The sequence below is a fragment of the Fulvimarina uroteuthidis genome (assembly GCF_034321785.1).
Taxonomy (GTDB): Bacteria; Pseudomonadota; Alphaproteobacteria; order Rhizobiales; family Rhizobiaceae; genus Fulvimarina; species Fulvimarina uroteuthidis.
On sequence record NZ_JAXLPB010000004.1, the window covers coordinates 170,596 to 226,851 of the forward strand.

General features: G+C 65.3%; 56 protein-coding genes and 1 pseudogene (1 of these 57 only partly in view). 26 read left to right on the forward strand and 31 right to left on the reverse strand.

Annotated features, from left to right (window positions below):
* The 4 genes from U0C82_RS13040 to U0C82_RS13055 all read right to left on the reverse strand — a co-directional run.
* Positions 1–1,165: the 5' portion of a flagellar hook protein FlgE gene (locus U0C82_RS13040; RefSeq protein ID WP_322187602.1), read on the reverse strand. Its footprint begins 65 nt before the window's first position; the window shows 1,165 of its 1,230 coding nt (coding positions 1–1,165); its start codon is at positions 1,163–1,165; the stop codon falls past the left edge of the window.
* A 214-nt stretch (positions 1,166–1,379) separates the two neighbouring features.
* Positions 1,380–2,636, reverse strand: a complete 1,257-nt coding sequence (locus U0C82_RS13045; RefSeq protein ID WP_322187603.1) for a CCA tRNA nucleotidyltransferase — start codon at positions 2,634–2,636, stop codon at positions 1,380–1,382.
* Complete coding sequence (locus tag U0C82_RS13050) at positions 2,633–3,277, reverse strand: CoA pyrophosphatase (protein ID WP_322187604.1); 645 nt, start codon at positions 3,275–3,277, stop codon at positions 2,633–2,635. Before U0C82_RS13050 ends, U0C82_RS13045 begins: the two co-directional genes overlap by 4 nt.
* Positions 3,278–3,850, reverse strand: coding sequence for a DUF1285 domain-containing protein (locus tag U0C82_RS13055; RefSeq protein ID WP_322187605.1), 573 nt, complete (start codon positions 3,848–3,850; stop codon positions 3,278–3,280).
* A gap of 223 nt (positions 3,851–4,073) precedes the next feature.
* On the opposite strand from U0C82_RS13055, the gene U0C82_RS13060 reads away from it, so the two are divergent.
* The 5 genes from U0C82_RS13060 to U0C82_RS13080 are packed head-to-tail and all read left to right on the forward strand — an operon-like array spanning position 4,074 to position 11,560.
* Positions 4,074–5,087, forward strand: coding sequence for an AAA family ATPase (locus tag U0C82_RS13060; protein ID WP_322187606.1), 1,014 nt, complete (start codon positions 4,074–4,076; stop codon positions 5,085–5,087).
* Positions 5,088–5,121: 34 nt separating this feature from the next.
* A complete protein-coding gene (locus tag U0C82_RS13065) occupies positions 5,122–6,033 on the forward strand; it encodes a DUF58 domain-containing protein (protein WP_322187607.1) in 912 nt (303 codons plus the stop codon).
* Complete coding sequence (locus U0C82_RS13070; RefSeq protein WP_322187833.1) at positions 6,033–8,921, forward strand: DUF4159 domain-containing protein; 2,889 nt, start codon at positions 6,033–6,035, stop codon at positions 8,919–8,921. Before U0C82_RS13065 ends, U0C82_RS13070 begins: the two co-directional genes overlap by 1 nt.
* On the forward strand, positions 8,921–10,996 hold the full coding sequence (locus U0C82_RS13075) for a hypothetical protein (RefSeq protein ID WP_322187608.1): 2,076 nt from the start codon (positions 8,921–8,923) through the stop codon (positions 10,994–10,996). Before U0C82_RS13070 ends, U0C82_RS13075 begins: the two co-directional genes overlap by 1 nt.
* A 57-nt stretch (positions 10,997–11,053) precedes the next feature.
* A complete protein-coding gene (locus U0C82_RS13080; protein ID WP_322187609.1) occupies positions 11,054–11,560 on the forward strand; it encodes a MarR family winged helix-turn-helix transcriptional regulator in 507 nt (168 codons plus the stop codon).
* A 141-nt stretch (positions 11,561–11,701) separates the two neighbouring features.
* Here the strand turns inward: U0C82_RS13080 and U0C82_RS13085 are convergent, their stop codons facing one another.
* The 4 genes from U0C82_RS13085 to U0C82_RS13100 all read right to left on the reverse strand — a co-directional run bounded on the left by U0C82_RS13085 (position 11,702) and on the right by U0C82_RS13100 (position 13,980).
* A complete protein-coding gene (locus tag U0C82_RS13085) occupies positions 11,702–12,067 on the reverse strand; it encodes a tRNA-binding protein (protein ID WP_322187610.1) in 366 nt (121 codons plus the stop codon).
* Between the two features lie 46 nt (positions 12,068–12,113).
* On the reverse strand, positions 12,114–12,935 hold the full coding sequence (gene proC / locus U0C82_RS13090) for a pyrroline-5-carboxylate reductase (protein ID WP_322187611.1): 822 nt from the start codon (positions 12,933–12,935) through the stop codon (positions 12,114–12,116).
* Positions 12,936–12,939: 4 nt separating this feature from the next.
* Entirely contained in the window at positions 12,940–13,443 is a 504-nt protein-coding gene (locus tag U0C82_RS13095; RefSeq protein ID WP_322187612.1) for a type III secretion system chaperone family protein, read from the reverse strand.
* A 273-nt stretch (positions 13,444–13,716) separates the two neighbouring features.
* A complete protein-coding gene (locus U0C82_RS13100) occupies positions 13,717–13,980 on the reverse strand; it encodes an accessory factor UbiK family protein (protein WP_322187613.1) in 264 nt (87 codons plus the stop codon).
* Positions 13,981–14,249: 269 nt separating this feature from the next.
* Here U0C82_RS13100 and lgt point away from each other — a divergent pair, with 269 nt between their 5' ends.
* The 14 genes from lgt (at position 14,250) to U0C82_RS13170 (ending at position 27,840) form a co-directional block, all read left to right on the forward strand.
* Positions 14,250–15,143 carry a prolipoprotein diacylglyceryl transferase gene (gene lgt / locus U0C82_RS13105; RefSeq protein ID WP_322187614.1) on the forward strand — a complete coding sequence of 298 codons (894 nt, stop codon included), beginning with the start codon at positions 14,250–14,252 and terminating at the stop codon, positions 15,141–15,143.
* The gene (locus U0C82_RS13110) at positions 15,140–16,252 is read left to right on the forward strand and encodes a class I SAM-dependent methyltransferase (protein ID WP_322187615.1); all 1,113 of its coding nucleotides are present in this window, start codon (positions 15,140–15,142) and stop codon (positions 16,250–16,252) included. The genes lgt and U0C82_RS13110 overlap by 4 nt, the downstream gene beginning before the upstream one ends.
* 63 nt (positions 16,253–16,315) lie before the next feature.
* Positions 16,316–17,089 carry a peptidoglycan editing factor PgeF gene (gene pgeF / locus U0C82_RS13115; protein ID WP_322187616.1) on the forward strand — a complete coding sequence of 258 codons (774 nt, stop codon included), beginning with the start codon at positions 16,316–16,318 and terminating at the stop codon, positions 17,087–17,089.
* 6 nt (positions 17,090–17,095) lie between these two features.
* Entirely contained in the window at positions 17,096–18,253 is a 1,158-nt protein-coding gene (locus U0C82_RS13120; protein ID WP_322187617.1) for a M24 family metallopeptidase, read from the forward strand.
* Between the two features lie 270 nt (positions 18,254–18,523).
* A complete protein-coding gene (locus U0C82_RS13125; RefSeq protein WP_322187618.1) occupies positions 18,524–19,366 on the forward strand; it encodes a hypothetical protein in 843 nt (280 codons plus the stop codon).
* Between the two features lie 171 nt (positions 19,367–19,537).
* The gene (locus tag U0C82_RS13130) at positions 19,538–20,470 is read left to right on the forward strand and encodes a ribose-phosphate pyrophosphokinase (protein WP_322187619.1); all 933 of its coding nucleotides are present in this window, start codon (positions 19,538–19,540) and stop codon (positions 20,468–20,470) included.
* Positions 20,471–20,585: 115 nt separating this feature from the next.
* Positions 20,586–21,392: an alpha/beta hydrolase family protein gene (locus tag U0C82_RS13135; RefSeq protein WP_322187620.1), complete on the forward strand. Its 807-nt coding sequence runs from the start codon at positions 20,586–20,588 to the stop codon at positions 21,390–21,392.
* A gap of 67 nt (positions 21,393–21,459) precedes the next feature.
* On the forward strand, positions 21,460–22,002 hold the full coding sequence (locus U0C82_RS13140; RefSeq protein ID WP_322187621.1) for a hypothetical protein: 543 nt from the start codon (positions 21,460–21,462) through the stop codon (positions 22,000–22,002).
* A gap of 114 nt (positions 22,003–22,116) precedes the next feature.
* Positions 22,117–22,509, forward strand: coding sequence for an AGROH133_08824 family phage infection protein (locus U0C82_RS13145; protein ID WP_322187622.1), 393 nt, complete (start codon positions 22,117–22,119; stop codon positions 22,507–22,509).
* A gap of 281 nt (positions 22,510–22,790) precedes the next feature.
* Positions 22,791–23,351, forward strand: a complete 561-nt coding sequence (locus U0C82_RS13150) for a F0F1 ATP synthase subunit delta (protein ID WP_322187623.1) — start codon at positions 22,791–22,793, stop codon at positions 23,349–23,351.
* Positions 23,351–24,880, forward strand: a complete 1,530-nt coding sequence (gene atpA, locus U0C82_RS13155) for a F0F1 ATP synthase subunit alpha (protein ID WP_322187624.1) — start codon at positions 23,351–23,353, stop codon at positions 24,878–24,880. Before U0C82_RS13150 ends, atpA begins: the two co-directional genes overlap by 1 nt.
* 89 nt (positions 24,881–24,969) lie before the next feature.
* A complete protein-coding gene (locus tag U0C82_RS13160) occupies positions 24,970–25,872 on the forward strand; it encodes a F0F1 ATP synthase subunit gamma (protein WP_322187625.1) in 903 nt (300 codons plus the stop codon).
* Positions 25,873–25,896: 24 nt separating this feature from the next.
* Complete coding sequence (gene atpD / locus U0C82_RS13165) at positions 25,897–27,351, forward strand: F0F1 ATP synthase subunit beta (RefSeq protein WP_322187626.1); 1,455 nt, start codon at positions 25,897–25,899, stop codon at positions 27,349–27,351.
* A gap of 84 nt (positions 27,352–27,435) precedes the next feature.
* The gene (locus U0C82_RS13170; protein ID WP_322187627.1) at positions 27,436–27,840 is read left to right on the forward strand and encodes a F0F1 ATP synthase subunit epsilon; all 405 of its coding nucleotides are present in this window, start codon (positions 27,436–27,438) and stop codon (positions 27,838–27,840) included.
* Positions 27,841–27,924: 84 nt separating this feature from the next.
* Here the strand turns inward: U0C82_RS13170 and U0C82_RS13175 are convergent, their stop codons facing one another.
* Positions 27,925–28,662, reverse strand: coding sequence for a transporter substrate-binding domain-containing protein (locus tag U0C82_RS13175; protein ID WP_322187628.1), 738 nt, complete (start codon positions 28,660–28,662; stop codon positions 27,925–27,927).
* Positions 28,663–28,861: 199 nt separating this feature from the next.
* Here U0C82_RS13175 and U0C82_RS13180 point away from each other — a divergent pair, with 199 nt between their 5' ends.
* Positions 28,862–29,536, forward strand: coding sequence for a haloacid dehalogenase type II (locus U0C82_RS13180; RefSeq protein WP_322187629.1), 675 nt, complete (start codon positions 28,862–28,864; stop codon positions 29,534–29,536).
* A 38-nt stretch (positions 29,537–29,574) separates the two neighbouring features.
* Here the strand turns inward: U0C82_RS13180 and U0C82_RS13185 are convergent, their stop codons facing one another.
* The 5 genes from U0C82_RS13185 to U0C82_RS13205 form a co-directional block, all read right to left on the reverse strand.
* Complete coding sequence (locus U0C82_RS13185) at positions 29,575–29,808, reverse strand: hypothetical protein (protein WP_322187630.1); 234 nt, start codon at positions 29,806–29,808, stop codon at positions 29,575–29,577.
* 154 nt (positions 29,809–29,962) lie between these two features.
* Complete coding sequence (locus tag U0C82_RS13190) at positions 29,963–30,475, reverse strand: RNA pyrophosphohydrolase (RefSeq protein WP_322187631.1); 513 nt, start codon at positions 30,473–30,475, stop codon at positions 29,963–29,965.
* Positions 30,476–30,622: 147 nt separating this feature from the next.
* Positions 30,623–31,792, reverse strand: a complete 1,170-nt coding sequence (locus U0C82_RS13195; RefSeq protein ID WP_322187632.1) for a divergent polysaccharide deacetylase family protein — start codon at positions 31,790–31,792, stop codon at positions 30,623–30,625.
* Between the two features lie 128 nt (positions 31,793–31,920).
* Entirely contained in the window at positions 31,921–33,288 is a 1,368-nt protein-coding gene (locus tag U0C82_RS13200) for a S41 family peptidase (RefSeq protein ID WP_322187633.1), read from the reverse strand.
* Between the two features lie 21 nt (positions 33,289–33,309).
* The gene (locus tag U0C82_RS13205) at positions 33,310–35,067 is read right to left on the reverse strand and encodes a murein hydrolase activator EnvC family protein (RefSeq protein WP_322187634.1); all 1,758 of its coding nucleotides are present in this window, start codon (positions 35,065–35,067) and stop codon (positions 33,310–33,312) included.
* Between the two features lie 405 nt (positions 35,068–35,472).
* Between U0C82_RS13205 and U0C82_RS13210 the strand changes: the two are divergent.
* Positions 35,473–35,940: pseudogene (locus tag U0C82_RS13210) on the forward strand (VIT1/CCC1 transporter family protein); the annotation flags it as partial.
* Positions 35,941–36,005: 65 nt separating this feature from the next.
* Here U0C82_RS13210 and rlmH read toward each other — a convergent pair.
* The gene (rlmH, locus tag U0C82_RS13215) at positions 36,006–36,488 is read right to left on the reverse strand and encodes a 23S rRNA (pseudouridine(1915)-N(3))-methyltransferase RlmH (RefSeq protein ID WP_322187635.1); all 483 of its coding nucleotides are present in this window, start codon (positions 36,486–36,488) and stop codon (positions 36,006–36,008) included.
* 136 nt (positions 36,489–36,624) lie between these two features.
* Complete coding sequence (rsfS, locus tag U0C82_RS13220) at positions 36,625–37,035, reverse strand: ribosome silencing factor (RefSeq protein ID WP_322187636.1); 411 nt, start codon at positions 37,033–37,035, stop codon at positions 36,625–36,627.
* A gap of 375 nt (positions 37,036–37,410) precedes the next feature.
* Here rsfS and U0C82_RS13225 point away from each other — a divergent pair, with 375 nt between their 5' ends.
* Both U0C82_RS13225 and U0C82_RS13230 read left to right on the forward strand, forming a co-directional pair.
* A complete protein-coding gene (locus U0C82_RS13225) occupies positions 37,411–37,950 on the forward strand; it encodes a hypothetical protein (protein ID WP_322187637.1) in 540 nt (179 codons plus the stop codon).
* A gap of 311 nt (positions 37,951–38,261) precedes the next feature.
* Entirely contained in the window at positions 38,262–38,693 is a 432-nt protein-coding gene (locus U0C82_RS13230; protein WP_322187638.1) for a hypothetical protein, read from the forward strand.
* On the opposite strand, the gene U0C82_RS13235 is transcribed toward U0C82_RS13230, so the two are convergent.
* A complete protein-coding gene (locus U0C82_RS13235; RefSeq protein WP_322187639.1) occupies positions 38,656–39,267 on the reverse strand; it encodes a hypothetical protein in 612 nt (203 codons plus the stop codon). The genes U0C82_RS13230 and U0C82_RS13235 overlap by 38 nt on opposite strands.
* Positions 39,268–39,754: 487 nt before the next feature.
* Here U0C82_RS13235 and cysG point away from each other — a divergent pair, with 487 nt between their 5' ends.
* The 3 genes from cysG (at position 39,755) to U0C82_RS13250 (ending at position 42,769) form a co-directional block, all read left to right on the forward strand.
* Positions 39,755–41,209, forward strand: a complete 1,455-nt coding sequence (gene cysG / locus U0C82_RS13240; RefSeq protein ID WP_322187834.1) for a siroheme synthase CysG — start codon at positions 39,755–39,757, stop codon at positions 41,207–41,209.
* Between the two features lie 188 nt (positions 41,210–41,397).
* Positions 41,398–42,273, forward strand: a complete 876-nt coding sequence (locus U0C82_RS13245; protein ID WP_322187640.1) for an SDR family oxidoreductase — start codon at positions 41,398–41,400, stop codon at positions 42,271–42,273.
* 109 nt (positions 42,274–42,382) lie between these two features.
* The gene (locus tag U0C82_RS13250) at positions 42,383–42,769 is read left to right on the forward strand and encodes a hypothetical protein (protein WP_322187641.1); all 387 of its coding nucleotides are present in this window, start codon (positions 42,383–42,385) and stop codon (positions 42,767–42,769) included.
* Between the two features lie 356 nt (positions 42,770–43,125).
* Here U0C82_RS13250 and U0C82_RS13255 read toward each other — a convergent pair whose 3' ends face one another.
* The 14 genes from U0C82_RS13255 to U0C82_RS13320 all read right to left on the reverse strand — a co-directional run bounded on the left by U0C82_RS13255 (position 43,126) and on the right by U0C82_RS13320 (position 56,018).
* Positions 43,126–44,418, reverse strand: a complete 1,293-nt coding sequence (locus tag U0C82_RS13255; RefSeq protein ID WP_322187642.1) for a pilus assembly protein TadG-related protein — start codon at positions 44,416–44,418, stop codon at positions 43,126–43,128.
* Entirely contained in the window at positions 44,415–45,380 is a 966-nt protein-coding gene (locus U0C82_RS13260) for a type II secretion system F family protein (RefSeq protein ID WP_322187643.1), read from the reverse strand. The genes U0C82_RS13255 and U0C82_RS13260 overlap by 4 nt, the downstream gene beginning before the upstream one ends.
* 11 nt (positions 45,381–45,391) lie before the next feature.
* A complete protein-coding gene (locus U0C82_RS13265; RefSeq protein WP_322187644.1) occupies positions 45,392–46,408 on the reverse strand; it encodes a type II secretion system F family protein in 1,017 nt (338 codons plus the stop codon).
* The gene (locus tag U0C82_RS13270; RefSeq protein ID WP_322187645.1) at positions 46,405–47,835 is read right to left on the reverse strand and encodes a TadA family conjugal transfer-associated ATPase; all 1,431 of its coding nucleotides are present in this window, start codon (positions 47,833–47,835) and stop codon (positions 46,405–46,407) included. Before U0C82_RS13270 ends, U0C82_RS13265 begins: the two co-directional genes overlap by 4 nt.
* A 246-nt stretch (positions 47,836–48,081) precedes the next feature.
* Positions 48,082–48,471: a TadE/TadG family type IV pilus assembly protein gene (locus U0C82_RS13275; protein WP_322187646.1), complete on the reverse strand. Its 390-nt coding sequence runs from the start codon at positions 48,469–48,471 to the stop codon at positions 48,082–48,084.
* Positions 48,468–48,890: a TadE/TadG family type IV pilus assembly protein gene (locus U0C82_RS13280; RefSeq protein ID WP_322187647.1), complete on the reverse strand. Its 423-nt coding sequence runs from the start codon at positions 48,888–48,890 to the stop codon at positions 48,468–48,470. Before U0C82_RS13280 ends, U0C82_RS13275 begins: the two co-directional genes overlap by 4 nt.
* A 107-nt stretch (positions 48,891–48,997) precedes the next feature.
* Positions 48,998–50,308 (reverse strand): CpaE/TadZ family protein, encoded by a 1,311-nt coding sequence (locus U0C82_RS13285; protein ID WP_322187648.1) that lies wholly within the window; start codon positions 50,306–50,308, stop codon positions 48,998–49,000.
* A gap of 3 nt (positions 50,309–50,311) precedes the next feature.
* Positions 50,312–51,148 (reverse strand): Flp pilus assembly protein CpaB, encoded by an 837-nt coding sequence (gene cpaB, locus U0C82_RS13290; RefSeq protein WP_322187649.1) that lies wholly within the window; start codon positions 51,146–51,148, stop codon positions 50,312–50,314.
* Positions 51,149–51,234: 86 nt separating this feature from the next.
* On the reverse strand, positions 51,235–51,507 hold the full coding sequence (locus U0C82_RS13295; RefSeq protein WP_322187650.1) for a hypothetical protein: 273 nt from the start codon (positions 51,505–51,507) through the stop codon (positions 51,235–51,237).
* Positions 51,488–52,999, reverse strand: coding sequence for a type II and III secretion system protein family protein (locus tag U0C82_RS13300; protein ID WP_322187651.1), 1,512 nt, complete (start codon positions 52,997–52,999; stop codon positions 51,488–51,490). The genes U0C82_RS13295 and U0C82_RS13300 overlap by 20 nt, the downstream gene beginning before the upstream one ends.
* Before the next feature lie 131 nt (positions 53,000–53,130).
* A complete protein-coding gene (locus U0C82_RS13305; protein WP_322187652.1) occupies positions 53,131–53,868 on the reverse strand; it encodes a hypothetical protein in 738 nt (245 codons plus the stop codon).
* A gap of 14 nt (positions 53,869–53,882) precedes the next feature.
* Positions 53,883–54,374 carry a tetratricopeptide repeat protein gene (locus tag U0C82_RS13310; protein ID WP_322187653.1) on the reverse strand — a complete coding sequence of 164 codons (492 nt, stop codon included), beginning with the start codon at positions 54,372–54,374 and terminating at the stop codon, positions 53,883–53,885.
* Between the two features lie 336 nt (positions 54,375–54,710).
* Positions 54,711–55,745, reverse strand: coding sequence for an AI-2E family transporter (locus U0C82_RS13315; protein ID WP_322187654.1), 1,035 nt, complete (start codon positions 55,743–55,745; stop codon positions 54,711–54,713).
* A gap of 93 nt (positions 55,746–55,838) precedes the next feature.
* Positions 55,839–56,018: a CsbD family protein gene (locus tag U0C82_RS13320; RefSeq protein ID WP_322187655.1), complete on the reverse strand. Its 180-nt coding sequence runs from the start codon at positions 56,016–56,018 to the stop codon at positions 55,839–55,841.
* Positions 56,019–56,256 lie beyond the last annotated feature (238 nt).

Here is a 56,256-nt window from a genome sequence, read left to right on the forward strand (position 1 = left end):
CGCCGTAGGAGCGCTGCGCGACGATCATCGTCGACAGTTCGTCCGCCAGATCGACGTTCGATTCTTCGAGCGCGCCCGACAGGATGCCGCCGAATCCGGCAGCGCCCACGTCCCCGAACTTCACCGCACCCGATTCGCGCGTCGCGAAGAAGAGATTGCCCGTTTCCGTGGTCAGCTGGTCCGGGCTGCTGAAGCTTGCAAGCTTCAGGTTGGCGACGACCTTGTTCTGGCCTGAATCCATCCGGCCGGACACGACGCCGTCGGTCGAGATCGAGAAGTCTTCGAAGAAGCCGCTCGGGTTGCCGTTTGAAGTCACTTCAGATGAAAAGGCTGTGTCGTATTGTGTGATAGACCCGAACGTGTTGGTTACCTCGGTCCCGTCCGCCAAGGTCAATGTCACTGCTGGAATGGCAGCACCCGCGGGCAATGGCATACCATCGGCACCGAACATTACCGGAGCAGGGGCAGGATTGATGCGCGCTGGAGGAATGGCGCCATCCTTGTCTTCGAACGTGAAGGTCCACTCGCCGCTTTCAGCCGGTGTTGCCGTGATATCCCCGGCGCCGGTCTTCGTAGCAATTACCTTAATTTCTTCCGCTGCGCCGAGTTTGTTGTAGACGGTCGTCGACGTGACGAAGCTTTTGTTGGCAACGCTCGAACTCGGCAACTGCATATTGAGGGTTGTATTGGTTGTTGCGGTCGGGGCGATCACCTGGCCGACAGGCAACGTCACGGGCACGGTCTGGTTTGCGGCGTCTTTCGTCGACAGGCGCTGACCGGCGGCATTGACAAGATAGGTGGTCTGCGCGCCGTCGGCGCCCGTCACCGTCTTGGGAACGAACGACCCGGCGCGCGTATAGGCTTCGCGGCCATTCTCATCCTGCACGATGAAGAACCCGTTGCCGGTGATGGCGAGATCGGTCGCCGAACTCGTTGTCGATACCAAGCCCTGGCCGCTGATATTGTTGCGCGTCTGGCTCAGGACCGCGCCGGACGAGTAGCTGCTGCCGCCGCCGCTGTCGATGACGAGCGAGGAAAACTCCACCTGGGCGCGCTTGTAGCCGGTCGTCGAGGAATTCGCGATATTGTCGGAAACCGCCGACAGTCGGTTCGCCTGGGCATTCATGCCTGAAACGCTGGTGCGGAAAACGCCGTTGATGCTCATCGGGAAAGCCTGTGATGCCGTTGATCTGATCGGCCCCCACGGTAGGCCGCGTCGCTGGTCCGAAGATGGAGTGACGCGATTTGCGGTTGCTTTCTTTCGCGAGCCCGCCTTTCCCCGACGGTTTGATCGAACTCGTCCGGCGTTCGCGACCGCATCGAACCCATGCGGCCGGCGATCGTTTCGCCGCGTCATTCCAGGACCGGCGCCGCCGCACTCACCCCTTCTGCGAGCCGCGCGCGAGTTGGCCGGCCTTTTCCAAAAGCCTGTCCCGGCCCGCGACGAAGCCGCCTTCCGCCCATCCCCGCTTCAGCTGCGCGAGCGACCGGCCGAGTTCGGGGCCCGGCTGAAAGCCCACATTCATGAGGTCCTGCCCCGACAAGGGGAAATCGGGCGGGGCGAAGCGCTCCGCCAGATCGTGCTGGGCCGACAGGCGGCTCGCCGCGTCGAGATCCTGCTTGTCGCGGGCAAGCGCGAGGGCGATTTTCGTCCGGTCCGCAATGGCGGTCGCATCGCCGAAATAGAGCCTCGTGCGCAAGGCGCCGTCCGCTTCAGCCGGGTCCGGCGCCTCGGCATCGGCGTAGGCGAGCAGCCGGTCGCGGTCCTGGTTGGAGAGCTTCAGGCGGTTCGCGAGCTGGGCGAGGCGCGCGGCATCGGGCGGCACGATCGTCAGGAGGCGCAGCAGCGGGTCGGCGCTCCAGCCGAAGGCGCGCTCGGCTTCGATCAGCGGATGGATATTGTCGATCCCCCAGCGCTCGCTCTCCGGCAGGACCGCCGACAGGACGCCCGATTGCCGCATCCACAAGAGCGCGCGGCCGGGATCGGGCGCGCCGAGGAGCTTCTTCAATTCCGACCAGACCCGTTCGGCCGACAGACGCGTCAGGCCCGCCTTCAGCCTGGCCGAGGCGCGGATGCCGTCGGCATCGGGCCGGCCCGTGCCGTACCAGGCGAAGAAGCGGAAGAAGCGCAGGATGCGCAGGAAATCCTCCTTGATGCGCGCTTCCGGATCGCCGATGAACCGCAAGGTCCGGCTTTCGATGTCGGCAAGGCCGCCGACCCAGTCGACGATCTCGCCCTCGGCCGTCGCATAGAGCGCATTGACCGTGAAATCACGCCGCCTTGCGTCGGCCTCCCAGTCCCGGCCGAACCGCACCGCCGCGTGGCGCCCGTCGGTCGCCAGATCCTCGCGCAGCGTCGTCACCTCGAAGGGCCTCCGGTCGGCGACGACCGTGATCGTGCCGTGCGCGATGCCGGTGGGCACGGCCTTGAAACCGGCCGCCTCGACCCGGCGCACGGTCTCGTCCGGCAGACAGGTCGTCGCGATGTCGATGTCGGACACGGGCGCCCCGAGAAGCGCGTTGCGGATCGGCCCGCCGACGATCCGCGCCTCCTCGTCGCCGGCATTGAGGACGGCGAGAACGGACTGCAGCAACGGATCGCGCAGCCAGTCGGATGTTATCCGCCTCGTGGTCATGCGTAATATCTTTCGTAGAATGTTCTCAGGATGCCGGCGGTCACGCCCCAGATGTAGCGCTCGCCATAGGGCATTTCGTAAAAGTGCCGCTCGACGCCGCCCAGGGTCTTGGCCGCCCGCACATGGTTCGCCGCATCCATCAGGAAGGACAGGGGCGTTTCGAAGATGTCGGCGACCTCGTCGGGATTCGGCGTCAGTTCGAAGCCCGGCCTGACGATGGCGACGACCGGCGTGATGCGAAACCCGGTGGTCGTCAGATAGCGCGGCAGCCGTCCCAGAACCTCCACATGGCGCGGTTCGAGCGCGATCTCCTCGTGCGCCTCGCGCAGCGCGGCGGCCTCCGCCGACGCATCCGAGGGATCGACCGAGCCGCCGGGAAAGGCGATCTGTCCCGAATGCTTGCGCAGGCGATCGGAGCGCCGGGTCAGGATGACGCTCGCCCCCTCGTCCCGGTCGACCACGGCGACGAGGACCGCAGCCTCCCGGGCATTCTCGCGCTCCATCAGCTGGACGATGTCGGGGTTGAGCAGATGGTCGCCGAACTCCTGGTCGGGTGCCGGATCGCCGTGCCGCTCGGCGAGCCGGCGGCGCAGATCGGCGGCCGTGAACGGCGTCTCGCCCCGGGGTTGCGTCCGGCTCATCTAGGCGCGCTCGGCCTTCGGGCCGTAGAAACGCGCGCCGTCCGACGTCAGGAACGTGCCTGCATCGTCGTCCTCCAGCATGGCCGCAAGCTCCAGCGCGACGGCGCGGGTGACCTTTGCCGTCAGGCCGCGGCGAACGACGAGATAGGGACAGAACCCGGCTTCGACATCTTCGGAGAGGCGAACGGGGCGATCCGGCCCGGCGCGCACGACATCGCCGATATTGGTGCGGAAGGTCAGCACCTGGACGCCGTCCTCGTACGATCGCGCGACCTCGACGGCGATGAAATGCGCGTCCTCGACGGTGATGCGCAACTTTTCGGCGGGCGTCACGAGATAGGTCTCGCCATCCTCCTCGATCTTCAGAACCGAGGCGAAGAGACGCACCAGGGCCGGTCGGTCGATGGTGGTGCCGTTGTAGAACCAGCGGCCGTCGGCGGCGATCCGCATGTCGATCTCGCCGCAATGGGGCGGATTCCAGCGCTCGACCGGGGCGCCATCGGCGCCGGAGGCCTCGGCGCGGGCGGCGAGCGCGTTCAGTTCGGCGTGGTGGGGATCGTTTTGCTTCATCATCGTCAGGTCATATAGTCGCGATTGCCCCATGATGGGAGCCCAGGAGCGACGGGCAGGCGCCCGGCATGGCGCAAGAGGGTCACGAAAGTGTTGGCGGCCCGGCGCTTGCCTCAAAAGGGGCGAACGGCTTTCATAGAGTGCGAAGCGTGGACCCCGGCGATACACCATCTGGACGGATGGATGGTTCGGCTCCCGGCGACAAACGACGATCGAAGGACGTTTCATGACCGCACACACCCCGACGGACGCAACGCTCTCCGAGAGCGAGATCGTCGAGCTGGCCGAACGGGCCCTTGCCGACATCGCCGAGGTGAAGAAGACCGTCGGAACGGTCATCTTCGGCCAGGAAAGCGTCGTCGAGCAGAGCCTGATCGCCATCCTGGCCGGCGGCCACGGGCTTCTCGTCGGCGTTCCGGGCCTTGCCAAGACCAAGCTGGTGGAAACGCTCGGCGGCGCCCTCGGCCTCGACGCGCGCCGCATTCAGTTCACGCCGGATCTGATGCCGTCCGACATCATCGGCACCGAGGTGATGGACCAGGACGAGAGCGGACGCCGCTCGTTTCGCTACGTGCGGGGCCCCGTCTTCGCCCAGCTCCTGATGGCCGACGAGATCAACCGCGCGAGCCCGCGCACCCAGTCCGCCCTGCTCCAGTCCATGCAGGAATATCACGTGACCGTCGCCGGCGAGCGCCACGATCTGCCCCGTCCCTTCCATGTGCTCGCCACCCAGAACCCGCTGGAGCAGGAGGGCACCTATCCGCTGCCGGAAGCCCAGCTCGACCGGTTCCTGATGCAGATCGACGTGTTCTATCCGGACATCGAGGCCGAACGCCGCATTCTTCTCGAGACGACCGCAGGGCCTTCGGGCGAGGCCGTGAAGTCGGTGATGACCGCCGAACGCCTGATCGAGATCCAGTCCCTCGTCCGCCGGATGCCGGTCGCCGAGAGCGTCGTCGAGGCGATCCTGCGGCTCGTCCGCTCCGCCCGCCCCGGCAATGGACACAAGGAAGCCGACAACCACATTTCGTGGGGCCCCGGCCCCCGTGCCTCCCAGTCGCTGATGACCTGCGTGCGCGCCCGGGCCCTCTACGAAGGCCGCCTCGCGCCTTCGATCGACGACGTCATGGCGCTCGCCGAGCCGATTCTTCAGCACCGCATGGCCCTCAACTTCGCCGCGCGCGCCGAAGGCATGAGCGTTCGCGACGTCATCGGCGCGCTGAAGCGCGACGCGGCATGATCCTCTTTCCCAACGACAGGCGATAGCCGCGAACATGCCGATCGGAACCACCACGGATCTGACCTCCTCCACCGACGCGTTGGCGCGGGCGCGCCAGCGCGCCTCGCTGATGCCCGACCTCATGGTCGAGGCGAGCCGCTTGGTCGCGACGGTGATCGCCGGCTGGCACGGGCGAAAGCGCCGCGGGGTCGGTGAGGATTTCTGGCAGTTCCGCCCCTTCGTCGACGGAGAACAGGTCTCGCGGATCGACTGGCGCCGCTCGGCGCGCGACGACCATGTCTATCTGCGCGACCGGGAATGGGAGGCCGCCCATACGGTGTGGCTCTGGGCCGACCCGTCGCCGTCCATGCGCTTCCGGTCGAACACGGCTCCGGTCTCGAAGGAATCGCGTGCGCTGGTGCTGATCCTCGCCCTGGCCGAGATCCTCTCGCGCTCGGGCGAACGCATCGGATATCCCGGCGTCATCGAACCGATCGCGGCGCGGAACGGCGCCGAGCGGATCGCCGCGGCCCTCGCGACGCGCCGGCCCGACGAGGCGTTCCCCCCCGAAGACCGGTTCCGGCAATTCTCCGAGGTCGTCCTGATTTCCGACTTTCTCGACCCGATAGAGGATACGATCGCCCGCGTCGATCGCATCGGCGGACGCGGCGTGCGCGGCCATCTGGTGATGATCAACGATCCGGCCGAAGACGTGTTTCCCTATACCGGCCGAACCGAGTTTCGCGATCCGGAGACCGGCGTGAAACTGACGGCCGGACGGGCCGAGACCCTGAAGGACGATTACCGGAACATCATGGCCGCGCGGCGCGAGACGCTGTCACGCCACTGCCGGCGGCTGGGCTGGAGCTTTATCGCCCACCGCACCGATCGGCTCGCCTCGGAGGTTCTCGTCGCGTTGCACGGGCAGCTTTCGGGCGTTCCGCAAGCTCCAGGGAGAAGCGCGTGATTCCCGGCCTCAGCCTGTCCTTCGGCGCCCCCCTGGTGCTGGCCGGCCTTCTGGCGCTTCCGGTGATCTGGTGGCTCCTGAAGCTGACGCCACCGCGCCCGCAGACTGAGGCGTTCCCGCCGCTGCGCATTCTTCAGCGCGTGCTGAAATCGGAGGAGACCCCGTCGAAATCCCCCTGGTGGCTGACGCTGCTGCGGCTGATTCTCGCCGCCCTGGTGATCTTCGCGCTCGCCGCCCCTTCCCTCAATCCGCGCGAGACGCTGATCTCCGGCTCGGGTCCCGTCGCCGTGATGATCGACAATGGATGGGCGAGCGCGCGCGGTTGGGACGAGACGGTGGCGAGCGCGAACGCGCTGATTTCGCAAGCCGGCGACACGAACCGTCCGGTCTCGCTCGTTCTGACGGCGGACGGCCCGGACAATGATGCACGGCCCGTGGAGGCGACGACGGCACTCGAGCGTCTCGGCGCGGCCGCACCGCGGCCGATTCCCGTCGATCGCGCAGCGGCTGCCGCCCGGCTTTCGAGTGCCCTCGAAGACGGCCAGCTCGGCTCCTTCGCCTTTCTTTCGGACGGGCTCGATGCCGCGGCCAGCGATGCGGCAGCCGAGATCGCCGCACGCCTCGGCGCGGACGAAACCCTGATCTACAAGCCCTCGATCGAAGCCTTGACCGCGCTCACCGCCGCCGACAATTCGACGGATGCGCTCGTCGTCGATGCGATCCGCCCGTCGGGCCGGGCGACCGGCTACCAGGCCGATCTTCTCGCGGTCGACAGCCAGGGCCGCGAAATCTCGCGCACGCAACTCGGCTTCGACGTCGGCGAGACGAGCGCGCAGGCCCGCTTCGAGATTCCCGTGGAACTGCGCAACGACATTGCGCGCCTGCAGGTCGACAACACCGCGAACGCGGCCGAAGTCAGGCTGGTGGACGATTCGTTCCGGCGGCGGCGGGTCGCATTGGTCTCGGGCGAGGCGGCCGATCTTGCGCAACCGCTCCTCTCGCCGCTTTACTATATCAGCCGGGCGCTCGAACCCTATGCCGACATCGTCCGCGCCCAGAGCGCCGATCTGTCGGTCGCGATCCCCGCTCTCCTGGAGCAGCGGCCCTCGGTCGTCGTCCTCGCCGATATCGGCGTGCTGCCCGAGGGCGCCCGCGAGGCGCTGGAAACATTCGTGGAGAATGGCGGCTATCTCCTGCGCTTCGCCGGACCCCGGCTTGCCGCGACCGCCGGCGACGATACGCTGGTTCCGGTCAATCTGCGCCAAGGCGAGCGCCAGCTCGGCGGCGCCATGTCCTGGTCGGAGCCGCAGAGCGTCGCGCCGATGGATGCGGGCAGTCCGTTTGCCGGCATCGCCGTTCCGGACGACGTGTCGGTCGCGCGGCAGGTTCTCGCCGAGCCTTCGGTGGAACTGGCCGACCGCACCTGGGCGAGCCTTTCGGACGGAACGCCGCTCGTCACCGCCGAGACGATTGGCGCCGGGACCATCGTCCTGTTCCATGTGACGGCGGAAGCGACCTGGTCGAATCTTCCGATCTCCGGGGCGTTCGTCGACATGCTGCGACGCATCGTATCCCTGTCGCGCGCCGATGGCGGCGCCCCCGCCGAGGCGGCGACGGCAGCGGCAAGCCTTCCGCCCTACCGCGTGCTGTCGGCCGAGGGGCGCCTCGTCGCGCCGGGCCCCGACGTCGAGCCGATCGAGGCCGGGGCGGAGATCGTGGTCGACGCGGCCCATCCGCCCGGCCTTTACGGAACCGAGGACGGGTACCGGGCGCTGAACCTCTTTTCGACGGGCGCGACGCTCGCGCCACTGCCGGACCTCGAATGGGGCGGGAATTCCTCCGAAATGCAATATGAAAGCGGCGAAACCGTCGATCTCGCGCCCTGGCTCCTTGCGGCGGCCTTGTTTCTCTTCGCGCTCGATGCGCTCGCCCTTCTCTGGCTGAACGGCGGTCTCGCCCGGCTGCGCGCCCGGTTCTCCGGGCGCGGCGAAACGGCGCTCCCGATGCTTGCGGCAGCGCTTGTCGGCGGCACGCTGATCGTCGCATCGATGACGACAGGCGCCCACGCGCAGGATGGACAGGACGCCCCGGCGAACGAAGAAGCCCAATCGGCAGCGCCGCCGCGCGACCTGGAAGACATGCAGCGCGCGATCGAGGCAACCCAGACGACCCGGCTCGCCTTCGTCGAGACCGGAGATGCGAGCGTCGACGATCTCTCGCAAGCTGGCCTGTCCGGCCTCTCGCAATTCATCGCCGCCAAGACGGCGCTCGAACCCGGCAGCCCGATGGGCGTCGATATCGAGACCGACGAACTCGCCTTCTACCCCCTCATCTACTGGCCGATCGACCCGACGACGCCGATGCCGTCCGACGCGGCGATCAGCCGTATCGACGCCTACATGAAGCAGGGCGGAACGGTCCTCTTCGACGTCGCGGACGAGGCGATGGCGGGTCTTTCGGGCGGCAACGCCTCGGCCGGGCAGATGCGCCTGCGCGAAATCGTCGGCGATCTGGACATTCCGCCGCTCGAGCCGGTCCCAACCGATCACGTCCTGACCAAGTCGTTCTACATTCTCGACGATTTCGTCGGGCGCTATGCCGATTCGGAGCTTTGGGTGGAAAGTCTCGTCGAAGGCCCGGAGGGCGAGATGCGCCCGGCGCGCGGCGGTGACGGCGTGTCGTCGATCATGATCACGTCGAACGATTTCGCCAGCGCCTGGGCGGTCGACGATGCCGGCCTCTTCCTCTACCCGACCGGCGCGTCCGACCCGATGCAGCGCGAATATGCCTACAGGGCCGGCGTCAACATCGTCATGTACGTCCTCACCGGCAACTACAAGGCCGATCAGGTGCACGTCCCGGCGCTCCTGGAAAGGCTCGGTCAGTGATGAACTGGTCCATCGATTTCGCCCCCTTCTTCTCGTTGACGACCATCCTCGTTCTCGCGGTTCCCGCGTTCGTCATCGCGGTCGCGCTGCTCGTTGCGGGCATGCGCGGCGCGTTCGTGCGGGTGGCGGCGCTCGCCGCGCTCATCCTTGCGCTGCTGAACCCGGTCGTTTTGCGCGAAGAGCGCGATCCGCTGAAGAGCGTGGTCGCGATCATCGCCGATCGCAGCCAGAGCCAGACCATTGAGGACCGATCGGCGGAAACGACGTCGACGGTCGAGGCACTTGCCGCAAGCCTTGCCCGCTTTCCCGAGTTCGAGGTTCGCACCGTCGAGGCGCGCTCGGGCGAGACGGCGAACAGCGATGCGACCACCGCCTTGTTCTCGGCCCTGTCGGGCGCGCTCGACGATGTCCCGCCGGCCCGCGTCGCGGGCGCCATTATGGTCACCGACGGCCAGGTGCACGATATCCCGGAGGATGCCGCCCGCCTCGGCTTCGATGCGCCGCTCCACGGCCTCGTCACCGGACGGGACGACGAGTTCGACCGGCGGATCGAGATCGTCTCGGCGCCCCGGTTCGGCCTTGTCGACCAGCCGCAGGACATGAGCTTCAGGGTTCTGGAAAGCGGCCCCTCGGCCGGCACGACCGTCTCCGTCGACGTCTTCCTCAACGGCGATCTCCTGTCGCGCGAGCCGGCACGGATCGGCGAGGAGACGCGCCTGTCGTTCAGCCTGCCGCGGGCCGGCCGCAACATACTGGAAGTCCAGGTCGAGGAAGCGGCGAACGAGATCACGGACGTCAACAATCGTTCGATCGCGATCGTCGACGGCATCCGCGAAAATCTGCGCGTGCTTCTGGTTTCGGGCGAACCCCATGCGGGCGAGCGCACCTGGCGCAATCTCCTGAAATCGGACGCCGCGATCGATCTCGTCCATTTCACGATCCTGCGCCCTCCCGAGAAGCAGGACGGAACGCCGATCAACGAACTCTCCCTGATCGCCTTCCCGACCCGCGAACTCTTCGTCGAAAAGATCGACGATTTCGACCTGATCATCTTCGACCGCTATCAGGAGCGCGGCGTGCTGCCTTCGCTCTACTTCGATTATATCGCCCAATATGTCGAAAACGGCGGCGCGATGCTGATCGCGTCGGGGCCCGAATTCGCCGGCCGCGACAGCGTCGCCAACACGCCGCTGCAATCGGTCCTGCCCGCTCTTCCGACCGGCTCCATCGAGGAGGAAGCCTATTATCCGACGCTGTCCAGCCTCGGCGAAAAGCATCCCGTCACGCGCGACCTTCCCGGCTCCGGCGTCACGCCTCCCGACTGGGCGCCCTGGTTCCGCTATATCGACGTCGGCGAGACCGAGGGCGACGCGGTCATGGACGGGCCGAACGGCAAGCCGCTCCTCATCCTCAACCGCAAGGGCGAAGGGCGCATCGCGCTTCTTCTGTCCGATCAGGAATGGCTCTGGTCGCGCGGTTACGAAGGCGGTGGCCCGCATGTCGCCCTGTTCCGGCGGCTGGCCCACTGGCTGATGCAGGAGCCCGAACTCGAGGAAGAGGCACTGTCGGCCGAAGCGCGCGGGTCCGATCTCGTCGTCACGCGCCAGACGATCGGCGAGGATCCGGGCGAGGCGACCATCATCACCCCCTCGGGCGAGGCAATGACGGTCGCGCTTTCGCAAATCGAGCCCGGCCGTTGGGAGGGCCGTCTCGAGACCGACCAGCTGGGGCTCTTCCAGGTTGCCAACGGCGATCTCCGAGCGCTGGCCAATGTCGGCCCCGTCAATCCGCGCGAATTTCGGGAAGCCGTGTCGACCGTCGAGAAACTGGCGCCGATCACCGAACAGACGCGCGGATCGGTCCGCAGGATCGCCGCAGACGGCGTTGTGGACGTTCCGAGGATCGTCCCGATTTCCGGACGCGCGAGTGCCGACGGCCGGGACTGGATCGGCCTTCGCACGACCGAAGAGACGGTCCTGCGCGGGGTCGACCGCACGCCTCTCTTCGGCGGTTTTCTCGGACTTGGCGTCCTGCTCCTTGCGCTGTCGGCCACCTGGTTCCGCGAGGGCCGGTAAGGGTCCGGCGCTGTGGGCGAGCGGGCCCTTCATCGAGCAACATCAGGACGCGCGACCATGCCCGGCGAATCGAACTTGGATGCGGCGGTGATTTCCGGCCTTCTGGAACAGCTGACCCGGAGAATGCATTCGCACGGCTATTCGGCGCGTCTGTTCCCCGCCCAGTGGGTCGCGCTTCGCTATCTCAACGCGGCCCCGTCCGACCTTCGCACGGCGATCGATCTCGCGCGCTATCAGGGCCTTGCGTCCGGCGCCGTCGCGCGGACGGTCCGAGCGCTGATCACCAAGGGTTTCGTCGAGAAGAAGGGTACGATCGGACGGGGACGTGCGGAACGTCTCGAACTTACCGATCGCGGCCGCGCGCTGCTGAAACGCGATCCCTTGCAGATGATCACGCGGGCGGTCGGATCGCTGGAGGAGGAGCGCAGGAGCGAGCTGACAGCAAGCCTCGTCCTTCTCGTGCGCGCGCTTGGCGGCCGGGTGGACGAGACGGAAGCGCCAACCGAAGGTGAGGACCGTCCCGGTGCGCCGGTCGACACGAAACCGGAGGCGGGCCTTCGATGAGGGCGGCAGCGGGCCGAAACGACCCGGGCGGGCGTTAGAGCATGATGCCGAAAAGTTGCATGACTTTTCGGACAACATCATGCGGAAAAACAAATACTGAGAGCGAAATGTCGATTCAGACTTATCGCATTTCGCTCTAGCTCAGAAGAGACGACCGCCCTTCGGCGTTTCGAGATCCGGCCTGATCAGGACGACCTCGCCGTTCGCATCGGGCGCACCGAGCGTCAGCACCTCGGACATGAAGGGGCCGATCTGGCGGGGTGGGAAATTGACGACCGCCATCACCTGCCGGCCGACGAGATCCTCGATCGTGTAGTGCCGCGTGATCTGGGCGGACGATTTCTTGATCCCGATCGGGTCGCCGAAATCGATCTTCAGCTTGAAGGCGGGTTTGCGGGCCTCGGGAAAAGCCTCGGCCTCGATCACGGTTCCGACCCGGATGTCGACTTTCAGAAACGTGTCGAACGAGATCGTCTCGGCCGGCTGATCGTGTGCTCCGTCGGCCATGATCGATCCTCCTTTTCGGAAAACAAGCGCGTTGAAGGCGAAAGGCTCAGTCCCGCGACAAGGCGATCGCGCGGTCGCGCGCGGCGAGAACCGTCTTCTCGATCAGGGGCGGCAGACCGTCCGCTTCATCCATCAGGACCGAGAGGCCGGCTTCCGTCGTCCCCTTCGGAGAGGTGACGTTCTTCCGCAACTTCGCGGGCGTCTCGTCCGAACGGATCATCAGTTCGCCTGCGCCTGCCACCGTATGGCGGGCCAGCCGCATGGCGAGATCGGCGGGCAGACCCGCGGCCTCGCCCGCCTTCGCAAGGCATTCGGCAAGATGAAACACGTAGGCCGGGCCGCTGCCGGAGACGCCCGTCACCGCATCGATCAGCGCTTCCGTCTCCACCCATTCGACCGGCCCCGAAGCCGACAGCAGGTCTTGCGCGATCGCCTGCTGCGCCGACGAGACCTTGTCGTTGGCGAACGCGCCGGTGATGCCGCGCCCGATCAGAGATGGCGTGTTGGGCATGGCACGGACCATCGGCAGGTCGCCGAGGTGATGCGCAAGCGCCGCCAGCGACGTGCCCGCCGCGATCGAAACGATCAGCGCGCCGGTATCGATGGCGTTCCGGATTGGCGGAAGCGCCTCGCCCATCGTCTGCGGCTTCACCGCAAGCAGCACGACGTCGGCAGCGAAATCTCTGGGGACCTCGGCCTCGTAGCGAAAACCGTGCCTGCCGATCAGTGCGGCCAGCGCCTCGCCCTTGTACGGATCGACCACGAGAAGCCCGGCCGGATCGAGGCCGGCGTCGAGCCAGCCTCCCATCAGAGCGCAGCCCATGTTTCCGCCGCCGAGAACGAGGATGCGCGTTGCATCGAGCGTCATGGGGTCACGCCTCACCGACCGTGTCGAACATGGCGGCCGCAAGGGCCTCCTTGGCCGGCTTGTCGGCCCAGATCACGAACTGGAACGCCTGATAGAAGCGCTCGCACTGGTCGATGGCGACGCCGAGCATCGCCTCGGCCTGGGCGCCGGTCGCCTCGACGCCGCCCGCCAGAAGCAGGGAATTGCGATAGATGACCGCGCCTTCCGAATCCCAGAAGCCGAAATGGCCGATCACGATCTTTTCGTTGATCAGGGCGATCAGGTGCCCGATCTCGTTCCGCCGGTGCGGGGGAACCTTCAGATCGAAGGCGCAGCCCAGATGCAGCGCTTCAAGGCTGCCGATCCAGGAGAAGGAGACCGAATAATGGGTCCATGCGCCTTCCAGGCTCATTGCGATTTCGTCTTCGCAGGAGCGTTCGAACGACCAGTCGCGCGCCGCCGCGACCCACTCGATCGTATCCACGGGATGGGCTTGCCTGAAGCCCTCGCCCTCTTCCATCATGTTCATTGAAATGTTCCTCGTGTGCCGCATCTTTGCGCCACCCGAAGCCCGAGCGACGCGAAGGTGACCGCCGCCGCCTACGGCGAATCACTTTCTCAGACCAGCATACAGTCGAGGAGTCCGGGGCTTAAGGCCCGTAATCGTTTTTTCACACTTCGCCCGATCGCATTGATTCAGGCCGAACTCCCCGTGGAGTCCAAATCTGAATCGCGGCAAGGCTTTGCGCCTGTCAAGAATGCCCGGATTTTTCTGTGAACTGCCTGTGGATAACCTTGGGAATCAGGTCGAGGAGCCGTTCAGCTTGGCTTCCAACGCCGCGATGCGCGCCTTCAGAGCCTCGTTTTCCGTGCGGGCCTTGACCGCCATTTCGCGCACGGCCTCGAACTCCTCGCGCTGGACGAGATCCATCTGGCTCATCACCCGCTCTCCCTGGGCACGAAAGAAGGTTTCGGCCTCGCGCCGCGCGCCCTGGGCCGCGCCGGCGGCATCGGTCATCACCCGGGCGAATTCGTCGAGGATACGGTTGGGTCCCTGATTGCGCATGGCACGTTTTCCTTTCCAAGGCTGAGCCGAACGGCCCGTCAGCTTCTGAGGTAGAGACGAGGGACGCAGGCGGCAATGGCGAATGGTCCCGCAGTTGCGCAAAAACCGCCCCCGCCGGGCGCTTTCGCCGCGCATCGCGCCTACACGCGGCCCTCGACGCGCATCGCGCGCCTTGACCCGGCCAAACTGCGCGGCCAAACCATCCGGCACAGCCAAGCCTCGCAAACGCGCCGTCCCCTGCGGTGCGACATCAATGTCAGGATCTGCCGATGATTCCCCTCACCACGCTCGGCGTCGTCGCCTATCCGCAAATCGATCCGGTCTTCCTCGATCTCGGCGTCATCCAGTTGCGCTGGTACGGGCTCGCCTACGTCGTCGGCATTCTGTGCGGCTGGCTCTACGGGCGCAGCATCGTGGCCAATCCGAGACTCTGGCCGGACCGCGTGTCGCCCATCACCAAGACGGAGGTCGACGATTTCATCCTCTACATCACCCTCGGCGTGGTCCTGGGCGGGCGTCTCGGCTCGGTGCTGTTCTACGATTTCGAGCGCTACCTCGCAGATCCCATGGCCGTCTTCAGGGTCTGGGAAGGCGGGATGGCGTTCCATGGCGGCCTCATCGGCGTCGTCGTCGCGGTCCTCGTCTTCTGCCGCGTCTACAGGGTGCCGCTGTGGAGCATGTTCGACGTCGCCGCGGTCTGCGTGCCGTTCGGCCTGTTCTTCGGACGGATCGCCAACTTCATCAACGGCGAACTGTGGGGCGCGCCGACCAGCGTCGCCTGGGCAATGGTGTTTCCGGACGCAGGACCCGAGCCGCGCCATCCGAGCCAGCTCTACGAGGCCGTGCTCGAAGGCCTCGTCCTGTTCCTGATCCTGCGCATCGCCACGCACCGGTTCGGCATGCTGAAGCGCCCGCGTTTCGTCGCCGGGCTGTTTCTCACAGGCTACGCCTCGGCGCGCATCTTCGTGGAATTCTTCCGCATGCCGGACGCCCATCTCGGCTATCTCTACGGCGGATGGCTGACCATGGGCATGACCCTGTCGATCCCCATGCTGCTGATCGGCCTGTGGGCGATGGCCTTCTCGAAATATCACAGCTATGCCGCCGACCCCCGGCTCATCGAAAAGCGCGCGAAGGAACAGGCGGACGCCGGCCGCGCATGACGACGCCGCTTTACGAGAGCATCGCCGAAGACATCGCCGCCTCGGGGCCGATGACCATCGAGCGTTTCTGGCAGATCGCGCTCTTCGACCGCAAGCACGGTTACTATTCGGCGCGCGAGCCGTTCGGGCGCTCCGGCGATTTCACCACCGCGCCGGAAATCAGCCAGATGTTCGGCGAACTGATCGGCGCCTGGATCGCAGGCGCATGGGATCAGCTCCGGCGCCCCTCCCCCTTCCTCCTGACCGAGATCGGTCCGGGCCGCGGCACGCTGATGGCCGATATTGTGAGGACGCTCCGGAGCGCCGCGCCGGCCTGCCTTGCGGCCGCACGCATCCGCCTCGTCGAGACGAGCGAGAGGCTGGCGGCGCTTCAGGCCGTACGCCTCGAGCCCTTCGACCTGCCGATCAGGCGGGTGCGCCGGATCGGCGAGATCGAGGATCTGCCGATGATCCTCGTCGCCAACGAACTGTTCGACGCCGTTCCGATCAGACAGGTGGTCCGGCACGGGGGACGGTGGCACGAGCGGATGGTCGGTCTCGGCGAGGCCGGACGTCTCGCTTTCCTGACCGGCAGACCGGCAGGTCCGCTTCCGGCATGGCTCATCGCAGGCGGCCGGAGCGGGCCGGACGAGGGAACGATCGCCGAATTCTCGCCCGCGCGCGAAGGGCTCGCGGCAGAGATCTCGCAGCGCATCGCCCGCCAGGGCGGCGCCGGTCTCTTCATCGATTACGGCCATGCCCGATCGGCGGTCGGCGACAGCTTCCAGGCGGTGCGCGAGCATGCTTTCGTGCCGGTTCTGGACGATCCCGGTGAAGCCGACCTGACGAGCCACGTGGATTTTTCCGCGATCTCGCAACGCTTCTCGGCTTGCGGAAACACCGTGTCGCCGATCGAGACGCAAGGGGCGTTTCTCCTGCGGATGGGCCTTTTGGAGCGCGCCGGAGCCCTTGGCGCGCGGCTCGACGAGGCAGGTCGGGAAGCGATCCGCAACGACGTTCAACGCCTTGCAGGATCGGGCGAAGGGGACATGGGCGCGCTCTTCAAGGTGGTCGCCGCCGCGCATAGCCCCTTGACGATTCCCCCCTTCGCCGCGCCGGCTGGCGATTGACTTCGCGCCATCCCTCCACCACCCTTCGCGCCGAAATCAAATCACGGCACGGGGCGCGTGACAGTGCTGAACAATCATGACGTGGTGACGAGCAAGGCCTTCGGGGCGGGGCTCGTCCACGGCTTCTTCACCCGCAGGGGCGGCGTCTCCGAAGGGCTCTATGCCTCCCTCAATGCCGGCCTCGGCTCGCACGACGAGCGTTTGGCGGTCGTCGAGAACCGGGCTCGCGCGATGGCGTTCATGGGGATCGAGCCCGAACGGCTGGCAACGCCGTGGCAGACCCATTCGGCCGATGCCGTCACCGTCGATCGCCCGTTCGGCGAGGATCGCCCGAAGGCCGACGCGGTCGTCACCGCGACGCCGGGCCTTGCCGTCGGCGTCGTGACGGCTGATTGCGGACCGATTCTCTTCGCCGACGCCGAAGCAGGCGTCGTCGCAGCCGCCCATGCCGGCTGGAAGGGCGCGACCGGCGGCGTCATCGAGGCGACGGTCGAGGCCATGGAGAGGCTCGGCGCCCGGCCATCGCGGATCACAGCCGTTCTCGGCCCCTCGATCAGCCAGACCCATTACGAGGTCGGCGCCGGGCGGCTCGACGAGGCGGTGGCCGCGGCCGGCGAAGCCGTGGTGAAATTCTTCGCCAAGGGCCGCGCGCCGGACAAGTTCCAGTTCGACCTGCCCGGCCTCATCCTGGGGCGCCTGCGCAAGGCCGGCGTCGAAGCCACCTCGGTCGACATCTGCACCTATGGTGATCCTCGCTTCTTCTCGTTCCGCCGCACCACCCACGAGAGCGAGCCCGATTACGGGCGCCAGCTCTCGGCAATCGCGGTCAAAGGCTGACATCTCATGCTGCATTTCACGCAAGACGAATTCGAAGCACGTCGCGCGCGCCTTCAAGCGCGCATGAAGCAGGAGAAGCTCGACGCGCTCCTGATGTTCTCGCAGGAATCGATGTACTGGCTCACCGGCTACGATACGTTCGGCTTCTGCTTCTTCCAGTGCCTGGCCTTCAAGGCGGACGGCGAGATGCGTCTTCTCACCCGCTCGGCCGACCTGCGGCAGGCGCGGCACACGTCGAACATCGAGACCGTCGTGGTGTGGCGCGACCGGGGCACGGCGGACCCCGGCATCGAACTGCGCGACATGCTGCAGGACATGGACCTTCTGGGCGCCCGGATCGGCGTCGAATGGGCGACCCACGGGTTGACGGCCGCCAACGGCAAGCTCGTGGAGGAACGGCTCGGCTCGTTCGCCGCGCTGAAGGACGCCTCCGGTCTCGTCCCGGCCCTGCGCGCCGTCAAGTCTCCGGCCGAGATCACCTATATTCGCGAGGCCGCGCGCCTTGCCGACGAGGCCTATGAAGAGACGCTGCCGCTCATCAGGCCGGGTGCCGACGAGAGCGAACTCCTGACCGCACTGCAGGGCACGATCCTGAGAAGGGGCGGCGACTATCCGGCCAATCCCTTCATCATCGGCTCGGGCGCGGACGCACTGCTGTGCCGATACAAGTCCGGGCGTGCGAAGCTGAAGGAAACCGACCAGCTGACGCTCGAATGGGCGGGCGTGAAGGCGCAGTATCATTCCGCCCTGATGCGCACCGTCATCCTCGGCGAGCCCGGCGAGCGGCACCTGAAGCTTCATGCGGCGGCGGTCGAGGCGCTGGAGGCCGTGGAAAAGGCGATGCGGCCGGGCCAGACGTTCGGCGACGTCTTCGACGCCCATGCCGCCGTGATGGAGGCGCATGATCTCGCCCGCCACCGGCTGTCGGCCTGCGGCTATTCCCTGGGCGCGCGCTATGCGCCGTCCTGGATGGACGCGCCGATGTTCATATCGGGCAATGCCAGCGAGATCGAACCGGACATGACGCTGTTCGCGCACATGATCATCATGGATTCGGAAACCGGCACCGCCATGACGCTCGGGCGGACCTATCTGACGACCGACGGCGCGCCCGAGCCCTTTTCCAAGCTTCCGCTCGATCTCGAGGTCGTCCGGCCGGCATAGGCCGCCGGCCCGATCGCACGCGTTTACTTTGAATCGAACTTTAGCGGTGGACGGGAGCGTCCATCTTCATCCGGAATCAAGGATTTTGTCTCAGCCTCCGGAAAGTGCGTTCGTTTTCATTCGGACGATTTCCGACGAACGAAGCGAGAGGCTTGAACCAGCTTGACCGGACGGCGACGCTCTTCGCGAAAACTATCCATGCTCGCGGCAGCTCTTGCGCCAGGCATGCTTGCTGCCTGCTCGGGATCCGACGCCTCGATGGGGTTCGACATGGCGGGCCCCATCCCGCCCGCCTCCATCGGCGGCGGCGGCGGCACCTACGGTTCGCCGTCGATCGGCGAGCCCCTGCCCGACAATGCGCTGGCCGGCGGCTATGGCGGCCTGACGGCGCCGACGCCGCCCTACCCGGTCTCGAAGCTGCCGGACGGCTACGAGCCGCCCGAACAGACCTATGCGGCTGCGAGCGAGCCCTACCTTGAAAGCGCGTCCGCGGCGCCCGCCTCCGCGGGCACCATCCAGTCCGGCCCGCTGCTTGCGCAGCCGAGCGCGCCTGCGATGGCGCAGCCATCGAACGATGTCTCCGCCAAGCCCATGCCGGACCCGGTCACGGACGATGATGAGCGCGGCGGCGGCGCGCTCGAGGCACCGGGCGACAGCCGGATCGAGGCCCTCGAACCCGAACCGTCGCTGGCCGCGCCGGCTGCCCCGGCTCAGCAAGCCCCGACCCGGACGGCAGCCCTTTCGCAGTCCGCCTCGGAAATCCAGTTCCTGCCGCTCGTCGGCGCTCCGGCCGAACAGGCCACCGTTCTGGCGGAGGCGCTCTCGGAAGCGGCCGCCCAGTCACAGGTCACGATCCGTTCGGCAGCGGACGGACGGGCGGCAGCGCGTCTCAAGGGCTATTTCAGCGCCTTCGACGACGGCGATCAGTCGGTGCTGGTCTATGTGTGGGACGTGCTCGATCCGAACGACGAGCGCATCCACCGCATCCAGGGCCAGGAGCGGTTCGCCAAGTCCCCGGCGGGTCCGTGGGCCGGCGTCGATCGCGCCGTGCTCGAAAGGGTCGCGAGAACGACGCTGGACGAGGCCCGCAACCTTCCGCCGGCGTCCGGTTGATCATCGCGTTCATCACGTCGAAACGCACATCCGGTGCTGGCCCTCGAAGCGGGTTGCAGTTTCGCTTGAGACTGGTAAATCGCGTTTATCGACAGACGCGTTCGCAGGCCGCGAGACTTTTGCGCCTACAATGACGGATGCATCCAATCAGCCGGAACACGGACGAACGCGATGAAAATCTTCAGCGGCAATTCCAATCGCTCGCTTGCGGGCGCGATGGCGAAATATCTGGAACTCCCGGTGGGCGAAGCCATGGTGCGCCGTTTCGCCGACCAGGAAATCTTCGTCGAGATCCAGGAGAACGTGCGCGGCGCGGACGTCTTCATCGTCCAGTCGACGGCCTATCCGGCCAATGATCACCTGATGGAACTCCTGATCATGACGGACGCCCTGCGCCGGGCCTCGGCCCGCCGCATCACCGCCGTCATCCCCTATTTCGGCTATGCGCGCCAGGACCGGAAGGCGGGCGGCAGAACGCCGATCTCGGCCAAGCTCGTCGCCAATCTGATCACCCATTCCGGCGCCGACCGGGTGATGACCCTCGATCTCCACGCCGGCCAGATCCAGGGCTTCTTCGACATTCCGACGGACAATCTCTTTGCGATCCCGCTGTTTGCGCGCGACATCAAGGAACATCACGATCTGGCGAACCTCACCGTCGTCTCGCCGGACGTCGGCGGCGTGGTGCGGGCACGGGCGCTGGCCAAGCGTCTCGACGCGACGCTCGCCATCGTCGACAAGCGGCGCGAACGGCCGGGCGAATCGGAAGTGATGAACATCATCGGCGACGTCGCCGGCCGCAACTGCATTCTCATCGACGACATCATCGATTCGGGCGGCACGCTCTGCAACGCGGCCGCCGCGCTCGTCGACGCGGGCGCGAACAGCGCCTCGGCCTACATCACCCATGGCGTCCTGTCGGGGGGAGCTGCCGCACGCATCGCGGCTTCGAGCCTGCAGGAACTGGTGATCACCGATTCGATCGAGCCCACCAAAGCGGTTCGCCAGACCGAAAACATCCGCATCGTGACGACCGCGAACCTGCTCGGCGAGGCGATCGCCCGCACCGCTTCGGAAGAATCGGTCTCGAGCCTGTTCGACTGATCGTCCGCGGTCAGGCGTTCCGCCGCCCACCCGACCCTTCGACGGCGGAGGCGGGGTGGCATGGTCCGCTCGATTGCCTATGCTCCCCACGCAAACGGCAGGAGGCTGAAGCAAGATGAGCGAAAGCAGGGCGGTAGGGTTCACGAGCAGAGACGGGCACGCCTTGTCGGGGCGTCTCGAGGTTCCGTCCGGCACACCGGTCGCCTTCGCCGTGTTCTGCGCCTGCTTCACCTGCGGCAAGGATTTCCTGGCCAGCGTGAAGATCTGCCGGGCGCTCGCCGCGGCCGGCATCGCCACCTTGCGATTCGATTTTTCGGGGCTCGGCCAGAGCGAGGGCGATTTCGAGCACTCGAACTTTTCGACCGACGTCGCCGATACGATCGCGGCCGCAGGCTTTCTGCGTGATCATTACGAAGCGCCGAAGCTTCTCGTCGGCCACAGCCTCGGGGGCGCCGTCGCGATCGCCGCGGCCAACCAGATTCCCGAATGCGTCGCGCTCGCGACCATCGCGGCGCCCTACGATGCCGCCCACGTCACCGAGAACTTCAGGAATGCGCTCGCTGCGATCAAGCGCGACGGCAGCGCCGAGGTCGAACTGGGCGGACGCACGTTCATGATCGCGAGCAAGTTCGTCGAGGATCTGACGGACCAGCCGCAAGCCGACCGGATCGCCGATCTCGACGCCGCGCTCCTCGTCATGCATTCGCCGACCGACGAGATCGTCGGCATCGAGAATGCCCGGCTGATCCATGACGGCGCCCGGCATTCCAAGAGCTACGTCTCGCTCGAAGGCGCCACCCACCATCTCACCGAAGGCGACGATGCCGACTATGCGGCACGGATGATCGCGGTCTGGGTCAGCCGCTACATAAGGCAGCCCGCCGAGGCGGCGTCGCTCACATTGCCGTCACCGGGACCGTGACGGCATGACGCAAGGTCGGGCTTGAGGTAACGTCGCGGGCGGGAAGGTCCGACGGTGACGGTTCGCCATGCCTGGATTACGCTTCGAAACGCGGCGGCTCTCCGTGAATCATCTGGCGATCGGTCTCGCCGGCTTCATTCTCGCGCTCGTCGCGATCGGCTGGGCGACGCGCACCCCGCCGGGCCAGACGCCGACCCTCACCATTGCCGGTTCGGGATTCCTGTTCAACTACCGGATCGGCGAGGTGAGCTACGGCTTCACCGCGATCGTCAACAAGCCGGTGCGGCGCTATTCGAAGATCGAGGCGGTGTTCGAGGATCCGCAGGGCGGTCCGCCGATGACCGTCGTCGAGACCCTGACGGCGCGCTCGACCCGCTACTCGGTCCGCTCGCCCCCGGTCCGCGGCGTCGAGAAGGGCAAGCCCTACCAAGTCGCGGTCAGGCTGATACAGAACATCGACGGCGCCATCCTCTTCGACGATCGCTTCACCGTCACCTCGCAAATGTCGGACGATGTCGTCCCGGACGCGCCCCTGACAGTGGGTCCGGGCTATGCCCGCAACCCGGCATCGTCCGGGGCGGGACCTGCGCCCGGCCCCGTTCCCGACTGAACGGCACGCCCGGCGACCGCGCGACGCGCCCACATCCGATCTTGGCGGTTTCGCTCGGCGTTCCCTTTGCCCTATAAGCCGGACGACTTTACCCGCGAACGTGGCTCGACCTTCATGCAATTTACCGTACCGACCGAACTGCCCGGCCTGCTTCCCTTCGGAGCGGCGTGCGTCACCGTGTTTCTCGGGCTGATCGCGCTCTTTGCGCCGGGCCTTCTCCTGCGCGCCTTGAAGCTGCAACCTCACGACACGAGACCGTCGGCCATCGGCGAGCCGCGCTCGATGATGGCCGGTTTCTGGCTCGGCGTCGGAATCGTCGCCTTGTTCTTCTTCGATCAGATGTTCATCCAGCTCTGCCTCGGAGCCGGGTGGCTGATGAGCGGATTCGGTCGGTTCGTCTCGATCCTGTCCGACGACGGCGCATCGCTTCTGAACTGGGTCATTCTCCTGGTGATGCTGGCCCTCGCCGGTGCGGCGCTCGCGCCCGCACTCGGCTTCATCTCGTGAAACCGGCGCGCGCCGGCGCCGATGCCGTCACGACGGCGGCGATCATCGAGCAATCCGCAAGTCGCTTGATCAATATGGCGTACAATCGGCGACGAAACCGCACCGATGTCGGTTGTGGCGCAAAAAGGCCTATGCTAGACGGTCCGCTGTCTTCATGAAGGCGGTGCGAGCATTCCTGCTCGCGCGGCAGCCTTCTTGATCTTTTCGGTGACCGGCGCACGTTTCGGCGTATATCGGCATCGAAAAACGAAACAACCAACGCGAAAGAGAAACGGTCGTCCGTGGCAAATTCATCCTCTCCCGTTTCGGAAGTTGCTGACCGCTACGCCCAATCCTTCTTCGATCTTTCCCGCGATGACGGCTCCATCGAGACCGTCGAATCCGAACTCGACGGATTTCGTGGCCTGATCGAGGAAAACGCGGATGTTAGGCGTCTTGTGGAAAGTCCGGCATTCACTGCCGACGAGCAGGCCAAGGGCATCGCGGCGATCGTCAAGAGCGCCCGGCCCAGCCAGCTGACCGGAAACTTCCTGAAGGTCGTCGCGCAGAACCGTCGCCTTTTCGTGTTGCCCGGCATGATTCGCCGGTTCAAGCAGCTCGCAGCCGCCCATCGCGGCGAAATCGAAGCTGACGTCACCACCGCCGCTGCCCTGAGCGACGACGAACGCAACGAACTCAAGGACGTTCTCGGCACCTATACCGGGAAGACCGTCACCCTTCGCGAGCGGGTCGATCCTTCGATACTCGGCGGCCTGATCGTTCAGATCGGATCGCGCATGGTCGATACCTCGATCCGCACAAAACTCAATTCGCTCAAGCTTGCACTTAAAGAGGTCGGCTGATGGACATCCGCCCAGCGGAAATTTCCGATATCCTGAAAAACCAGATCAAGAACTTCGGCGCTGAAGCCGAAGTCTCCGAGGTTGGCCAGGTTCTTTCGATCGGCGATGGTATCGCCCGCGTTTACGGCCTCGACAAATGTCAGGCCGGCGAGATGGTCGAGTTCGCCGACGGCATTCAGGGCATGGTCCTGAACCTTGAGTCCGACAATGTCGGCGTCGTCGTCTTCGGTTCCGATCGTGGAATCAAGGAAGGCGACACGGTCAAGCGCACCGGTAACATCGTGGAAGTGCCGGTCGGCAGGGGTCTTCTCGGCCGCGTCGTCGACGGTCTCGGCAACCCGATCGACGGCAAGGGTCCGATCGAGGGCGCCGAGAACCGGCGCGTCGACGTGAAGGCGCCCGGCATCATTCCGCGCAAGTCGGTGCACGAGCCGATGTCGACCGGCCTCAAGGCGATCGACGCCCTGATCCCGATCGGCCGCGGCCAGCGCGAGCTCGTCATCGGCGATCGCCAGACCGGCAAGTCGGCCATTCTTCTGGACACGATCCTCAACCAGAAGCCGGCCCATGACGAGGGCCGCGACAATGACAAGCTGTACTGCATCTATGTCGCGGTCGGCCAGAAGCGTTCCACGGTCGCCCAGTTCGTGCGCACGCTCGAAGAGCGCGGCGCGATGGCGTACTCGATCGTCGTCGCGGCGACCGCCTCGGACCCCGCGCCGATGCAGTATATCGCTCCCTTCGTCGGATGCACGATCGGCGAATATTTCCGCGACAACGGCATGCATGCCGTGATCGCCTATGACGATCTGTCGAAGCAGGCCGTCGCCTATCGCCAGATCTCGCTGCTCCTGCGTCGTCCTCCGGGCCGCGAAGCCTATCCCGGCGACGTGTTCTATCTTCACTCCCGTCTGCTCGAGCGTGCCGCGAAGCTGAACGACGATCATGGCGCGGGCTCGCTGACGGCACTGCCGGTCATCGAGACCCAGGCGGGCGACGTCTCGGCCTACATCCCGACCAACGTGATCTCGATCACCGACGGACAGATCTTCCTCGAGACCGATCTGTTCTACCAGGGCATTCGTCCTGCGGTGAACGTCGGCCTCTCGGTGAGCCGCGTCGGCTCCTCGGCTCAGATCAAGGCGATGAAGCAGGTCGCAGGCTCGATCAAGGGCGAACTCGCCCAGTATCGCGAGATGGCCGCCTTCGCGCAGTTCGGTTCCGATCTCGACGCGTCGACACAGCGCCTGCTGCGGCGCGGTGCGCGTCTCACGGAACTCTTGAAGCAGCCCCAGTTCGCGCCGTTGAAGACCGAAGAGCAGGTGGTCGTGATCTATGCCGGCACGAACGGCTATCTCGACGATCTGGAAGTCGAACAGGTGGGAACCTTCGAACAGGGCCTGCTGAACGCGATGCGGACGGACCACAAGGACGTTCTCGATGCGATCGCAGACAAGAAGCAGCTGACCGACGAGATCCGGAGCAATCTGAAATCGGCGGTCGACAAGTTCAAGAAGAACTTCGCTTAACCGAGAAGCGAAAGCTTTCGAACTCAAACGGAACTGCCCGGCCCTGATATGCGGCCGGGCCGCGACATCCCGGAGACGCGCGACAAGCAATGGCATCCCTGAAGGATCTTCGAAATCGTATCTCTTCGGTCAAGTCGACCAAGAAGATCACAAAGGCCATGCAGATGGTGGCCGCGTCGAAACTGCGTCGAGCGGAAGAGGCTGCGCACAATGCGCGTCCCTACGCCGAACGCATGGGTTCGGTGCTGTCCAATCTGGCTGGCGTGAACCAGAACGATGCGCCGAGGCTGATGGCCGGCACGGGCAAGGACGACGTCCATCTGCTCGTCGTCTTCACGGCCGACCGCGGCCTGTGCGGCGGTTTCAATTCGTCGATCGTGAAGAAGGCACGCGCGAAGGCGCGTGAACTCGAAGCGTCCGGCAAGACGGTCCGGTACTTCGTCGTCGGAAAGAAGGGCAACGATCTGATGCGCCGGGATCTGGCGGACAAGATCGTCGCGACCGTCAATTTCCGCGAGACGAGCCGCGTCGGATTCGCCGAGGCGGCACAGGTCGGCGACACGGTCATCGACATGTTTCAGGCCGGGGATTTCGACGTCTGTCACCTGTTCTACGCCGAATTCGTCAACGTGATGACCCAGGTCCCGACCGGCCAGCAGGTCATTCCGGCAAAGGTCGGCGATGATGGCGACGAGGCGCAGGCGTCCGGGTCCAAGGCCGCCGGGACCAGGGTCGAAACCACCTACGAATACGAGCCCGATCCCGTCGCCATTCTCGACGAGCTGATCCCGCGCAACATCAAGGTCCAGATCCTGCGGGCGCTTCTCGAGAACGCCGCCTCCGAGCAGGGCGCGCGCATGTCCGCCATGGACAATGCGACGCGCAATGCCGGAGAGATGATCGACGATCTCGAAGTTTCCTACAACCGTCAGCGTCAGGCGCAGATCACCACTGAACTGACGGAAATCATTTCGGGCGCCGAGGCGCTCTAAGACTTATCATGGAAGGAGGCCGCGATGGCTGACACCGACAATCAAGAGCGTGCTACCGGCCGCGTCGCCCAGGTCATCGGTCCTGTCGTCGACGTGGTGTTCGACGGTGCTCTGCCGGCGATCCTGAACGCGCTCGAATGCGACAATAACGGCAACCGCCTCGTGCTGGAAGTTGCCCAGCACACCGGTGAGAACACCGTGCGCACGATCGCGATGGATCTGACCGAAGGTCTCGTCCGCGGCCAGGCGGTGCGCGACACGGGCACGGCGATCCGCGTCCCGGTGGGTCCGGGAACGCTCGGTCGCATCCTCAACGTCATCGGCGAGCCGATCGACGAGCTGGGACCGGTCGCATCGGACGAGACGCGTCCGATCCATGCCCCGGCGCCTCCCTACATCGAGCAGTCGCCCGAGAGCCAGATCCTGGTCACCGGCATCAAGGTCATCGACCTGCTTACCCCTTACGCCCGCGGCGGCAAGATCGGCCTCTTCGGCGGTGCCGGCGTCGGCAAGACGGTTCTCATCCAGGAACTGATCAACAACGTCGCCAAGGCGCACGGTGGTTACTCCGTGTTCGCCGGTGTCGGCGAGCGCACGCGCGAAGGCAACGATCTCTATCACGAGATGATCGAGTCCGGCGTGAACGTCGATCCGCACAAGAACAACGGCTCGTCCGAGGGTTCGAAGGCGGCGCTCGTCTTCGGTCAGATGAACGAGCCTCCGGGAGCGCGTGCCCGCGTCGCGCTGACCGGGCTGACGATCGCCGAGCATTTCCGCGATTCGGGCCAGGACGTCCTGTTCTTCGTCGACAACATCTTCCGGTTCACGCAGGCCGGCTCCGAAGTGTCGGCTCTCCTCGGCCGCATTCCGTCCGCCGTGGGCTATCAGCCGACGCTCGCGACGGACATGGGCCAGATGCAGGAGCGCATCACGACGACGACCAAGGGTTCGATCACCTCGGTGCAGGCGATCTACGTGCCCGCCGACGATCTAACCGATCCCGCGCCGGCGACGACCTTCACCCATCTCGACGCGACGACGGTTCTCAACCGTTCGATCTCCGAGAAGGGCATCTACCCGGCCGTGGATCCGCTGGATTCCACGTCGCGCATGCTCCAGCCGATGATCGTCGGCGAAGAGCACTATCGCGTGGCGCGCGAAGTCCAGGAGATTCTCCAGAAGTACAAGTCGCTTCAGGACATCATCGCGATTCTCGGCATGGACGAGCTCTCCGAAGAGGACAAGATCACGGTGCAGCGCGCCCGCAAGATCGAGCGCTTCTTCTCGCAGCCCTTCTCGGTCGCGGAGATCTTCACCAACACGCCGGGCCAGCTCGTGCCGCTCGAAGATACGGTCCGCTCCTTCCGCGGCCTCGTCGATGGCGAGTACGACCACCTGCCCGAATCGGCCTTCTACATGGTGGGCTCGATCGATCAGGCCATCGAGAAGGCCCAGAAGCAGGCTTCGGAAGCCGCCTGATCAGCACCTTTCGTCCGGGGCCGGTGATGCCGGCTCCGGACGAAGCTCCAGCGGATTGCAAGAACGCAGCGGAAGACACACAGAATGGCTGACAGCTTCAAATTCGAACTCGTTTCGCCCGAACGTCTCATCCTGTCCGAGGATGTCAGCTCGGTCGTCGTTCCGGGCAGCGAAGGCGATTTCACGGTCATGGGCGACCATGCCCCGTTCATGACGACGCTGAAGCCCGGCTTCGTCACGGCAACGCTCGCCGGCGGTTCGCAGAAGAAGCTTTTCGTTCGGGGCGGCTTTGCCGACATCAACGAGAACGGCCTGACGCTTCTGGCCGAACATGCGGCCTCGGCCGATGAGTTGACGTCGGCGTCGCTCGACGAATCGATCGAGCAGGCCCGCAAGCGTCTGGATGCGGCGGATCATGACGATGCGCGCTCGAGCGCCGAGCTCTATCTTTCGCAGCTCGAATATGCGCGGACGCAGATCACGAATTGATCGGCGTTCCAGCGCGCACAGGTTTCACGCCGCCTCCCGCAAGGAGGCGGCGTTTTCGTTTGATCGCGGCCCGTGCCGGACGGTTCAGGCGGGCGGCGCGACGACGAGATCTCGCTGTCCGGCGCGATCGAGCTCCCGGCGCACATAGCCATCTGCCTTCGCGGTCTCCACGAAACGGGTCAGTTCGTCCGCAAGCGCGGCGAACCGCTTCGGCATGACCATCGCCTGGCCGATGGCGGTGATCGTCCCGTCGAGGAGCCGGTAGGCCGGATCGTCGCCGAACGCCCGTTCGAGAGACTGGGTGACGCCAGCGACCGCGTCCGCGTCGCCCCGCCCGTTTCGGAACGCGTCGAAGGACGCGCCGGGCGTTGCTTCGCGTATGAGCGTCATCCGCCCCGGATGGGCCGACAGATGCAGATCGTAGGCGGAGCCCTGTGCGACCATCAGTCTGATGCCGTCGCGGTCGAGATCGCCGACCGACTGCAAGGGAGAGTCCGCGCGAACCAAGGCTTTGGCTTCGATCAGGACATAGGGCGACGAGAACACCACCTGCCCCTCGCGGCCCGGATCGATCGCGCAGAAGCCGACGCGCCAGACATCGTCGCCAGCCGCCGCAACCACCTTGCCGGCACCCTCGAACGGGATCAGTTCGGCCGCGCAGCCGAGCGCTGCACACAGCCGCCTTGCGAGCGCGACGGTGATCCCGCCAAGTTCCCCGGTTGCCGCATCGCGCGCCGCAAGAGCGGCATTGCCGAGATTGATGGCGATCTTCAGCGTGCCGTCTTCGACGAGCGCCTCGCCCATCTTCGTATAGGTCGCCATGTGCCCTCTCCTTCCCGTGTGTGCGCGCGGATGACCGGCGCAGCCGGGATTTGCCCGTCCCGTCCCCGGATCTGGCGCGGATCCGGCGGGTTTCGAGTGGCGAGCGCAAAAACCAGAGCGCGATGCTGGCTTTCGCCCGTCTGGGACCGATGTGGTGGAGATGGCAACGCCGCGACGTCCGAGAGGAGCGAACACCACCATGACGATCGACAAGCCCAAGGCGATCATCTTCGATATGATCGAGACGGTCTTCGCACTCGCGCCGGTTCGCGGTGACCTCATGCGCCTCGGTCTTGCTTCGGGCGATCTGGAAACCTGGTTCGCCTTCGGTTTGCGAGACGCCTTCACGCTCGACGCAACCGGTTCGATCGCGCCCTTTCCGGACATCCTGAAAGGCGCCCTCGCCCAGCTTCTGGCGATCCGCGGCCTGCCATCGCCCGAGATGGAAACGCGCGCCGTCTTCGAGACGATGAAGGCGCTGCCTGCCCACGCGGATGCGCGCGCCGCTCTGGAACTCCTGGCGAAGACCGGAATTCCGCTTTACGCCCTGTCGAACGGCGCGAGGGCGTCGACCGCGAACCTTCTCGACAAGGCCGGCCTCGGCGATTTCTTCGCCCGGATCCTGTCGGTCGAGACGGTCGGGCGTTTCAAGCCGAACCGGACCGTCTACGAGCATGGGATCGCCTCGACGGGCGAGGCAGCCGCTGACGTCATGATGATCGCGACCCATGCGTGGGACACCCATGGCGCGAAGGCCGCCGGTATGAGAGCGGCCTTCGTCGCGCGGGGACAGGCCTATCCGGCTGCGATGCTCCCGCCCGATCTCACCGGCGCGGAACTGACGGACGTCGCACGCCTGATCGCCGATCTCTGATGGTGTGGCGGACGGTTCGCGGTCCCGGCCGAAAAGGCCTATCGCCCAGGCTCGGGAAGATGCGCGCTGTTGCCGCGCCATTCGGTGATCTGGCCCATCGCCCCCTCCGCGCTTCCCATGCGCATGGCAGCGCGTTCCGTCCAGCCGCCTGCCATCCGTCCGACGATCCCGATCGCGATGATCGTGGCGAGCGCCATCGCCAGGGCGGGCAGCGGGCGTGGCATGGACGATGCCCGCAAATCGTGTCGTTCGCTCTGATCGCAGACGGTCATCGCCGTGCTCCGTTCATCTTGGGTGATGATGACGGAGCCCAACATAATCACATCTTATGGCAACTCAAATGAATGTTGTGGATGCAGTACATCATAATTGGTGATGCCTGACCATTCGGGGCGTTCTGCGAACCCGATAAGCGAGCTGCGCGGATCAGGGCTTCAGATGGGCGAAGGCGGCAACGACCCGTTCATAGACGCCGCGCTTGAATGGGACGATGAGGTCGACGAGTTCGTCCATCGGCTTCCAGGCCCATTCGTCGAACTCGGCCTTCTCGCTGCCCGGCGGCGGATCGATCTGGACTTCGGTCTCGTCCCCCTCGAAGCGGAACGCGAACCAGCGCTGCGTCTGGCCGCGAAACCGCCCCTTGAGCGCGAGACCGACGAGGTGTGAGGGCAATTCGTAGTCGATCCAGTCGGGCGCCTCCGCCAGGAGCGATACGGTCTTCATGCCCGTCTCCTCCCAAAGCTCGCGGCGCGCGGCATCAAGCGGCGCTTCACCGGCGTCGATGCCCCCCTGCGGCATCTGCCAGAGCTTGGTCGCGCCCGACATTTCGCCGTTCTCCTCCACCTTGCGGCGACCGGCCCAGACGAGCCCGTCTCGATTGAGAACCATGATCCCGACGCAGGGGCGCATGGGAAGCGTGTGATTGTCTGTGGGTGTCATCGGGCTCGTCTCGTCAAGGGCACAATCGGCGTTTGTCCATGCCGGCGGATGGCGGGGCATGATCGTTTGGAGACATCGCGCGGACGGCTTGCCGGAGCAAGGGCTGCGCCGTCGCCGCCGGTATTGAGCAGCGCCTCGGTCGAACGTCTAGCGCTGTTCGGGATCGGTCACGACCGCGGACACGGGAACGAGGGTGATGCCGCGCTGCTCGGCCTGGCGCACCCAGCCGCCGATGACCTTCGTCGTCGTCTCGAATGCGGAGGCGACACCGATCGCACTCCCCTTCGAGCGCGCGATCTGCTCGAGCTGGTCGAGGCGCCGGCCGATCTCGCCGGCATCCTGCACATCGTCGAGGACGAGGTCTGCAGCGCCGAGAGGCGTCCCCGTCATCTGCGCAAGGCTCGGCGCGACCGAACGCATGGACGAGCCGTCGTCGAGATACATCAGGCCACGCTGGGTAAGCTCGCTCATCAGGGGCTGCATGGCGGCCGCATCGGCGGTGATCTTGCCGCCGAGATAGTTCATGACGCCAATATAGTTCGTCATCTGGCCGAGCGTGGCATGAAGGCTCGAATGATCCTGCGCCATCATCTGGTCGACCGTCACCGTGTTCTCGCCCGGATCGACGTTCGGATAGCCCACCGGTTCCATCGGCGCCTGCAGCAGCAGTTCGTGGCCGCTTCGGCGCGCCTCCTGCATCCAGCGGTCGAGGCTGTTTCCGTTCGCGGCGAATGCGAGCGTGATTTCGGAGGGCAGTGTCTGAATCGCACTCTGCGTCCCGGACTGGCTGATGCCGAGGCCGCCGACGACGATCGCCACGCGCGGCCCCATGCGCGTCGGTCCCGCCGCCCTGTAGACGTCGAACGGGCGACGTCCGTCGGCCGAGCGGACGGGAAGCGGGCCGAAGTCGGATTGTTCGATCAGTCCCGACTCGGGCATATGCGCGACGAGGCTCGCCTGCCGCACGTCGTCGATCTCCATGACCGTCACGCTGGCAGGCCGGTAGGGTGCGTCGCTCGCCGCCTGGCGTGCGCGGTCGGCGAGCGCGGCGTCGATATCGATCTTCTTGGCGGCGCCGCCGAGGGTGGTGATGCCGTTGGTCGCCACGGGATCGAGGTCGCCGCGCCCTGCCGTTTCGAGATCGGCGATCGGCTCGACCCCCGGTCGGTGGGCCCGGTCGAACCATGCCGGATAGAGCGACAGCACGACGAGCACCGTCGCGGCGACCGCGACGGCCGCGTCGCCCCGCGTCGGCTTCAGCGTGCGACGGGTCGAACGGTCTCGTGGTTTCAGCGGTTGGGAGAACGTGGAGTCCATGGGCCGCGAATCTAGCCGCACAGACTGGCGCGAGGCTCGCCGTTCTTGCGGACAATCACCTGCGCATACGAAAACCGGCCCGGGAGCGATCCCGAGCCGGCTGACGTCACGACGATCCGTCGGCAGGCCTAGTTGGCCGCCGAGCTCGCATCCGCCTTGGTATCGGCTTTCGCCTGTTCCTTCGGCGGGAAGGACGCGTTGGTCTGGACGCCGTTGAGAAGATCCAGCGCATATTTCAGCTGGAGGTCGTCCTTGCGCTCCGGCGGAACATAGCTGGACGAACCCGAACCTTCGTCGGTTTCCTCATTGCCGGTGATATGCCCGCGCAGCGAAGACTCGCCGCGGCTGACGTCTTCCTCGGGATCGAGGCCCATCTGCACCTTGATCTCGTCCGGCAGCGGCTGTTCGACCGTGATGTCCGGATCGATTCCGCGGCCCTGGATCGAGCGGCCGGACGGCGTGTAGTAGAGCGCCGTGGTCAAGCGCATCGCGCCGGCGGACCCGAGCGGAATGATGGTCTGGACAGAGCCCTTGCCGAAGGAGCGCGAGCCGACGACCGTCGCCCGGCGCTGGTCCTGAAGCGCACCGGCGACGATCTCGGATGCGGAGGCGGAGCCGCCATTGAGGAGCACGACGAGCGGCTTGCCGTTGATCTCGTCGCCCGAGCGGGCATTGTAGCGCCGTGTCTCGTCGGCGTTGCGACCGCGGGTCGAGACGATCTCGCCCTTCTGTAGGAAGGCATCGGACACCGACACGGCCTCGTCGAGAAGGCCGCCCGGATTGGAGCGCAGATCCAGGACGTAGCCCTTGAGGTCTTCGCCGACCTGCTTGTCGATCGCCGTCACGGCTTCCTCGAGACCGACGGTCGTCTGCTCGTTGAAGCTGTTGATCTTGATATAGCCGACATTGTCGATCGCTTCGAACTTGACGGACTTGACCGTGATGAGATCGCGCGTGAGCGTCATGCGGATCGGCTTTTCCGCGCCTTCGCGCACGATCGTCAGCTTGACGTCGCTGCCGATCTCGCCCTTCATCTTCTCGACCGCCTCCGACAGGGTGAGGCCGCGGACCTGGTCGCCATCGATCTCGACGATGAGGTCGCCCGACAGGATTCCGGCTTCCTCGGCCGGCGATTCGGCGAACGGCGAACCCTCGACCAGAACGACCTCGTCCTTCATGGTGACCTGGATGCCGAGCCCGCCGAACTGGCCGCGGGTCTGGGAGCGCATGTCCTGCGCTTCTTTGGCGTTCATGTAGCTGGAATGGGGATCGAGCGATGTGAGCATGCCGTTGATCGCGGTCTCGACCAGTGCCTGGTCGTCCGGCTCCTCGACATACTGGGCGCGAACGCGCTCGAAGACATCGCCGAAGATCGCAAGCTGCCGATAGGTGTCGGAGCCTGCGGCGTTGGCCACGCCGGCATTCTGGCTGACGACGGTCACGGCCGCCGCCCCCATCAATGCTCCAGCAAAGAGTATCGAAAGCTTACGAATCATTCCCCGTCCTTCCCAAGAGCCTCAATCCGCCCACCAGGCGGATGGATCGACCGGTCTTCCATTGTTGCGGAACTCGACGTAGAGGGCGTGGCCCCCCGTGTCGAAATCCGCGCTGCTGGCGCTGGCTACGCGCCTTGAACCCATCGCGGCGATCGGCTCTCCCGCAGAGACGAACTGACCGGTTTCGACATCGATCCTGTCCATGCCTGCAAGTACGATATGATAGTCGTCACCGGCATCGAGGATCAAGACCTCACCATAGGACCGAAAAGGTCCGGAATACAAGACTTTCGCGTCGGCCGGCGCCGTCACCACATCACCGGATCGCGAGGCGTAGGACGCACCGGTCGCGTGTCTGCCGATATCGTCGCGCTCGCCGAACGCAACGAGACGTCGACCTGCCACGGGTGGATTCAGACGCCCCTTCAATGTCGAAAATGGGGCGGAAGGCTCCAGAAAGCGGACGCTGCGGCGAAGCGCCTCGATATCGTAGGATGGCGCGGCTGCCCGTTCGGGCGGCGTCGGCGCCTTCGGCGCGAGCGCTGCGACGGCGATCCCGGCTTCGCTCTCGTCCGCGCCGGCCGGCGCCTGCGTCACCTGTGCCTCCTTCGAAGCGGCGTCCGTTGTACCGGCGCTGCCGTCTTTTACGGCTGCGATCCGCGCAGCCTCCGCGTCGGCCTCCGCTTCGGCCTGTGCCAGGGCCGCCGCCGCGATCGCGGCATCCTGCTCGGCTTTCGCAGCCTCCGCGGCCGCAAGGGCCGCGGCCCGCTCCTCTTCGGCGCGTTCGTCCTGTGCAAGGCGCGCGGCCTTCTCGGCTTCCTTTGCGGCCTGCGCCGCCGCGATCTCACGTTCGCGTGCGCGGCGGGCCGCCTCGGCCCGCGCCTTCTCGGCGGCGGCCAATGCCGCCTGCTCGAGACGGCGCGCGGTCTTCACGTCGGCGTCGAGCGCGGAAATCAGTCCCTTCAGATCGTCGGCCTCTGCGGCCAGTTCGTCGGCGCGGCGCTTGGCGGCGCTTCTCAACGCCAGATTCTGACCTTCAAGCTGCGCCTTCCTGGCCGAAAGGCGCTTCAGCCTTTCCTCCTCGGCACGATGGGCGGACAATTCCTCGCCGAAGCTTTGCATCTGCGTTGAGATCTCGGCCTGAACGGTCCGGATCCGGCCGAGATCGGCCAGAAGCAGTCTTGTCTCGTCCCGAAGGTTGGGCACCACCGCACCCAGAAGGATCGCACTGCGCACCGATCCGAGCGCATCCTCCGGCTTGACGAGAAGCGCGGGCGGCGGCTTGCGGCCCATGCGCTGAAGGGCAGCCAGCACTTCGGCAAGGACCCCCCGTCGCTCGTTCAGCGAGGCTTTCAGCGCGCCTTCCTGCGAAGACAAGGCTCCGATCCTGTCCTCGAGGTCCGCGAGCCTCGCGCTGGCCTCCCTCTGGCGCCCGGCCGCCTCGATCATCGCCTTGCGGATCGCGTCGCGGTCGTTCTGCAGGATCTCGATCTCGGATTCGAGCGCGGCAAGCGTCTCACGCGTCAGGGTCGCGTCCGCCGAAACGGTCTGGAGCTGCTTTTCCGTCTGAAGACGCTGACGTTCGAGAATGACGGATCGGGCCGGTTCGAGAGCGGCGGTTTCGACGCTCGTGTCGACCGCCAGGGCCCCCGGGATCCGGGGTGCCTCTTCCAGCGCGAACGCCGAGATCGACGGTGACGAGATGAGGGCGAACCCAAGCAGCGCCCCGATGATCGATCGGGAGCGGATCGGTCCGCAATATGGCCGCCGCCCAGTCACGCCTTGCCCTGTCCCTTCTTAGCCCTGCTCGAGGAGCGCAACGCCGTCCGCTTTCATGAAGGGGGGTCTGCGCCGTCGCACGCGATTGGATCGCGAAAGTCTTAACATCCCATCAACCATAAGCGGGCAACGGGAAACATCGGGATCGCACGTGAAAAGCGCGCAGCGTTGCCGCGGGGGCACGCCGAGGCCGGCATGGATCGGGATCCCGCCGGGATGCGGCGTGAGAGCGACGCTCGGTCCGGCGCATCGACAAGGCGCCCGGGCGAGGACAGCGACTTGCGCACAGCTGCCCGACCCTCTACTTTAGAATAGTTCCAAAGAAGAGGCACGATGGCCATGACCGACGCCTGCCGCACATGTCCGCATGCCGATGCCCGTCCGGGAACGGCTGCACCGCAGGACGAAGAGCGCCAGTTCATTCTGACCTATGTGCAGCCGGGTCTTGCCGGACTGATGGACGGCTCCGTCTCCACGCTCGCCCCGATCTTCGCGACGGCCTTCGCCACCCACGATCCGTGGACGACCTTTCTCGTCGGCCTCGCAGCTTCGCTCGGCGCCGGTATTTCCATGGGGTTCACCGAGGTCGCATCGGACGATGGCGTCCTGTCCGGCCGCGGCTCGCCGAAGGTTCGCGGGCTGGTGACCGGCGTGATGACGACCCTGGGCGGGCTCGGGCATACCCTGCCCTATCTCATTCCGGATTTCACGATCGCGACGACGATCGCGATCCTTCTGGTGTTCGTCGAACTCTGGGCGATCGCCTATGTCCAGAACCGCTTCATGAAGACGCGCTGGACGCGGGCGATCTTCCAGGTGGTGCTGGGCGGTGGATTGGTGTTTCTGGCGGGCATGCTGATCGGGCAGGCCTGACGCGGCGGGACCCCGGCCTCACGGCGCCCACCGGCCGCACGCGCCCGCCTCGATCCGGCGCTTCTTCAGGACCGATGGTAGGGATGGCCGGAAAGGATCGTCACCGCGCGGTAGAGCTGCTCGGCAATCAGGATGCGGGCGATCTGGTGAGGAAATGTCAGGCGCCCGAGCGAGAGCGTCAGGTCGGCGGCCTGTCGAAGATCCCGCTCGTGCCCGTCGGGCCCGCCGATCACCAGGGTGCAATCGCGGATGCCGGCATCCCGCCAGCCTTTCAGCGCATCGGCGAATTCTTCGGACGACAGGGTCTTTCCGCGTTCGTCGAGGACGATCGAGATGGTTCCGTCTTCGAGGACGGCCCTCAGCCGCGCGGCTTCGTCGCGCTTTCGCGCCTCGCTCGAGGCCTCTCGCGATTCGGGAAACTCGCTCAAGCTTCGCCATTCGAGACCGATCTGCGGCCCCGCCTTTTTCATCCGGTCGACGTAACGCTCGAAGAGATCCTGTTCGGGACCGCGTTTCATCTTTCCGATCGCGGCAATCGCAATGCGCACGGCGTCAGGCTTTCGTAAGGCACGTGTCGGCATAGGCAGGCGTGGGCGAACCGCCCCTGCCGAGGTGCGCCGGCAGCCGGCACGACCGGACCCGGAGCCTTTCGGGCGAACCGTTCGCGAACGGCTCCGCCAGATCTCAGTGGACGGTTGCCGCGGAGAGTTCCCCGCCCACCGACCACATCTTTTCGAGATTGTAGAATTCGCGAACCTCGGGCCGGAAGATATGGATGATCATATCGCCGGTATCGACGAGCACCCAATCGCCGTTCTGAAGGCCTTCGACCTTGGGCGCAAGGACGCCCGCCGTCTTCAGGTCCTTCAGGAGGTGATCGGCAACCGCCGCGACATGGCGATGCGAGCGCCCGGACACGATCACCATGTGATCGGCGAGCGCGGATTTGCCCCGCATGTCGATGGAAACGATGTTTTCCGCCTTGGAGTCGTCGAGACTCTGCAGCGCGTGATCAAGAACAGTCTTGCCGTCCGAAGCTTCGGCGGCAGACGTTTCGGAAGCAGCCGGATGTGATCCGCTCTTCGCTTCAGCCATTGGTCTCAGTGTCGTTTTCCCTTTCTCCGGACCTCGCAGAGCCTGCCGTTCGGGGGCTTTGCGCATGCCTTAAAATGGCAGCGTTTCACGTCGGTTTCAAGGCGCTCCACGGCCTTGGTGAGGAACGGCGGTCAACCCGGTTGATCGCGCGCTCCGCGCGTTCGCAGCACCGGCATCGCCGCCGCAAGCGGCGTCCCGGAAGATCGAAACGCCCAAGCGGCCGGAACGAAGCCTCTTAGGGGCCGATCCGGACCTCGCGGTTCATTTTGAATCGATCGAGACCGCCCCTAGCCTTTCGGCTCTGCTGTCCCGATGCCATGTGAGGTCACCCTTAAGAACCGCCAAACCAGTTGATTGACCGAGGGGAATCGCCTCATGACTCTCCGTCATATCCGTAACGGCATGCATGGAGATGCGGCTTCGAGCTGTCGTCGACCTGACCCAAAATGCGACGATGGCCCATCGGGAGACGCGACCTGTCTTGAACTAGAACAGTTTTTAAAATGTGGTCTAAATTTGTTCTGCTCCCTTGCAAAAGTGGTTGCTTTTTCCGTGACGGCCTTTCATTCTTTTCAAGCGTTGATATTGAAAAACGAAGGAGTTGTTTCGATGCGTAAAGTTTTACTGGGAATGTCTGCAGCTGTCGCAGCAGTTTCTTTTTCGTCGGTGGCCGAAGCCAAGACGTATAAGAAGCATATCGATGAACGTAGCAGCACTTGCTATGTCGTCGAGTACATTCCCTCGACCTATCAGTACAATACGCGGGGCAAGCTGGTTTCGACGCCCAGCACGACCTGGAGCGGTGATATTGCCGACGGCGCCGTGGTCAAGCACACGCGCAATCCCGCCGTCTACTTGACGACGCGCCACCGCGTCGAGCAGGACCACTACACCATGGTCAAGACGGGCTGCTGATCACGCCGGGCGATACATCGAGGGGGAACCACCGTGTTCCCCCTTTCCTGCCTGCAGGGTCGGCGCCATGGAGAGCATCGGATCGCCATCGGCCCCATTGCGTGCGGCACGCGCGCTGATCCTCGCGCCTTCGGCCTTGTCCGCATCGTCCGTCCCGAACGGCCCTCGCACCGGCCATCCCGACGCGGACCTCGCGGTGCCGGATCGACGATGTTTCCGGGCCTTTCGAAAGTCAGGTCTCGATCATCGCGGGGCCTTCGCCGTCATGCCGCCGAAGGGGCGTCTATCGAACGACTGAAAAGGAGCAGACCATGCTCGCGACGCTCGTCTTTCTCGCATCGTCGACGGCCATTCCGTTCGGATCACCACCGGCCGAGGCATCGGATCCGCCAGCCGCCGGGTCGCACGCGCGCCTCGAACTGGCGTTTGAATTCGCCGAGCGGCCCGAAGGCTATGTGCTGAACGCAATCGTCCTCGACGAACGGACCGGGACCCGGTCCAAGACGGCCGTCGGATCCTGCCGGACCATCGACATCGACTCGTTCACGGATACCGACTTCGGAACACCCGTCATCTGCGACGGCGTCACCTACACGTTCGATATCGCCGACGGGACCATCGTAGCCGGCCCGATCGAGGGGGGACAGGCAGTCGCCGTCAAGCATCTCCTGCCGGGACGGGTCTTCGTCAACGGGGTGCCGCTTCTCATAGAAGCAGATCGATCGAAATCGGATAGGCCTTGAAACCAAGGGTCGGCGGCCGTTCATACTCCACCTGATCGTCGATCCGGTGCGCCGGCTTCAGGCGGCTTGCGCCCCCGGGAACCAGGATGCGCTGCTCGGCCTGATGACGGACCGAGGGAACGGGTTCGGCCTCGGCCCCGCTTTCGACAATCGTGCCGCTTGCGCCCCCTTCAGCCTCGCCAGCCATGGCATTCGGCACCGTGGCGCCATCCGGCGCGCCCGTCGGATTGTCCCGGTAGGCGCTGGCAAAGCGGGATGCATCGAAGCCCTGCCCGTCCAGAACCGGCGCGGCGGCTGCCTGGCTCGGGACGGCTTCAAGATTCGGCTCGCCGAGAAAGCCTTCATATTGCAGCGCTCCCAGAACATAGGGCGGAACGTAGAAGGCCGAGTTGGTCGGCGTGATGGGCCGCACCACGAGACGTGGACCGGTTTCGCAAGCCTCCGCCGTTGGCGCTCCATCCGAACTCAAGGTCACGTAGCAATGGGTCTTCGGTGCCATGCACCCCGACACTGCGATCGCAACGAACGCCGCACAGAAACCCGAGCGAAAGACGTGAAAGCGACGGTTGTGCATAGGCATCTCCTTGATGCCCTTGTCCCGCGATTATGGTTAACGCTCGGTAAACCGCGCGCGCACCCGTTAAGCTCCGATAAAGATTCGCCGATCGCCGCGTCTCCGCCGCACCGCCCGCGCCAGCGTTCGACGATGCCTGACGGCGGCTCATCGAAACGGTCGCGTCCCCCGTGGACACGCGCAGTCAGGCGACGCGCGCTGCAATGCGCGTTTCGCCGGCACGATCCTTCGTGGCGCATTCTGCTTCATTCGAGGCTGCACGGCGAAAATTTCGCCTCGCGCGCTCCCTGTTCGAGGCGTAATGAAGGGTGAACGAAGTTTGATCGGCGAGGATCGTCACATCATGCCGGACGAAACGACACAGACACCGGGACCGTCACTGAGCCCGATCGGCCCGAGGCTCGTCGCGGTCCGCGATGCGTCCGGCGCGCGCGTGCCCTCAGGGCGCGACGAGGATGCGGCGAGCGGGACCACCCGCCCCGATCGGATGGGACCGCTCGCCGTCCTGCCCGTCTTCTACGACCTCAAGGGCAAGCGCGTGGTGATGGCCGGTGGCGGCGCGGGCGCGGCCTGGAAGGCGGAACTTCTCGCAGCCTCCGGCGCGCGGGTCGATCTGTACACGCCGCTGGGCGAGATCGGTGAGGAAATGGCCGATCTCATCGCGTCGAAATCGGGCGAAGCAGGCGTTCGCCACCATGACCGTCCGTGGGCGACCGACATCTTCGTGGGGGCGGCTCTCGCCGTCGGCGATGTCGAAACGGAGGCCGAAGCCTACGCGTTTCGCTGCGCGGCGAAGGCGGCCGGCATTCCGGTCAACCTCGTCGACAAGCCGGCTTTTTGCGACTTCACCTTCGGCTCGATCGTCAATCGCTCGCCGCTGGTCGTCGGCATCTCGACGAGCGGGGCGGCGCCCATTCTGGGGCAGGCGGCGCGCCGGCGTATCGAAACGCTGCTCCCGCCGAGCCTCCAGGGCTGGGCCCAGATGGCCGCACGGGTGCGCGAGCGGGTGCTGACCGGCCTGAAACCCGGCCCGGAACGCCGGGCGTTCTGGGAACGCTTCTCCGATTTCGCCTTCAAGGCAAGGCCGCCCGAGGATGATCGCGATCTCGACGCCGCCCTCGACGCGATCGCGCGCAATCCGGTGAAGACCGGCCGCGTGACCCTGGTCGGCGCGGGCCCCGGAGAAGCCGAACTCCTGACCCTGAAAGCCGTGCGCGCGCTCCAGGGGGCCGACGTGATCCTGTTCGACGATCTCGTCTCGCCCGACATTCTGGAGCTTGCCCGGCGCGAGGCGAGGCGCATGCTTGTGGGAAAACGCGCCGCGCGCGAAAGCTGCCGCCAGGAGGACATCAACCGCATGATGGTGGAGTTCGCCGAGGCGGGCAAGACCGTGGTGCGCCTCAAATCCGGCGACGTCTCGATCTTCGGACGCGCCGGGGAGGAACTGGCGGAGTTGAAGCGGCGCAATATCCCGTTCGAGATCGTGCCCGGCATCACCGCGGCGTCCGCGCTGGCCGCGACGTTCGGCATCTCGCTCACCCACCGCGACCATGCGCAGCAATTGCGGTTCGTCACCGGCCATTCGAAGAAGGGTGGTCTTCCGGACGATATCGCCTGGCGGGAGCTTGCGGGCCCCCGCGCCACGACGATCTTCTACATGGGCGGCCGGATGGCCGGAAAGATCGCCGAAACGCTGATCGCCGAAGGCATGCCGGCTGCCACGCCCGTCGCCGTCTGCGCCAATATCAGCCGCGACGACGAAACCCGCGCGACCGGACATCTTGCAGATCTCGGCGCGATCGTCGGGCGGATCGGCGTCGATCGCCCCATCCTGATCGGGGTCGGCAACGTGTTTTCGGAAGTTTCGGCGCAATCGGCCCTCGACGATCCGCTGGACCAATCCGGCGCCCATGCCCGGGCCGTGGACGCCGCCGTTCGCTGATCCGCCCTCCCGCGGTCCGGCCTCTCGAACCGATCGAGGCGCGAGCGCGCCGTCCGGCCGGCGGGCGCCGGGCCGCGGTCTCGAAGCGCGGCGGAGACCGATCGACGGATGTTCGGGACGACGAAACGCTTGCCAGACGCGCGCCGCCGGTCCACCTTGACCAAAACGTCAATGGGGACATACGAGGCATGGCTGCAGCATCTCTTGAGAGCAAGACCCTCTTCATGTCGGGCGGCTCGCGCGGCATCGGTCTCGCCATCGCATTGCGTGCGGCGAAGGACGGCGCCAACATCGTCATCGCGGCCAAGACCGACAAGCCGCATCCGAAGCTTCCCGGCACCATCCACACGGCGGTGGAGGAGATCGAGGCCGCGGGCGGGCAAGGGCTCGCGACCGTCTGCGACATCCGCGAGGACGATCAGGTGAAGGCGGCCGTGGCAAAGGCGGTCGAACGGTTCGGCGGCATCGACATCTGCATCAACAACGCCTCGGCGATCCAGTTGACAGGCACGCTCGAGACGCCGATGCGCCGCTACGACCTGATGAACGAGGTCAATGCCCGCGGTACGTTCCTCGTCTCGCAGACCTGCCTGCCGCATCTTCTGAAGGCGGACAACCCGCACATTCTCAATCTCGCGCCGCCGCTCGACATGAAGCCGAAATGGTTTGCCGGGCACACCGCCTACACGATGGCGAAGTTCGGCATGTCCATGTGCACGCTCGGCATGGCGGCCGAATTCCGGGACCGGAACGTCGGCGTCAACTCCCTCTGGCCGCTGACGGCAATCGACACGGCCGCCGTCCGCTTCGCCCTCGGCGGCGACGCGATGGCGAAAATGAGCCGGAGCCCCGCCATCATCGCGGACGCGGCCCATGTCATCCTGACGCGGCCTGCGTCGCAGACGAGCGGCAACTTCTTCATCGACGAGCTCCTCCTGCGCGAGGAAGGCGTGACCGATTTCTCGATCTACGGCCCGGAGGGCGGCGGCGATCCGGTCGCCGACTTCTTCGTTCCCGACGAGGTCTTCGCGCAGGTTCCGACCAAGGTTCGCCATATGTTGTGAAGGAGCGTCCCCTTCCGGCAATTTCGGATGTCGCACGCTTGACGATCGGGCGGGCGTGTCGTCAATCAATGACGAACGAAACCCGACCAATGCCCGAGGGAACCCCGCCGTGAGACGTTTTGCTTCGCCCCTCCCCCTTGCCCTTGCGGTCGCCCTCGGCCTTTCGGGGTGCGCGACGTCCGGAGAGGATGCAGGCGACGCGCAAAGCCTTTCGGAGCGCTGGAAAGGCAAGCCGGCGGAGACGTTCTTCGCGCGGCATGGCAGTGCGTTCGCCGAATATGGCGAGCGCGGCGGCGGCGTGCGCTACACCTGGCGCAAGCGCTACACGATGTCGTCCGCGAACGGAGCCGCCGCCGAGGTCCGGGTCTGCGAGATCGATCTCCTCGCCGATGCCGCCGACCGGATCCAGTCGATCGTTGCGACACGCAATTCCAAGATACGCGACGACGAGACGCCGTCCTGCGAGGGCGCCCTCGACCTTGCAGGCGCCGGCTGAGGCCCGCCCATCGCCGTCCGAAACCGGCGCATCGTAACGAACGATCTCGCCAGCCTTGATCGCGCCGTGCGCGCAATCCGGTGCTGAAGGTCGATTCGGCCTGAGGCCGGGTTCTGACGGGATTCCGATACAGGTTTTTCCGGCGCGATCGCACGCTCGGCTGGGGTTTCGTTCGCGAAGCCGGCGCAGGCATCGGCAATCACGGACCGGGCGAAACGGGCCGCCCCTCTCGATCGTGTCCCTGCCGATGGCGGCCGCGACGAGAAGAGCGTTCGAGCCGTCCGGCCCCGATGCCGTCGCCGATTGTCGGAATATGCCCGCTGCCCGCTCGACGCGCCGGGAGGATCTCGCCCGATCTATTCGACGATCTTGACGGACGCACGGGCCACGATATCGCGCCCGCCGTTCGCCGTGCAGCTGGCGCCGAGGCTGGAATTGCCGTTGAAATCGACCGTGTTGCCGATGATCTGCGTGCAGCCGTTGCCGACGGCCGAATTTCCGCGAAACTTGATGTCCGAACCCGGCATGTAGACCGCGCCCTGCATCGTGGAATCGGTCGTGCCGGCAATGGTGTGTTCCACGCCTGCCTGATCCCGGCCACCGAAGAAGAGAATGCCGGAATACGGACCGCTGGAAGGAGCCGACAGTTGAAGCGCACCGTTCCCCGTGAGTTTCATCCGCGCGCCTTTCGTCAGGTAGATGGTGACGCCCGCCCCCGTGACGTTGGCGCCCGGGGACACCGTGACATCGCCGTTCTCGACGATGTAGAGCCCGGGCTTCATGACGACATCCCCCTTCAGGGAAAGACCGCTGCAAAAGCGCATCGCCCTGACGCCGCTCGGATGGTTCTCCACCGGATCGAGGACGGTCTCACCCTTCTGGCTGCCCTGTTTGTCCTTCGCGCATGTTCCGGTCGCCGCAGGTTCGGGAATGTCGCGGTAGGGATCGGCGACGGCAGCGGCATGTTCGTGGATCGCCAGACATTCCGTCAGATTGAGCGCCGAGGTCGCGGAAGCCCCTCCAACGGAATGGACGCAGCCGGTGGTGAGGGCTGCCGAACCGAACATGTCGAACGCATCGGATGCATTCGAATTGGCGGCGATATCGCACCCGTCGAGCGTGATGTCGACCGATCCGCCGACCTTCACGGCACCCGATCGGCTGACGTCGAGCGCGAGGACGCAGGCTCTGGACCGTTGGTCGATCTTCGCCACCGCCCTTGCGTTGAGCGTCACCGGCTCCTCGTCGAGAATGGCCGAGAACAGGCGGCCCTCGAAGATGCGCATCGTGACCTCGACCGTGTTCGCATCGCCCGCATTCGGGCCCGAAATGGCCGGCGAGTGCACGAACAGGGCGGAGTCGTCGATCGCGTAGCCGGACTGGGCGGCAATGTGATGGGCGGCTGCGCGCATGCCGACGTCGTCGGCACCGGAATTCTTGCGGATCGCGGCGGCATGGGCGGCGACGTCGGCTGCATGCTGCAATCCGCGCTGCTTGGCATACCAGAGGCTCGTCTCGACACCGAAACCGATCCCGGCGATCAGCAAAGGAACCATGAGCGCGGCGACGACGGTCGTCGCTCCTCGTTCGTCCGCCCGCAGGCGTGACACGGCGCGGGCGAGCCCGAATGCGCAGGGCGGAGTTCTCATAGCGAGAACACGCGGATGAGAACCGGCGTGATGATGACCGCGAACAGCACCGGCAGGAAGAACACGATCATCGGCACGGTCAGCTTCGGTGGCAGGGCTGCCGCCTTTTTTTCCGCCTCCGCCATGCGCATGTCCCGGCTCTCCTGGGCCAGCACGCGCAATGCCTTGCCAACCGGCGTCCCATATTTCTCGGCCTGGCTGAGCGCGGTCACGACGGCTCGCACGCTTTCGAGGTTCGTACGCTGCGCTAGATTGGACAAGGCCTTGCGGCGGTCGGGCAGATAGGACAGTTCGGCCGTCGTAAGATTGAGTTCTTCCGATAGCTCCACCGACTGCCGGCCGATTTCTTCCGAGACCTTCCGAAACGCCGCCTCGAGGCTCATGCCCGACTCCACGCAGATCAGCATCAGATCGAGCGCCTCCGGCCAGGCGCGCTTGATCGAGGTCTGGCGCTTCTGTGCCTGGTTCTTGAGGAGAACGGACGGAAGCCTGTAGCCGATCAGCCCCGCGCACAAACCGATCGCCAGATCGCCCGCCAGCGGCAGTTCCAAGAGCAGCGTGGCGTAGAAGACGCTCGACAGCATCGCCAGGGCACAGACGATGACCTGGGCCGCCAGGAACTTGAAGATCGGACTGCGACCGCGATAGCCCGCGGAGCGCAGTGCCTGGACCGTCTTTCCATCCTCGGCGTGGACCGTCAGGTTCAGCCGATCCACGATGGTCTTGTAGAGTTTCGTCGGCTCGGCAAGGGTCAGGCTGACCTTGAGTTCACTGAGCTTGGCGCGTTCGCGGATGCGGATCGATTCCCGTTCCTGCCCGACGAGCTTCATCCGGGCCTTCAGATTGTCCGACCGGCCGATCAAGGGCCACGCGACGACGAGAACCGCGAGCGTGGTCGCCGTCGCCGACAGCAGCGCGACGAGTGCATCGGTGTCGGCTGCGAAGTTCAGGAGAAAACCCATTGTCATTCGCCCTAGAAATCGAAACTGATCATTTTCTTCATCACGAAGATCCCGGTGGCCATCCAGATCGCACTGCCGGCCAGGACGATGTTTCCGATCATGTCCGTGAACATGATCGCGATGAAGTCGGGGCTCGTGAAGAAGACCAGGAGGCCGACGATGATCGGCAATGCGCCGATGATGCTGCCGGACGTTTTGGCTTCCTGGCTCATGGAGCGGATCTTGCTCTCCATCTTCTTGCGTTCACGCAGCACCTTCGAGAGATTTCCGAGTGCCTCCGCCAGGGACCCGCCGGTCTTGCCCTGAACGCCGATCACGATCGAGAAGAAGCTCGTCTCGGTGAGCGGAATACGCTCGGCGAGCCGGCTGAGAGCCTCGTCGATGGGTACGCCGATCGTCTGATCCTCGACGACGGTCCTGAACTCGCTGCGCACGGGCTCGGGCATCTCGGTCGCGATGATGCGCAGGCAATCGGGCAGCGGCAGGCCCGACTTGACGCCGCGCACGACGACGTCGACGGCGGACGGAAAGGCATCGCCGAACTTTCTGAGGCGGCGACCGCGCTTGAAGCCGACGAACCCGTGGGGGCCGAGAAGACCTGCGGCAATGGCAAAGCCGAGGCCGGCATACCAGACGAGACCGGCCGCCAGAAAGACTGCCAGCGCCGCGATGCCGACCCCGAAACTGATGGCGACATAGGTCGTCCTCGACCAGGGCAATTCGGCTTGCCGCATCCTCTGCACGAGGCTCGGCCCGACCGTCTTGTTCGCGTTCGTCGCCTTCCGTTTTTCCTCGGCCTCCTTGAGCGTCGCCTCGACGGATCGCTTGCGCCGCGTCTGATCCGATCCGGGCTGACCGGCTTCGATGGAAGGCGCGCCTGCGTCCGCGATCGCCGCGAAACGGTCGCGGTACAATTTCTCGTCGGCACCGTTCCCGGCCGTGAAGACGTAAAGGAGGCCACACACGCTGACGCTCGCCAGAACGACGACGAGGAGCGAACCATAGGCGGGATCGAGGCCTGCGATCATGCCGCCATCTCCGAGCGCCCGGCCGCGTCGAGCGCGGCGGCCAGACGCTTTTCCTCGCCGAAATAGCGTGCGCGTTCCCAGAATGCCGGACGCCCGATCCCGGTCGATCGATGGGAGCCGAGAACTTTCCCGTCCGCGCTTTCTCCCGTCATGTCGTAGACGAACAGATCCTGGGTGATGATGACATCGCCTTCCATGCCCAGCACTTCGGTGATGTGGGTGATTCGGCGGGATCCGTCGCGAAGGCGGGACGCCTGGATGATGACGTCGACCGAGCCGACGATGATCTCGCGCACGGTCGCCGCCGGCAAGGTGAAGCCGCCCATCGCGATCATGGATTCCATGCGTTTCAGGCATTCGCGCGGGCTGTTGGCGTGGATCGTGCCCATCGAGCCGTCATGGCCGGTGTTCATTGCCTGGAGAAGGTCGAACACTTCCGGTCCGCGCACCTCGCCGACGATGATGCGTTCGGGGCGCATGCGCAGGCAGTTCTTGACCAGCGCCCGCATCGTGATCTCGCCCTCGCCCTCGATGTTCGGCGGTCGCGTTTCGAGGCTGACGACATGTTCCTGCTGCAGTTGCAGTTCGGCGGAATCCTCGCAGGTGATGATCCGCTCGTCCGGATCGATGTAGCGGGTCAGGCAGTTGAGAAGCGTCGTCTTGCCCGAGCCCGTACCGCCCGAAATCACCACGTTGCAGCGCACCCGGCCGATGATCTGGAGGATCGTCGCGCCCTCCGGCGAGATCGCGCCGAATTTCACCAGCTGGTCGAGGGTCAGCTTGTCCTTCTTGAACTTGCGGATCGTCAGGCTCGGGCCATGGATCGAAAGCGGCGACGCGATCACGTTGACGCGGCTGCCGTCTTCCAGGCGCGCGTCGCAGATCGGGCTGGCTTCGTCGATCCGGCGTCCGACCTTCGACACGATCCGCTGGCACACATTGAGGAGCTGCTCGTTCGAGTTGAAGCGGATATCGGTTTTCTGGATCTTGCCGTTCACTTCGATGAAGATGGGCTCGCATCCGTTGACCATGATGTCGGCGATATCGTCGCGTGCCAGAAGCTGTTCGAGAGGCCCGTAGCCAAGCACATCGTCGCAGATTTCGGCGATCAGCGCGTCCTGTTCCGCGACCGATATCTGCGCCTTCTTGACCTGGAGGATTTCCGTCACGATGCCGACGATTTCGGCGCGCGCCTTGTCGGGCTGCATGGTCGAGATCAGCGACACGTCGATCGCATCGATCAGCGCCTCGAAGATCTGCGCCTTCAGGGTCTGGTATCGCTCGCTGGTTCCACTCTTCTCGGAGCGGACGGGCGGAGCGAAGGTGAGGATCTGGCCGGCCTCCGGACGCGCGCCGCCGTCGACGACGAATGCATCGGGTTGCGTGACATCTGCGAGGAAAGCCTCCTCGGTCTTCTTGCCGAACATTGACGAACTCCCCGTCGTTGGGACGCGACAGAGCGGCCAGACCGTCGACCCTCGAGACGAAGAGGGCCGCGGTACCGGTGACAGCGCAGCTTTTGTCGCCTGAACTTGCCTCGAATCTATGCAGGCGGCCTTGCCAGACAGTGATGTCGATCGATCGCATTTGAATCGTGGTTTCGAAAAAGACGGAATGTAAGGCTGGCATCGCAACAAGTGCCGATCAGCATCAACGAACCGTTTCCCGAGCCCCTATTCGGTGGGAACGCGGCGCGAGACGCTGAGTTCGATCGATGCGTCGGACACCGCGGAGACGACGAAATCGAACGGGTAGCTGAGGGTTACGGTGCGAAACGCGATCCCGCCTTCGACCGCATTGCCGAAGGTGATCCGGAGCCTGTCCGCACGACCGCCGAAGAACGCCGCCCGAATCTTCGTGGACAGGTCGGTCTCGGAGATCGCATTGTCGGTCATGATGGCGCGGCTCCCCACGCCGGCCGCATAGCTCAGATTTCCGTTGGTCTGCAGTGCGCGCGCAAACTCGAACGTGCCGAGGAAGACGAGCAGCATCGGAAAGCAGACAAATGCGAATTCGATCGCCGTCGCGCCGCTGCGATCTTCATGGAATCGCTTCCATTTCATCGAACCTGCACCTGCAGGACGGCCGTCAGGACGAGATCCGGCAATATGATCTCGTCATAGGGTTTCGTGGCAAGAACGCGGTAATATGCGGATGTCGGATGGGCGTCGTCGCAGGTCGTGCCTGCCGGCACCGCGACGCTCGGTGCTTCCTTGCAGGCATAGAAACGGGTCACGTCGACGGAAAGCTGCCGTTCGTCGGCGTTTGCCGGCGCGGCAACGATCTCGTAGTCCGACGTGCCGGTTGCGACGATCGCGTCGTAGACCTGGTTGGTGCCCGGATCGGTCATGGCGATCTGCATGCCGCTTCGAAGCAGCTGATCGACGGCGATCTTTTCGCTGATCATCAGGCCGGTATCGACCATTGCGAGGAAGGCGAAGGCGAAGAAGGGAACGATGAGCGCGAACTCGACGGCGGCCACACCTTCGGTCCGTTCGAGAAAGGTCTTCGGTTCCGTGATGCCCGAGAGACGGCCGACATCACCCCGTCCCGCTCGTTCCCGATCTCGAAACCCGATCCGCGCCATCGTCAGCGTCTGCGCCGGAAGAAACGCGTGAAGCCGCCGTCCTTCGCAGGCGCTGCGAGCGCGTCGTGACGATTGATCACGCGCTCGGCGAACGCGTCGATCTCTCTTGCGCATTTGACCTTCCTGCCCGTCTCGCCCAGCATCTGCCCGTTGTTGGCGGCACGACCGAACAGATCGCCGTCGTAGGAAAGCTCGAGGTCCACCGGACAACCGGCGGCCTTGGCGAAGTCGACCGGTTTGATCTCGTGCCGCTTGGGCAGACCGATCTGGTTGAGGACCAGCCGGGGCAGCCTGTCGTTCGGACGACGGCTTGCGAGAAATGCCGAGATCATCTTCAAGTTGCGCAGGTTGGTCAGGTCCGGCACGGCCGTCACCACGATCTCGTCACTGTCGACGAGCAGGTCGCGCACCCAAGGCACCCAGTCGTGCGGCAGATCGAGGACGGTGATCTGAGCGGCCATGCGTGCGGTCGCGATGAGGCGTTCCAGCCGCGCGCCGGACAGGTCCGTGTCGGTGTCGGCGCCGGGTGGTGAAGCGAGGATGCTCAGGCGATCGCCGACGCGCGCGACCACGCGCTCGAGACGCGCCTCGTCGAGCTTCTCCGCGTCGTTCAGCGCGTCCGCGACACCGGTCAACGGCGTCAGGTTGAAGTCGAGGGCGGATGTGCCGAACGACAGGTCAAGATCGATCAGCAGAACCTCCCGTTCGTGTCGGGTCGCAAGCGACCAGGCCATGTTGTGGGCAAGGGTGGAGGACCCGACACCGCCCCGCGCGCCGAAAAAGGCATGCACCTTGCCGACGGTCTGGTGGGCCCTGCCGCGATAAAGCCGGGAGATCGCCGCCAGAAGGCCGACGGTATCGAGCGGCAAGGCGAGATATTCGCCGACGCCGAAATCGATCAGCCGGCGATAGAGCGCGATGTCGTTGTGCCGGCCAATGACGATGACCTGCGTGCTCTGCAGGCTTTCTTCGGCAAGACGCGAGAGCCCCTCGAACAGGTCCGTCTCGCGGTCGGGCGCCTCGACGATGACGAGGTCGGGCGTGCGCGTCGTCTTGTAGCAGGCAACGGCCCCGGCCAGGGAGCCCGCGTGAACCGAGACCTTGGCGCGACGCATACGGCGATCATTCCGAAGATCGTGGGCAGCGCGCACCACGCTCGAATCGTCGGCGAAGACCGCCACATCGATCCTCGGCGCGATCATGGGGGCGATGTCGGCATTGGCTGCAGGCGCGGCCGGACCGGCGGCGTTCGAGGCTTCGAAAGCCGACGCGGCCGCGCCGCGATCACCGTTCGTCGAAGTGCCGTCGAGCATGGATCAGTTCGCCTTCTGTACGGACACGCGGGTATGGCGCTTGACCTCGACGGTCTCGGCCTTGCCGTTCCGCCTGACCGTCACGAGGAGTTTTTCAGGCATTCTCGGCCTGGCGATGGCGGCCTGGGGCGGCGCTGCCGGCGAGACGGCGGCGATGTCGGCGACGGAACGAAGGGCAAGCGTCAAGGAGCCGGTCGCCTGCGCCGCCGTGATGGTCTTGACCTGCCCGATGTCCAGTTCCAGCGTCGCGGTCTGGCCGAGAACCGTCTTCTGATTGCCCTCGCTATCGCCGGTCTGGCTCTGATCGACGGCAAGCACGCGCACATTGTCCAGGATGACCTGGCTCGTCGTTTCCGTGCCGCTGTCCAGGGTGATGGTCGTCGTATGAACCACGTCCACGCGATCGTTCGGCAGGACGAAGCCGCCGGCACTGCTTTCCGCCGAGACCTTGACGGCCACCGCCCGTTTGCCCGCAGGCAGGAGCGCCGACATGAAACCGGCGTTGGCCGGCGCCATGTGGCTTTCGGAGATCGGATCGCCGTCCAGAAGGGCCTTGCGAACCAGCGTGCCTTCGAATTCCTCGAGCGCGTCGGGCCGCACATCGCGCGTGACGAACGTTCGAAGGACCGCGTTCGCGGGCCAGGGTTGCCAACGAAGCGTATCGGCAGACAGTCGCCCGCCTTCCTCGACATTGCCGGCGGCGACGAGAATGTCGGTCATCTGGATCGGCGCCTGCAGCGCCGGTGCCGTTGTTTCGGGCGCGGAACCGCCATCGACCGTCAGCCACGCGGCAGCGCCGCCGGACGACAGGGCTGCGGCAAGAACGAGATATCGAAGCATGATCTCCGCCTTCCAAGGACACGTCGCACACTGAAAATAAGGCGCCCGGAAAGTAAGGTAGCTATCGCAACCGCCTTGCAGCCAGGTTAATTCGCAAGGACGGATGCTTCGGATGCCGGCGGCGGCGGCGGCACGCCGGCGGGCTGGACTGCCCTCGCGGCACGCTTTCCGTCCGTCCAGATATCCGTGGCTCCTCCGAACCTGACGGGGGAATTGGCCTGGTGGATCGCCGCGTTCCGCTCCATCGCGGCGCCTGCGCCATGATAGATCCGGTCGTCCTGATTGGCGTAGTCGGTGCAGGCCGAAAGCAACAGAACGATCGACAGGCAGAGGGCCGGACTAGCGATCGCTCTCGGCATCGGCACCGCCCTCCTCGAAATCGATGAAGTGACCATAGGGGCCCGCGACGCCCTCGCCCCGGCGAACCGAACCGACGATCGTGCGATCCACTTCGAGAAGACCCATTCCGAACAGTTCGACATCGTTCGGCGACCGGGTCTGGTCGAGCGGCGAGGCCAGCGCCTGTCCCGCGGCCGCCGGCCTGACGATGCGGGGCGTGACCACGATGACCAGATCGGTTTCCTGTTTCTGGAAGCTTACCGAGCGAAACAATGCACCGAGAACAGGCACGTTGCCGATCCAGGGCATTTGCTCGATGGTCTTGGAATTAACCGTCTGGAGCAGCCCCGCAAGCGCGAAACTCTGCCCGTCGCGCAACTCGATGACGGTTTGCGCCTTGCGCGAGGTGAAACCCGGATTGCCGTTGACGATGATCGACGGATCGATCTCGCTGACTTCCGTGGTCACGCGCAGATTGACGAGACCGTCGTCGAGGACGGTCGGAAGGAATTCGAGCCTTACGCCATAGGGCCGATAGTCCGTCTGGGTCGCGGCAACGCCGCCCGTTCCCGCCACCGCCGATTGGATCGGCACTTCGCCGCCCGCATGGAAGCTGGCCTTTTCGCCGCTGACCGTGGTGAGGTTCGGCTGCGCGAGTCGCCGGGCAAGCCCTTTCTTTTCCAACGCGTTGATCACGGCATCGACGCGGACGCCCGCGCTCTCGAGAACCTGCGCGATCATCGATCCGAACGGCGTGCCCTGGGAATTGCGACCGGCATTCTCCGTCAGATAGGCCTGAGGATCGCCGTCTTCGTTCGCGTTCAGCGTCAGGCGCGAGCCGGCCACGGAAAGGCTGGTGCCGCCTCTCGCACGGAAGTTGATGCCGAGGTCGCGCCCCGCCGTCCGCCGGGCTTCGAGCACGCGCACTTCGAGGGAGACCTGCTGCGCGTCCGTCACCGCGATCGCGTTGATGACCGGATCGGCCGAATATTGCTGGGCGATCTCGACCACGCGCAGGACATCGGGCGCGCTTCGAACCGTGCCGCTCAGATGGACGCGATCGTTCAAGTTCGTCACATTCACGCGCGCGCTCGGAACACCGGCGCGGATGGCGCCGGAGACATCGCCCATGTCGAGGCGCACCCGTGTGTCCACCACGCCCAGAAGGCGGTCGCCGCCATCGTAGATCGAGATGTTCGTGGTGCCGAGACCGATCGCCTGAATGTAGAAGGTCCGGTCCGACAAGGGGACGACGTCGGCGATCGCGACATCGCCGACGACCAGATTGGCGAAGGGCTGGCTGGTCGCGATGGTCATCGTCGAGCCTGGTCGCACGGCGACGCTGGAGACAGATCCGTTTCCGATCGCGATGGTGCGCTGCTCGGCCTTTGCCGGCGATGCGGGAAGCGACGCCACGCAGACGGCCAGCGAAAGCCGCAGCAGGACCGTCGCGAACCGGTGCCAGGTCACGCTGATGTTCCGGGCTGCGCCGTGGCTTTGGAGCGCTGTCATACAGCCACCCTTCGTTGATTGACATGCGGCGAACGGGAGCGATCCCGCACGCCGCGTGAGAGGTCCGCTTCACGCACAATTGTGAATGATTTTGGTTAAGTGTTCATCAATTTCGCAGGGTCGACTGACGATCAGTCCACCCGGCGGTACGCGACGGAGCCGTCCGGCATCTCCCGGCGTTCGAACATCATGGACCCGTCCCCGTCAGGCAGCGGAGACGATTTCGGCGTCGGTATGGCGCCGGTCATGTCCTCAAACGAAGGCGGCAGGGCGGCAACCGTTTTGGGCCCGCTCCTGCGGCCCTCTGCCGGCGCGGGATGGAGCGCGGCGGCGGGCAGCGTCAGTTCGGCGATACTGACGAGCATTGCGGAGAGACGATCATCGACGCGCGATCCGCCATCGCGGACGGTTTCGACCGTATGTTCGACGCTCGTGCGCAGCGCACCGAGGCCTTGCATGATCTGGAATTGCGCGGAGTCGGATCGATCCAGCCGCAACTGGACGATCCCGTCGATGCGGGACGCCGCATTCACGATATCGGCGCGCAGACGATCCTCCGCCTTTTCCATCGCGGTGATCTTCTCGCTCATCGTCTGGAGGCTGCGCCATGGCTGGAAACTGGCCGCGATCATGGCGCTGATCGACACCGTCGCGGTCAGGCAGGCGACGTTGAGGCACACGACGAGTTTCGACCAGTTCGATGGCCTGCCGGGATCATCGGACGCCGGCTGGCTCTTCGGCTTGTCGTCCCACTGGATCCGGGACGGGCGATCCGCCGCGGGCGCGGCGAGCTTTGCATTCGCATCGGGTTCGACGTCGACGAGAGAGAAGAGCTGGGCCGCCTTGATCGGCGGCATCGGGAACGTCATGCATCTCTCCTCGCTCATCGCGTTGCTTTCGGCGTTGCGCGCGACCGGATCAGTTGCAGATTGTTGGCGATGCGCCGACTGCCCGGCGCAAGCTGCCTGGCCTGGGCCAGATAGGCATAGGCCGTCTTCACGTTGCCGCGCAGGAGATGGGAATAACCCAGATTGTTGTAAACGGTCGGGTCGCCCGGTTTGAGGCTGGACAGGCGCGAATAGGCGCTGTCCGCCGTGTCGAAACGCTGGAGCCGATCCGCCGAGGCGGCAAGCCCCAACCACGCATCGCTGTCGCGCGGATGGGCCTCCGAGATCTCCTTGAAGATGTCGAACGACGCAGCATAGTTCTCGGCGCGAAACTGGGTCCGCGCTTCGATTTTCCGGGCATGCAATAGCGATGAACTGGAGGCCGGATAACCGAAGAGGCCTGTCGACCCTGCGTTCAGGTCGGCCGACTGGCATGCGGTGAGGACCAGCACGCCCGTCACCAGGAGCGCAGTTGGGAATTTGATCATGGAAACTCTACATCAAAGGTCGTGTGCACCTTCGTGGGACCGACCGCCAGCCGAATCGTCGAAGGACCTGCCACTCATCCCGGTCAGATTGCCGGTGTTCCGTTAAGGACCGATTGACGGTGTTACCATGGGCGTTCCGGTTTACGGACACAAATCACCACGCAGGTTGCTGAAGACCCAAGTCAAGTCTCGGTTGGTTCGAAGACGATCATTGTCTTCGCGAGCGTATCCCGGTTGCCATTGCTGCGCGAAACCTTTGGACGGGTCCCAGCGGTTGGCCGGCGGCGCCCGGATCGCGGCTCGGTCCCGATCCGGCTCTCGAAGCGTCCGTTCCGGTCAGCCCGGTCGCGAACCCGATGCCGGCGCCGGTCGCATGTCCGGCCGCCGTTCCGCATCGAGATAGTCCTCGACATAAAAGATCTTGCCGAGGCGAAGCGCGACTGCGGCCAGCGGGGTCGCGAGAGCCAGTCCGAGCAGTCCGAACAGGACACCGAACAGGAGCTGTGCCGAGATCGTGAGGGCGGGCGGGAGCGACACCGACTCTTCCTGAATGCGTGGCGTGATCAGGTAACTCTCGACGGTCTGGACGGCGACGTAGAGTCCCGCGACCCACAAGGTCGCCGAGAGGCCGTCCGACAGGCCGAGGAGAAGGGCCGGAAGGGCCGCGAGGACCGGACCGATGTTGGGAATGAACGTCAGGACGGCGGCAAGGATCGCAAGGATCGGTGCGAAGGGGATGCCGATGGCCCAAAGGCCGAGACCGGTCAGGATCCCGACGATGGCCATCGAGATGAACTGCGCTTTCAGCCAGCCACGCAGGGCGACGCCGGCTTCGCCGATGATGCGGAGCGCCCGCCTGCGTAGGCTCGGTGCGAGAAGAGCGACAAAACCCCTGACATAGGTGCCGGGCGCGATCGCGCCGTAGAGGCCGACAAAGGCGATGACGACGGCGGTGCCGAGCGCGCCGAGCGAACTGGAAAAGATCGAGGTGGCCCCGCTGCCCGACGAAAAGAGGGTGGAGGGATCGATCATTTGAAGACCGCGCTGAATCCAGTCATGGTCGCCGACGAAATTTCGGGCGCTTTCGATCGCATCGGGCAGACTGTCGACGAACTTCTGGACCTGATCGGCCAGCGCGGCACCCGCAAAGGCGAGAAAACCGGCGGTGGCCAGCACAAGGAGGATGCAGAAGATCGAAAGTCCCAGGGCGGATCGCACATGCAGATGCCGGGCCATCCAGTCGCCCCCGCCGCGCAGGAACACGGCGATGAGGATACCTGCAAAGACGGCAAGCAGAACGTCGGCCGCGAGCCAGAGGATAACCAGAACGGCCAATCCGAGAACGAGGAGAGATACGGTTCTTCGCGTCATTTGCGCTTCAACTCGCTGGACCGGTTCACGACGAAAGAGCGACACCCGACGATCCGGGTGCCGCTCCTTGATGCTTCGTTCGAATGGGCAGGCCTAGCGCAATTGGTCCTTGACCGCGTCCTTGACCTTTCCGAGGTTCTTCTGGGTCTTGCCCTCGACGCGGTCACCCGTGCCCTCGGCTTCCATGCGGTCGTTCCCGGTCACCTTGCCCGCCGTTTCCTTGATCGAGCCGCCGAGTTCCTTTGCCGTCCCCTTGGACTTGTCGTCGCTCATCTGCTCTCTCCATTCATGGTCTCGTCGCATTTCGAGCGATTGCTCGATGCTCTAATTGTCAACGGCAGGTGCGTTCGATCGTTCCAACCGATCGGCAATCGATTCTACGGTTTGCCGGACCGCCGGCAATGGCGGGGACCGTTTCGAGACGGGCGTCATCGGTCAGCGCTCCGCGAGACGGCCGAGGAGGAATCGCATCCGGTACTGTTCACAGCGAAAAGGCCGGCGTGTCTTTCGA

Coding starts and splice junctions, on each gene's coding strand:
- U0C82_RS13045 (WP_322187603.1), bottom strand. CDS start 2,636: ATGACCACGAGGCGGATAACATCCGACTGGCTGCGCGATCCGTTGCTG.
- U0C82_RS13050 (WP_322187604.1), bottom strand. CDS start 3,277: ATGAGCCGGACGCAACCCCGGGGCGAGACGCCGTTCACGGCCGCCGAT.
- U0C82_RS13055 (WP_322187605.1), bottom strand. CDS start 3,850: ATGATGAAGCAAAACGATCCCCACCACGCCGAACTGAACGCGCTCGCC.
- U0C82_RS13060 (WP_322187606.1), top strand. CDS start 4,074: ATGACCGCACACACCCCGACGGACGCAACGCTCTCCGAGAGCGAGATC.
- U0C82_RS13065 (WP_322187607.1), top strand. CDS start 5,122: ATGCCGATCGGAACCACCACGGATCTGACCTCCTCCACCGACGCGTTG.
- U0C82_RS13075 (WP_322187608.1), top strand. CDS start 8,921: ATGAACTGGTCCATCGATTTCGCCCCCTTCTTCTCGTTGACGACCATC.
- U0C82_RS13080 (WP_322187609.1), top strand. CDS start 11,054: ATGCCCGGCGAATCGAACTTGGATGCGGCGGTGATTTCCGGCCTTCTG.
- U0C82_RS13085 (WP_322187610.1), bottom strand. CDS start 12,067: ATGGCCGACGGAGCACACGATCAGCCGGCCGAGACGATCTCGTTCGAC.
- proC (WP_322187611.1), bottom strand. CDS start 12,935: ATGACGCTCGATGCAACGCGCATCCTCGTTCTCGGCGGCGGAAACATG.
- U0C82_RS13095 (WP_322187612.1), bottom strand. CDS start 13,443: ATGAACATGATGGAAGAGGGCGAGGGCTTCAGGCAAGCCCATCCCGTG.
- U0C82_RS13100 (WP_322187613.1), bottom strand. CDS start 13,980: ATGCGCAATCAGGGACCCAACCGTATCCTCGACGAATTCGCCCGGGTG.
- lgt (WP_322187614.1), top strand. CDS start 14,250: ATGATTCCCCTCACCACGCTCGGCGTCGTCGCCTATCCGCAAATCGAT.
- U0C82_RS13110 (WP_322187615.1), top strand. CDS start 15,140: ATGACGACGCCGCTTTACGAGAGCATCGCCGAAGACATCGCCGCCTCG.
- U0C82_RS13120 (WP_322187617.1), top strand. CDS start 17,096: ATGCTGCATTTCACGCAAGACGAATTCGAAGCACGTCGCGCGCGCCTT.
- U0C82_RS13125 (WP_322187618.1), top strand. CDS start 18,524: ATGGCGGGCCCCATCCCGCCCGCCTCCATCGGCGGCGGCGGCGGCACC.
- U0C82_RS13130 (WP_322187619.1), top strand. CDS start 19,538: ATGAAAATCTTCAGCGGCAATTCCAATCGCTCGCTTGCGGGCGCGATG.
- U0C82_RS13135 (WP_322187620.1), top strand. CDS start 20,586: ATGAGCGAAAGCAGGGCGGTAGGGTTCACGAGCAGAGACGGGCACGCC.
- U0C82_RS13140 (WP_322187621.1), top strand. CDS start 21,460: ATGCCTGGATTACGCTTCGAAACGCGGCGGCTCTCCGTGAATCATCTG.
- U0C82_RS13145 (WP_322187622.1), top strand. CDS start 22,117: ATGCAATTTACCGTACCGACCGAACTGCCCGGCCTGCTTCCCTTCGGA.
- atpA (WP_322187624.1), top strand. CDS start 23,351: ATGGACATCCGCCCAGCGGAAATTTCCGATATCCTGAAAAACCAGATC.
- U0C82_RS13160 (WP_322187625.1), top strand. CDS start 24,970: ATGGCATCCCTGAAGGATCTTCGAAATCGTATCTCTTCGGTCAAGTCG.
- atpD (WP_322187626.1), top strand. CDS start 25,897: ATGGCTGACACCGACAATCAAGAGCGTGCTACCGGCCGCGTCGCCCAG.
- U0C82_RS13170 (WP_322187627.1), top strand. CDS start 27,436: ATGGCTGACAGCTTCAAATTCGAACTCGTTTCGCCCGAACGTCTCATC.
- U0C82_RS13175 (WP_322187628.1), bottom strand. CDS start 28,662: ATGGCGACCTATACGAAGATGGGCGAGGCGCTCGTCGAAGACGGCACG.
- U0C82_RS13180 (WP_322187629.1), top strand. CDS start 28,862: ATGACGATCGACAAGCCCAAGGCGATCATCTTCGATATGATCGAGACG.
- U0C82_RS13185 (WP_322187630.1), bottom strand. CDS start 29,808: ATGACCGTCTGCGATCAGAGCGAACGACACGATTTGCGGGCATCGTCC.
- U0C82_RS13190 (WP_322187631.1), bottom strand. CDS start 30,475: ATGACACCCACAGACAATCACACGCTTCCCATGCGCCCCTGCGTCGGG.
- U0C82_RS13195 (WP_322187632.1), bottom strand. CDS start 31,792: ATGGACTCCACGTTCTCCCAACCGCTGAAACCACGAGACCGTTCGACC.
- U0C82_RS13200 (WP_322187633.1), bottom strand. CDS start 33,288: ATGATTCGTAAGCTTTCGATACTCTTTGCTGGAGCATTGATGGGGGCG.
- rsfS (WP_322187636.1), bottom strand. CDS start 37,035: ATGGCTGAAGCGAAGAGCGGATCACATCCGGCTGCTTCCGAAACGTCT.
- U0C82_RS13225 (WP_322187637.1), top strand. CDS start 37,411: ATGACTCTCCGTCATATCCGTAACGGCATGCATGGAGATGCGGCTTCG.
- U0C82_RS13230 (WP_322187638.1), top strand. CDS start 38,262: ATGCTCGCGACGCTCGTCTTTCTCGCATCGTCGACGGCCATTCCGTTC.
- U0C82_RS13235 (WP_322187639.1), bottom strand. CDS start 39,267: ATGCACAACCGTCGCTTTCACGTCTTTCGCTCGGGTTTCTGTGCGGCG.
- cysG (WP_322187834.1), top strand. CDS start 39,755: ATGGGACCGCTCGCCGTCCTGCCCGTCTTCTACGACCTCAAGGGCAAG.
- U0C82_RS13245 (WP_322187640.1), top strand. CDS start 41,398: ATGGCTGCAGCATCTCTTGAGAGCAAGACCCTCTTCATGTCGGGCGGC.
- U0C82_RS13255 (WP_322187642.1), bottom strand. CDS start 44,418: ATGAGAACTCCGCCCTGCGCATTCGGGCTCGCCCGCGCCGTGTCACGC.
- U0C82_RS13260 (WP_322187643.1), bottom strand. CDS start 45,380: ATGGGTTTTCTCCTGAACTTCGCAGCCGACACCGATGCACTCGTCGCG.
- U0C82_RS13265 (WP_322187644.1), bottom strand. CDS start 46,408: ATGATCGCAGGCCTCGATCCCGCCTATGGTTCGCTCCTCGTCGTCGTT.
- U0C82_RS13270 (WP_322187645.1), bottom strand. CDS start 47,835: ATGTTCGGCAAGAAGACCGAGGAGGCTTTCCTCGCAGATGTCACGCAA.
- U0C82_RS13275 (WP_322187646.1), bottom strand. CDS start 48,471: ATGAAATGGAAGCGATTCCATGAAGATCGCAGCGGCGCGACGGCGATC.
- U0C82_RS13285 (WP_322187648.1), bottom strand. CDS start 50,308: ATGCTCGACGGCACTTCGACGAACGGTGATCGCGGCGCGGCCGCGTCG.
- cpaB (WP_322187649.1), bottom strand. CDS start 51,148: ATGCTTCGATATCTCGTTCTTGCCGCAGCCCTGTCGTCCGGCGGCGCT.
- U0C82_RS13295 (WP_322187650.1), bottom strand. CDS start 51,507: ATGCCGAGAGCGATCGCTAGTCCGGCCCTCTGCCTGTCGATCGTTCTG.
- U0C82_RS13300 (WP_322187651.1), bottom strand. CDS start 52,999: ATGACAGCGCTCCAAAGCCACGGCGCAGCCCGGAACATCAGCGTGACC.
- U0C82_RS13305 (WP_322187652.1), bottom strand. CDS start 53,868: ATGACGTTCCCGATGCCGCCGATCAAGGCGGCCCAGCTCTTCTCTCTC.
- U0C82_RS13310 (WP_322187653.1), bottom strand. CDS start 54,374: ATGATCAAATTCCCAACTGCGCTCCTGGTGACGGGCGTGCTGGTCCTC.
- U0C82_RS13315 (WP_322187654.1), bottom strand. CDS start 55,745: ATGACGCGAAGAACCGTATCTCTCCTCGTTCTCGGATTGGCCGTTCTG.
- U0C82_RS13320 (WP_322187655.1), bottom strand. CDS start 56,018: ATGAGCGACGACAAGTCCAAGGGGACGGCAAAGGAACTCGGCGGCTCG.